A 57671-nucleotide genomic window follows, 5' to 3' on the forward strand; every position below is an offset into this window, starting at 1 on the left:
ACATTTATTCGCAAAGATAAAAAAAGAACTAAAGGAGATTCATAGAATTGTAGCTTGATATGCTCTATTTGTATATATTTTTATCCTGCTAACTATGATATCGTCACTAAAAAATGTCATTTTGCATTGCGGCTATCTTTGTGCTCCAGCACAATTTACACTCGAAGCAACCAAGCAAGACCATGTCGAACAGCTCGCTGACGAATCGATGATCGGGAGCCAGCAAATTGCAGCTTTTCTACTTCTGTTCCTTCAGCGGTTGCCACAGCAATAAACACAGTACCAACAGGATGTCCCTCTAGAGTATCTGGACCAGACACACCAGTAAAGGCAATGCCAAAATCTGCTTCAGACATAGAGCGCGCGGCCTCTGCCATCGCCTTTGCACACTCATTGCTCACTGTACCGTAAGCAGTAATCAACGATTCGGGAATGCCTAGGAGCTTCATTTTTAATGAAGGGTGATAACAAACGACACTGCCAAGCACTGCTTTAGACGCTCCAGGCACACTAATTAAAGCATCTGTAAAACGCCCACCGGTTAAGCTTTCAGCGGCAGCCACTGTGCGTTCTCGCGAAAGCAGCTTATCCATCACTGCTTCTTCTAACGTCGTTTCGCCATACCCATATAAATATTCTCCAACCCGATCAGTAATGCTTTTCTCACAAGCATCTAGCATTTCGGCTGCTCGCTGCGGGTCTTTTTCCTTCACCGTCAAGCGTAACGTCACTTCTCCAGGCTTAGCCAAAGGGGCAATTGTCGGATTCGTCTGCTGTGTCAGCAGGTCATCTAATTCATGCTCCAATTGGGATTCTCCAATACCTGTGAAACGAAGCACACGAGACTCGATTCGTTCTACATCTAAATAGTGCGTCGTTAAATATGGAATCGCACTATGGATAACCATTGGCTTGAGTTCATTTGGTGGTCCAGGGAACATCATGTAGACGCGATTATTTTTTTGCAAAGCCATTCCTGGTGCCATGCCAGTCCGGTTTTCTAACACGGTAGCTCCTTCTAGCACGAGGGCCTGCTTCCGATTATTTGGGGTCATCTCGCGCCCAATGGACGTGAAATAGTTCTCAATATAGCGCAGCGCCTTTTCATCATGAACGAGTGGACAGCCTAAATGACGACCAATGACTTCTTTCGTCAGGTCGTCCTTTGTTGGTCCGAGGCCACCGGTAAACAAGATCAAGTCAGCTCGTTTTTCTGCTTCCATTAAAACCGCTCGCAGTCGGTCTGGGTTATCCCCAACAACTGTATGGTAATAGACGTTCACACCAATTTCGGCAAGCTCTTTAGAAAGAAACTGAGCGTTTGTATTTGTAATTTGCCCTAGTAAAAGTTCAGAACCAACGGCAATGATTTCTGCATTCATAGCAGCATTCCTTTCTTATTTTGAAGATAAAATAACCTGCTTGTTTTTCACAAAATAATCCCAACCTGAAAGCACTGTGAAGAAAACCGCAGCCCACAGCGCAATATCAGCGAATGGAAATGACCAAAGGGAAAACGGAAGGTTGTATAATAATAATGTAATAATCGCGAGCATCTGTGTCCACGTTTTTAGCTTTCCTAGCTGACTCGCAGCCAATACCGTACCATCCCCAGCAGCAATTAAGCGTAAGCCCGTTACGGCAAACTCACGACTGATAATGACAACCGCCATCCATGAAGGGACTGCTCCGAATTCAACGAGCACGAGTAGTGCAGCGGACACGAGTAGTTTATCTGCTAGTGGATCCAAGAATTTTCCGAAATTCGTCACCAACTGATACTTTCTTGCTAAATGCCCGTCAATCCAATCTGTAAGAGCGGCAATAATAAAAATAAAAGCACCGATCATATGACTCACCGGAAAAATCGTGCCACCGATATTGACTGCTCCAAACGAGAAGGGAACGAGCATAAAAATCAAAAATAAAGGGATGAGTAATACACGTGCCACTGTAATTCGGTTTGGTAAATTCATCGCATTCGTTCACTCCATATATCATCATTTCAAAATTAATCTCAGTCGTTCCAGATGTATTCAATGTCACAAGGGAAATAGCCTGACGAACGCTGTCAGGCTATACCTATAATCTTCGTTTTTTTTACGATTCACCTGCATCAGGCATAGATGTTTTCTTGATCAAAAGCGTCTGATCCTTTTGTTGATTAGCATCTACATCATAAGACAACGCAACGCCGTTCACGGTAATTTTTGTATCATACGCACGCGGGAGACGGAGGTTAATCGTTTCATAAGATGAGACATCAACCTCCCATGCCCCTTCCTCAGGCGCTAATGTCTTTTGTGCAATGATTTGGGAGCCTCCAGGTGCGCGAACGCCTATATAAGCGCGACCTGACACTTCAAAAGTTAACACAAATTGTTCAGCATTATCCTGCAGCGTATACACTGTATCGATGCCACCCTCTCCTGCCTCTGCTGTGAGGGTTGGTTCATTTGCTTGTTCCTCTTGATCTTCTGAAGGATCTGGAGATGCGTCTTCGGTTGAATCTGTACCATTTCCTTGTGTTACATCCTCTTCTGTCGCTTGATCCGGCTGTTCTTCCGGAGCCATGTTTTCCGTTTGTACTGATGGCGAAGCGTCATCTGAGCGTTCTCCATCATCTGAAGGGAGGAAACGGATCACAAGCATATAAAGCGCAATTAAGGCAGCTACAATAACGACAGCCGTCAGTACTTTCGGCAGAGCACGTGCCCAAGTCGACTTTTGTGTGGAGACGTGTTTAGAACGAGCCATCCGGCTCGGAATCTCGTCAGGCACTGTCGGCTGAGGAATCTCCTTTTCATAAGCCTGAAACACTTCTTCGGCTGATAAACCGAGTGCCTCTGCATACTGCCGCACAAATGCGCGCGCATAAAATTGACCAGGCAATGCGTCGTAATGCCCTTCTTCAATTGCTTCTAAATACCGTGCTTGGATTTTTGTTGTCCGTTGCAGCTCCTCTAACGAAATACCTTGTGCCTGCCGTTGTTCCCGCAAATATTGCCCTAATTCCGTCATTACAAAACACCTGCCACAAATATACTAAAAATCAAACTGATTCGGGCTTTCGAGGCCGGGAGAAGAGTGCCAGTCTACATGATCATATGTAATCTCCTCGGCAGGATCGGAGCGAAGTTCAATAATATAATCAAAGTCGTCCATATCATATTCGGTCGCTTGTACGAAAATATCAGGGTGTTCAACAACCTTAATAACCGGCATTCGCATAATCTCTCGAACGAGCTGCCAATGATTTTCAGAATGACGGCGTGCCGATACAATGCCGTCAACAATATAAATTTGATCATCGCCATATTCTCCATCGAGCAGTCGATCGCGAACCGTCTGTCTTAATAGCGTTGACGAGATAAATAGCCATTTTTTGTTTGCACATACGCTGGCCGCAACGACCGATTCTGTTTTTCCTACCCGAGGCATGCCTCGTACCCCGATAAGGCGCTTTCCCTCCTGCTTAAACAGTTCAGCCATAAAATCGACAAGCAGACCTAGTTCATCACGTTCAAAACGAAATGTTTTTTTATCGTCTGCATCACGCTGAATATAGCGACCATGTCTCACAGCGAGCCGATCCCTCAGCTTAGGGGTTCGGAGCTTTGTAATCGTAATATTCTCCATGTTGGACAGGATCGCTTCTAAGTCTTCAATTTTTTGGCTAGCATCACATTTCAAAAGCATGCCTCGTCGCAAATTATCTACGCCATTAATGGTAATAATGTTAATGGACAACATGCCTAAAAGGGATGAAACGTCTCCTAATAGTCCAGGTCGGTCTTGTTGAATTTCGTATTCAAGATACCATTCCTTCTCTTCCATGGTAGACTCTCCCCCCGCGTAAAACCGAAATCCTTTTTTTATTTTAACATAAAAGCTGTTAAACCGGTTATGAAATAGGTCAAAAGTTCGAAATGTATTGATCCGTCTGATGATAAACACAAGGGCTCAAAAACAAGAAAAATACAAATTGAGAACAAAGCTTTTTTACATTTTCTCTACATCTTTTTAGCATCTGCTTTAGCAACTCTGTCAATATTTTGCAACTTAGCTTAAAAACGCTTCTCATCCAGTGTGCACTAGGAAACGAAGACGCGAATAGAGTTTCAATTTATGAGAGGGCGAGCAGATGAATTCGTTACTTTTAGAGGGGGAAATTTTCACTCTTTACACTGATGTACATACGTTTTCTTACTGTTTCGTTGGTTGATCGAGACGCATGCCCTTACATTGAACATCCCAGCTGACTCGTTGAATTTCTGCTACATAGAAAAAAAGGGCCTTGCAATAGGCCCTTTTACTGGCGTTGCTGCCCGCTTTGCTGAACAAGTTTGATCATCATATTGGCAATGGCATGCTGCTCTTTCTCATCCGCAACCTTCCAAAGCTCGGCCAATACTTTCTCTTCATCATTTTTTGCATCGACTTCGTTCGCTAGATAGCCACCAATTTGGTAAGCCAGCTCTGAAATGGCTTTTTGATCGTACCCAGCATGTTCTGCATGCTGAAGACGGTCACCAAGAAAGCTTTTCCACTGCTCAAAGTTGTTTAACACTGACATGGTGTCATCCTCCTTTATTTACGTTCATGGTTTAGGATGCACACACATGCTTTATAATATGCACACTTTATGTATACCAAGCACCATTGATTGAAAGCACATGACCGTTAATGTAACTGGATGTCGGGTTGAGCAGAAAAAGAATCGCGCGCGCGACCTCTTCAGGCTTACCGAGCCGACCAGAAGGAATATCTTCGATAAGCGCAGCAGCATCTTCCGGTGAAAAATGCGAAGTCATCGGGGTCTCTATCGCTCCAGGTGCGACGGCGTTCACCGTTAAATAAGAACGTGCCGTTTCTTTAGCAAGGGCTTTGACAAAAGCAATCTGCGCCCCCTTAGCAGCTGAATATACACTTTCCATCGCGCCACCCGTCTCTCCCCAGATGGACGAAATAAAAAGTATACGGGCGTACGAGCATGCTCCTCCTGCCATATATCCAACAAAATGACGCGTCAGTGCTATCGGGGAAATGACATGAACTTGCATTAAAGTCGATATTTCACGTTCTTCAGTATCTTGCAGCAATGCTTCATAATTGTAGCCGGCACAGTGAACGATGACATCGAGACGATCTGGTAAGGCTTCAATGCATTGAGCAGGCCCATTGACGTCTGCCAAATTTGCCTGTATGGATTGAAAATAAACGCCTGTCTCTTTCGCACGCTGCTCAAGCTTTTTCATTTGCGCTTTGTTTTTGTAGTATTGGCCAAACAATTGAAAGGGCTTGTGAAAATACGGCGTCGTGAATAGTTGTTCACACAACGCCGCACCGATGGCCCCGCTCGCACCTGTGACGAGAATACGAACCGGCTCCATCTGATTTACTCCTTTGGTAGCACTTGACACACAGCCATTCCTTCCTTCGTAATCACTTTACGCATCGCTTCTTGAATATCAGAGACAGTGAGCTTTTCAAGAGCAGGAACAATATCAAACAAGTTCATCTTGTTAAACTGGTAGCGGGTAAATTGGTTGGCAATATATTCAGGAGAATTTAACGACCTTAAAAAGCTGCCAATTTTCTTCTTAATAATGAATGATACGCGCCCCTCATCCCATGCTTCTTGCTCAAATGAGATGAGCAGCGTTTCGAGTGCTTCGGCAAGACGATCGGGATGCTTCGTATCACCACCAGCAGAAAGAAAGCCGAAGCCGTCCTCTTGCGTGTAATCAAAGGAAAAGCTTTCATCAATGATTTCTTCCTCTAACATGCGCTCATAAGCTGAAGAGCTTTTGCCAAGCAAGTAATCAAGGCCGACATTGACAGCAATTTCATGCTTTAACATCTCTTCTCCTTGACGAGATGGAGCTGGGTCTTTAAAACCGACTAAGCATTTTGGCGTTTGTACAGCCATATGAATCACCTTGTTTTGCTCGGCGGCTGTCTGAGGCTCTTCCTCGAAGAAACGTTGAACCGGCGGCTGCTCGGTAAACGGCTTCTGCGCTTGATTTGTACGGACTTGGTTAAAAATATCTTCAGGTATGACATTTCCTGTCACGAATAGCACCATGTTGCTTGGGTGGTAAAACGTTTTATAGCACGTATAGAGCAAGTCAGCTGTAATCTTGTCAATCGAGGCAACAGTACCAGCGATATCGACTTGAACTGGATGATGATGATGTAATGCATCAATGAGGCCAAAAAAGAGACGCCAGTCTGCATTATCATTGTACATATTGATTTCTTGGCCGATAATCCCTTTTTCTTTTTCAACCGTTTCTTCCGTAAAGTAAGGGTCTTGCACGAAATCGATTAATGTCTCGAGATTTTCACTGACATTTGATGTCGTAGAAAACAAATACGCTGTTCGTGTAAAGGAAGTAAAAGCGTTCGCACTAGCCCCTTGTTTTGAGAACTGCTGAAAGACATCACCGTCTTCTTTTTCAAACAATTTATGCTCAAGAAAATGGGCAATGCCATCCGGTACGTGTAATGATTCCGTTTGACCGAGCGGAACAAATTTAGAATCAATTGAACCGTATTTAGTAGTAAATGTGGCAAAGGTTTTGTTGAATCCTTTTTAGGCAGGACATACACTTCCAGCCCATTGTCCATCGTCTCATAATAAAGGGTCTCGTCCAGCTGTTGAAAGGTTTTTTCTTGCATCAATTACGCCTCCAGACCTTTTAGAAAATACACCGTATCTAGCGTAGCTTTATTAGCTACAGCGATAATATCATCGTTTTTCACACGCTGAATACCTTCCAGCCAGTTTTCTACAGTACGGTTCGTCCCTGCGACCCGGTTGTTGTAGAGCATTTCAACGATTCCTCGTGGCGTATCCAGCATTTCAAGCAGCTGATTACGGATCATCGCCTTCGTTTGAGCGACCTCAGTTTCTGAAAAACGCCCTTTCTGCATATCTTCCATTTGCTGAATAATGATGTCTCTCGTCTTCGTAAACTGTTCAAACTCGATACCGCTCATCACAAGCAAAAGTCCTTTATGGCTTTCTAACCGGGATGCAGCATAGTACGCGAGACTTTCTTTTTCACGAACATTAATAAATAATTTGGAGTGCGAAAAGCCGCCAAAAATGCCATTCATCACTTGTAAAGCAAAATAGTCGTCTGATGCGTAATCAATTGCTACACGGTAACCTATATTGAGCTTTCCTTGCATGATATCCTGAGCTTCTTGAACGTCTTTCACTTTCGTTGGAGTCACCGGAGCATCAGTAGACTTTAGGGATTGTACCGATCGTTCGTTCGGAAACTGAAAGTGGCGAGAGACAAGCGCTATGACGTCATCTTCCTCGACATCCCCGACGACGTATAAATCCATCTGGTCATTCATGAGCACAGCTTGATACATACGTACCAGTTCAGCCATTTCAAGCTCGCGTATCGCTTGACGTTCTCCATACGGATGAAGGCGAAACACTTCATTGGCGCACATTTCTTCAATAAGACGCACACCCGCATAGCGCATTTTATCATCAAGAATCGCATCGAGACGCTGTATGAGCGCACGTTTTTCCCGCTCGACGATATCTGCCTTAAACTGACCATTGTCCATCGCTGGTCGCAGAAGTACGTCAGAAAGCATTTGGATAGCCGTCTCTAACAATGATGAATCCTCTTTTAAAAACTTCTCATTCACCATGTCGACTCGGAAGGTGATTAAGTGATCATTACCTTTTTTCGATACATCGACATCCAGACGTGCTCCGTACAAACGCTCCAGTTCAGAGCGAAGCGATTTTGTTGTCGGAAACTTTTCGGTCGCACTTTCGAGCACCTGTGCAAGCAATGCCCTTCCGGCGACCGTTTTTTCGTCCAATGGCGCCCTTAGCTTTAAGATCAGCGTATTTGTTTTAAACGAGTCATTTTTTAGTAGGTGGACATGAAAGCCATTCACTTCATGCGCTTTTTCGTTGTATACCTCTAAAGTCATGACATCTCCTCCTCGTCTGTTATTTCATTTCATGAATTGGAAGCTTCGTCCACTGAAGGCTTAGAGACGAGCACTTCCCTTGGTTTACTTCCCTCATAAGGCCCGACGATGTTCCGCTCCTCCATCGCATCGATCAGTCTTGCAGCTCGTGTATAACCAATGCGGAAGCGACGCTGTAGCATCGACACTGATGCCGTTTGCATTTCGGCGATTAAAGACACTGCGTCATCATAAAGCTCATCCTCAACTTCAGACGTGACTTGCTCGGTCTCGTCGGGAATCATTTCTTCCTGATACTGCGCTTTTTGCTGTGTAATGACGTGATTCACGACACGTTCTACTTCATCGTCAGATAAAAATGCCCCTTGCACTCTTGTTGGTCTGGAAGCACCGACCGGTAAAAAGAGCATGTCGCCTCGTCCTAAGAGCTTTTCAGCCCCACCTGAATCTAAAATCGTTCGCGAATCGGTTTGCGAAGAGACGCTAAACGCGATCCGGGACGGGATATTTGCTTTAATGACTCCAGTAATAACGTCTACAGATGGGCGCTGTGTTGCGATAATTAAATGAATGCCTGCTGCCCGTGCCATTTGTGCCAAGCGTGTGATGGCATCCTCTACATCGCTTGAGGCGACCATCATTAAATCAGCTAATTCATCAACAATGACGACGATAAACGGCAAGCTCGGCTGTTGCTCTTCTCTTCCTTCATTTTCACGGCGGATATACTCATTGTACCCTTCTATATTTCGTGTACCCGAATGAGAAAACAAATCGTAGCGCCGCTCCATCTCAGCAACAACCTTTTTAAGCGCTTGTGACGCTTTTTTCGGATCGGTTACGACTGGGGCGAGTAAGTGGGGAATGCCGTTATACACATTAAGCTCTACCATTTTCGGATCAATCATCATCATTTTAACTTCATGAGGTTTTGCTCTCATCAATATGCTCACAATGATGCCGTTAACACAGACACTTTTCCCACTCCCTGTCGCACCTGCTACAAGCAAGTGCGGCATTTTGTTTAGTTCGGCCATAATGGCCTCACCAGAGATGTCACGTCCTAACGCCATCATTAAGTGACTGCTTGATTCATGAGCCGCTTTTGTATCCAAAACCTCACGTAAATTGACCATTGCAACTTCTTGATTAGGAACTTCGATACCCACAGCGGATTTTCCTGGGATCGGTGCTTCAATACGAATATCTTTGGCAGCGAGCGCGAGTGCTAAATCGTCATTTAAGTTGACAATCTTACTCACCTTGACCCCTACTTCAGGATAGACTTCATATTTTGTCACAGCCGGGCCTAAATGAACTTTCGTCACCCTAGCGTTTACACCGAAGCTTTGAAAGGTTTTTTCAAGCTTTTTCGCATTGGCAGTCAGTTGCTTTTTTTCTCTTGATTGATTGCTATTTTTAGGCGGCGAAAGTAACGTCATATCAGGTAGCTCATATTGCTTGTTTTCCATTTCTGTTGTTACGAGCTCTGGTGCCGTTCCTTCTGTGTCATGACTTGTAGACACTGCTTCGTCTGACTCTTCCACATCATACGGCGCTAAAACGTCGTGATTACCATGATCTTGCTCTTGGGGCGCGGTTGCGTAGGCGGTTTCTGTGAAATCTTGGATGATTGGAGACTGGTCATTGTCTGATTCAATGGATGCAACATGTTCATTGTCTGATGACTCGACTTGTTCTTCTTTACGCTCAGGCTGTTTCTCCTTTTGCTCCTGTTTCGTCTTTTTCCACTCACGCAAGCTTTCCCTAAAGTTTTCGCGTAAATGTAGAGCGCCTTTCTTCGTCCAACCGGCCAGCTTCCCAAATAAATCGTGGAGCGATTTACCAGATAATAACAGGGCTCCAATTGCAGCTAAGAAGATGGCAAAAATACGTGTCCCGGTAGCCGCAAATAAAAAGTGAAACATCGCATATGCTACAGCGCCGATCATCCCTCCACCAAGCTCAACGGTCGTTTCCTGTGAGGCGATTTCTTGCATGAACAATTCGTATGTATTTCGGATCACTGACGGATCGTTAAATACACCTTCTCTTGAAAGAGCTACGAATAAGCTCACATGACTAAATAAAAGCAAAGACAGCACGATGAGGTACACACCTGATAAACGCTGGGTAAAAAACGCTGGCCACTTGCGTTTGATCATAAAATACAGCGACAAGACAATTCCGCCGATCAGCGGTATGACATACCAGCTTCCTACAAAAAAGCGTAGCAAATCATAGAGTGCTCGGCCTACCGCTCCGAGCTGCGCTGCACTGATGAGGGTCAGTGCCAACAAAAGTAAACCGGCAATCTCAAAATAAAATTGGGAGAGCCAGGCCCGTTTTCGTTTCGTCAGTTTTTTTTTCTTGTTTTTGCCATTAGGTCCCCACCTCTTTATCTCACAAATCCGATAACACGTTTGTGAGTCGTTCATATGTGAAAAGAAAGCAGCCTCCCCTGGCTGCTTTATAAGCATCGTCTTCTTGTGAGTATATCACACAATGGTTAAGGGACTCTATGATTTTGGCAGGAAAGGGAGAATTTGTCCTGGGGCTATTTGCTGATCTATATAATGCTTAGGGTCAGAACTTAGCACTTGGACAACGCGATAGTTTTGCTCCTCAGTCTCTTCGACAAGCAAGGAACAATTTTCCCATTGCACCGTTTTTCGCTTTTGAAATTCTTGAGCGTCTGATTGAAAAATCATCTCTGGAGGGGTAGCGGTGTATAAAATCATTGAATCACCTTCTCTTGCTCAGGCTTTCTTTCATCTATTAAAGACTGAAGCTTCATCAGCGCTGTTCCAACACCACCGACTTCATCAATCAGCCCATAATCAACTGCGTCTGCACCGACGACGTTTGTCCCAATATCTCTCGTCAAGTTTCCTTTTGATAGCATTAGCTCTTTAAACTTCTCTTCTTCAACATTGGAATGGGACGTAACAAAATTAATCACACGTTCTTGCATTTTGTCCAAATATTCAAAGGTTTGTGGTACACCGATGACGAGGCCGGTTAAACGAATGGGGTGAATCGTCATCGTTGCTGTCTCTGCAATCATTGAATAATCGGTGCTGACAGCAATAGGGACCCCTATACTATGCCCGCCACCAAGGACAATTGAGACACTCGGCTTATTCATCGAAGCGATCATTTCCGCAATCGCTAACCCTGCTTCAACATCTCCACCGACCGTATTTAGTAAAACGAGCAGTCCTTCAATTTTTGGGTTTTGTTCAATCGCTACAATTTGCGGAATGAGGTGCTCATATTTCGTCGTTTTATTTTGTGGAGGGAGCTGAAGATGCCCTTCAATTTGCCCAATAATATTCAAACAGTGAATGTTGGAATCGGGTGCGTTCGGCACATTGGTTTGACCAAGCTGCTGAATTTTAGACATAATGCTGTCAGATGGAGTCCCTTCCTTTGATTCATCTTCATTGGGCTGCTGTTCTTCATTAGATGTTGCTTTCGTGACCATGGAATCACCCTTTTCCTATTTTGCCTGTAGTATGAACGTTTGTCAGGAAAACATACGAAACCTTTTTAAGACTGAACATAAAAAGAGTGCAGACAACAATTTGCATCACATTGTCTACACTCTCATATGAGCTATATTGATTAAAATGACTTCGGTTATTGCGTCATTTTTTCCCTAAAATGGTTTGCAAGAGCTCACGCTCGTCGTTTGTTAAGGGCGTGAGTGGCAAGCGTACGCTACCTACATCGAGGCCACACAACTGTAATGCCGTTTTTACTGGAACCGGATTTGGTGCAATAAACAGTGCTTTCATGAGCGGGGATAGCATGCGATGAATTCGCGCCGCTTCGACGGTGTTGCCACGCTGAAACGCAGTAAGCATATGGTCTAACTCTTCTCCAACGATGTGAGAAGCAACGGAAACAACACCTTTAGCACCGACAGCGGCCATTGGCAAGGCTAAATCGTCGTCTCCACTGTAAACATTCACACCAGGCACTCGAGAAATCAGCTCCGAGACTTGTGCCAAGTCCCCACTCGACTCTTTTACAGCAAAGACATTGGGCAAAGAGCAAATGGCCGCGAGACCATCGACGGAGAGCTTAACGCCAGTGCGCCCGGGAATGTGGTAAAGCATCATTGGCAGTTGTACAGCGTTCGTCACCGCAGATATGTGCTGTAATACACCTTCTTCATTTGGCTTATTATAATAGGGAACGACGCACATGAGACCATCGACGCCCGATTGCTCCGCTTTCTTAGCCATTTCAATCGTTTCACGAGTGTTGTTCGTTCCAACACCAGCAATAACAGGAATTCTTCCACCGGTCTCTTTTACAACATGCGTCCAGAGTGCTACTTTTTCTTCTTTTGTCAAAGTTGGCGATTCGCCCGTCGTTCCTGTCACGACGAGCGCCGACGTTTTTTTTCTAATCAACCAATCAATCAGTTGACTAATTTTTTGGAAGTCTACGTTCCCCTTGCCATCAAAAGGGGTCGCCATTGCCGTAAGCAAGTGACCGACATCCATGAATAACACCCCTTTCTCTTTCATCTTAAACCCCTCTATACGCTACCCAAATGCTAGACACGTAACGTTTCATCTTCATCATCTGCGATTCGCTTATCTCGAAAAGAAGACAAAAAGGTTTTGTGTAAGGCATTGACGGCTTTCTCTAGGTGAACACCGTCTACGAGCACCCAAATGGTCGTATGAGAGTCAGCGGATTGTAAAATCTCAATCCCTTCACCGCTTAACGATTGAACGATCGTCGAAATAACGCCAGGCACCCCTGTCATCCCTGCACCGACTGCCGATACTTTAGCGCAATTTTTTCTAATACGTGGTGATAACCCAAGGGACTTTAGCAGCGTCTCTGTTCGTAATGTTGCTTCTTTTTGAACGGTATAGGTAACAGTCCGAGGCGTAATGGAAATAAAATCAACGGAAATCCCTTGATCAGCCATTGCCTTGAAGATGTCCGCCTGCGGTAACCTTTGTTCCTCTTCAGCAACGACCGTGATTTGTGATACATCAGCTACATGAGTGATGCCTGTTACTACGTTGTCATGCACATCAGTTACACGATCGGTCGGCTTGACAAGTGCCGTTACGAGCGTTCCTGGCGCTTCTGAGTGAGTCGACCGAACACGAATCGGAATTTTTGCCTGCATCGCAATTTCTACCGCTCTTGGATGAATCACCTTTGCTCCCTGGTAGGCCATATTACAAATTTCTGTATACGTGACCATCGGTAAAGGTCTGGCATCTTTAACGATGCGTGGATCTGCTGTCATGACTCCTTCGACATCCGTGAATATGTCAATCCAATCCGCGCCTAGCGCCGCACCGAGGGCGGACGCAGACGTATCACTGCCACCACGTCCTAATGTCGTTACGTTTCCTTCCTCATCCATACCTTGAAAACCAGCGACAACAACACAGTCATACGTTTCAAATGCAGATGTCACCTGGTCACAGCACATTTCTGTAATTTTCGCATCACCAAAATCGCTCGTCGTTTTAAATCCTGCTTGCGCACCCGTCATCGCCACTGCAGAAATGCCGCGCGCTTTTAACAAGTCTTGGAAAACGACAGACGAAATAATTTCTCCACATGATGCCATTAAATCCATCGCTCTGGCGTCGGTTTCAGAGGACAATAGGCTAAGCAGTGTATCGGTAGCATACGGCGCTCCCTTGCGCCCAATGGCTGAAACGACGACCACGACCTTATACCCTTCTGCTAACGCTCTTTTCACATGAGCCACAGCTTTTTGCCGTGACGTTTCGTCTTTGACGGACGTGCCACCAAATTTTTGCACAATTACCTTAGCCATTCACTACACACCTTCACTTTGACTTCATGAGACCGAGCTCGATCATTTTTTCAGCAATTTGCACAGAGTTTAACGCTGCACCTTTTAAGAGATTGTCTGCTACGACCCACATGTGAATGCCATTGTCTACATTTAAATCTTTACGGATACGCCCGACAAACACGTCATTTTTTCCAGCAGCCATCGCAGGCATCGGATATTCTTGTGACGCTGGGTCATCCTGCAAAGTGACTCCGTCCGCATCGCGTAATAGGTTTTGCACTTCAGATGCGCCAACACGGTCTGCTTCAGTTTCAAAATAAACAGATTCAGCATGCCCGGATTCAATCGGCAAACGGACGCATGTCGCTGCAACTGATAAACTTTCGTCTTGGAGAATTTTTTTCGTTTCATTGATCATTTTCATTTCTTCAAATGTATAACCATTATCTTGAAAGAGATCGATTTGCGGAATGGCGTTAAATGCAATTGGAAAATGGCGCTTATCTCCGCCAGCTGGAAGTACGCTAGCTGACGGCGTTTTTCCTTCTAAGACAGCTGCTGATTGTTCCTTCATCTCTTCAATGGCTTCGGTTCCTGCTCCTGAAACTGCTTGGTATGTCGACACGATCACGCGCTTCAGACCAAACTTCTCCTGAATCGGCTTTAACGCCGCGACCATTTGGATCGTTGAACAGTTTGGATTGGCGATAATTCCTTGATGATCCTTCAACGCGTCTGGGTTTACCTCAGGCACTACGAGGGGTACATCTTGATCCATTCTGAAAGCACTCGTATTATCGATCACAACAGCACCGCGTTTGACGGCTTCTTTCGCCAGCTTTTTGGAAACAGATCCTCCTGCGCTGAACAAAGCAATATCTACGCCTTCAAAAGCTTCAGGCGTAGCCACTTGTACTTCATACGTTTCGTTATTATATATTCGTTTTTTTCCAGCAGAACGCTCGGAAGATAGCAATGTCAGCTTCCCGACAGGAAATTGTCTTTTTTCTAATGTTTCAAGCATTGTTTGGCCAACGGCGCCAGTCGCACCCACGACAGCCACATGGTAAGTTTGTTGTTCGTTCATGGAATTCTCCTCTCAAGTATGAAAAACGTAGTTTTCGCTATTGTTCTACACGTATTTTATCATAGCTTGATAGACAAGCAAACGCCCCAAACGAAGGGGCTTTGCTACAACCTGCCGACAAACGCTTTCATCCGTCACTACTTGGCTGACCTTCCTCTCATCAACCGATGCCCTTTTCGAGCCTTTGACGCGTCAGCGCTCCTTGGCTGACAAGCGTTTTTAAGCTAGGCTGAAAATGAATAGAGAGTTATGCAACAGACGCTACAAAGTACGGAAGATATCGATAATAAACTTTATCTGCATTCTGGAGCAAACGTGCTAAGCGATAAGGGCTTTTCTGTCACCTTCATACCAAATTGTCAACTGGCAGCTTCGGCTTTTATTTATTTTCTACAAGCACAGGCTGGTGTTGTCTGCCTTCAAGCGCCGCTTCCACAGCAGGAAGTAACTCTGACATTCGAGCGACAAGTGAAGTCGGTTTTTTCAGCGGATCATCCTGCCCAAAAGGGATAAAATAAATATGCTTGGCAGTCATTAATTTCATCAAATTCGTCCCATTGAGTCCAAGCGCATCATTGGTAGAAATACCGAGCACGACAGGCTTACGATTACGGAGCGTCGCTTTAGCAGCCATGAGTACTGGAGAATCCGTCATCGCGTTTGCAAACTTACTTAACGAATTCCCGGTTAATGGGGCGACGACCATACAGTCTAGCGGATGCTTTGGACCTAAAGGCTCCGCACCGACAATCGAATCAATCACTTTTTGCCCTGTCGCTTCTTCAATTTTTTCAACCCATTCTCCAGCCTTGCCAAAGCGTGTGCTCGTCATGACAAGGGTTGGCGTAACAACTGGTACGACGGTCGCCCCTTCATCCATTAAAGATTGTAATTGCGGCAGCACTTCTTCATACGTACAATGCGAGCCGGTCATTCCAAATCCGATTCGCTTTCCTTTTAACCTCACAAACGTTCCTCTCCTTTCACTGGTGGTTTCGGCTCAAGCAGCTGAGAGAGTACTTTTGCAAGAATTTGACCGGCTGTTTTTGGTGCGACAATTCCGGGCAGTCCCGGTGCCAGCAATGCTTTAATGCCTTTTTCCTCGGCGTATTTAAAATCAGTTCCTCCTGGCTTAGAGGCAAGGTCAACAATGAGAACATTCTCAGGCATGGAATCTAAGACGTCCTTACTTAGAATGAGAGAGGGAATGGTATTAATACAAACGTCAACATCTTGTAAATAAGCGGCACGGTCATCGATGTGAAATGGCTTGTGTCCACTCTCTTCAATTCGAGCTAAATGCGCCGAACTTCGCGCTGCACAACGGACATCTGCTCCGAGGGAACGAAATGTTCTAGCGACAGTAATTCCAGTTCTTCCCCAGCCTAATACGGCGACCTTTGCCGAATGAATGGTTTGATCGGTATGTTGAATGACCATCATCACCGTTCCTTCAGCCGTCGGTATAGAATTATAAATTGCCACATCATCGCGATCAAAAAGTGGCACGAGCTGGCGACCTGCCTCTTTACAGAGTGTTTTTAATTTCTCACTAGCAATGCCGGTAAACACTTGACAATGGTTCGGCGTTTGTTCGATATGTTCTTTCGTTAATGTTAGAGGACCGTCGGAAAAAATCGTTTCAACTGTTCCATCTTTTTGCAATCCTGAAACAGGGAGGATAATGGCGTCAACATCAGAGAGGGAAAATTCTTTGATGTCTCGTTTTGTTGCTCCCGCAAGCGTGACATCAAGCTGATCATAGCCAAATAGACTCATGCGACAGCCATTTTCATGCAAGCGGCGTACGACTTCAAGTTGGCGAGCATCTCCGCCGTACAGCGCAATATGCTTTCCTGCACTCATCACATCACCTTCTTTTTTACTTTCCCATTCACTTTCAGCAGGGTTACGTTCACCCATAGTGTATGGATAAAAGCCTTAGAAGGTGATTCGTCCTAGCCGGATTTATGCTCGATTTCGATGATAATCATATCTTTACCAATCCGTTGAATCTGGTCCCATCGCAATGTGTGTATCGATTCTGATTTTTTCAATCCCCACATTCGGTATTGCGGCAAATACACGTTCACAATTTCTCCTGTTTGCTCGTCCAGCTCAATATCTGCATCGCCGATCATACCGAGGCGTTGTCCGTTCGTCACATCAATCATTTCTTTACGTCCCAATTCACTAAACCGCATGCGTGTCCCCTCTTTTCCTATGTTCTTCTTATATAAACGTATGTGATGCGCCGACAATTCATTCTTTTCAAAGATGCACAAAAAAGCGTTCCTCCCTAAAGAAAGAACGCCAAAAGTGTTTATTAGGATTTTCCTGCTTTCCTCGCCAAGCTTAAAACATACTAGATGAACATGAACGATAAGAAGGCAGAGATGAATGACATCTTTTTAAGGGGACACAATCGCAATCGCTGGTTCTTTTGTTAAACATTGCTCAACAAACCTATGCAGTTCATCAAAGGTGACTGCTTCTAGTCGTGAAATAAACGACTCCACCGTCTGTGGCTGGCCTAATAACAGTTCGTTCTTACCATTTTGCTCCATCCGGCTGTCTGTACCTTCAGACGATAATAAAATATGTCCTTTTAACTGCTCTTTTTGTGCTGCTAATTCGTCAAGCGTTATTCCATGTAAGACGAGCTGACGTACATTGTATTCGATCGCTTCTTTCAGTTCGTCAAGCTGATCGTTGGCGACCCCCGCATAAATTGTAAATAATCCTTGATCTTCGTAGGTAGAGAAATAGGAGTAAACGGAATAAGCGAGTCCCCTGTCTTCACGGATATGTTGAAAAAGACGACTGCTCATACTTCCACCAAGGAGATTATTGACAATGGCCAGCGGATAAATCGCTTCACTTTGACTAGAAACAGCTTCAAACCCGAAACAAACGTGCGTTTGCTCGGTTTCTTTTTGCCGATTGATTTGTTTTGGTGTAAAAATGGCTTCTTCATGTAAACAAATGTCGCTTTCCATACTTGGAAATGAAGAAAATGATTCGCCGATTTCCGTAATGAACTCAGGAGAGTAATGTCCCGCGACAGAAATAACGACGCGCTGTGGCTGATACGTATTTCGTTGAAATTCACTGACGGTTTTTGCTGTGAATGTGCTGACTGTTTGCTCGCTTCCAAGAATGGAACGGCCGAATGCTTGTTCTGGATATGCCGCTTCCATCAACAGGTCGTGTACGAGCTCATCCGGCGTGTCTTCATACATTTTAATTTCTTCATAAATAATTTGTTTTTCCTTTTCAATATCTGCCGTGAGAAACTGAGAATGAAAGAACATATCCGCTAAAATCTCTAATGCCTGATTAGCATGTGTGTCAATCACTTTCGCGTGAAGGCACGTATATTCCTTTGTCGTAAAAGCATTGATTTGACCACCAATCCGGTCAAATTGTTCAGCAATGTCGCGAGCCGAGCGAGATGCTGTACCTTTAAAAAGCATATGTTCAACAAAATGCGCCATCCCACTTAGGTGAGAAGGCTCATGGCGCGAACCGACATGAATCCAAATACCAATGGATACTGAACGAGTGAACGGCATTGGATCAGAAACGATGCGAACGCCATTCGACAGCGTGTGTGTTTTAACCAAGAAAAATCCCCCTATTGCATGTAAAAGCGCCGCAAAAACGCGGCGCGTAATTTTTCATAAAAGACAACGTTTATTCTACCAGCGTTTGATTTAAAAGTCATCTAGCAAGAGCGAAACGACTTCTTGGCTTTTTCTTTGCTCAGAAAGGACATCTGAAATATTAGAAATCCGTAAGTCCTTCGCCTGTATTTGCTTAATCATCGGGCGTAATCCTTTTGTGACTGCTTCTGTCGGATGCATGAGAACAATGGCACCTGGATGGATTTGCTCACTCACTCGTGCAGCCATTTCGTCTGGATTAGGATTTTTCCAATCGATCGTGTCGACGCTCCATAGAACCGTTCTCATGTTTTCTTCTGCAGCAGCTTGTATCGTTAGATCATTATAACCTCCGCTTGGCGGACCAAACCATTGCGGTTTATTTCCTAAAACCGCTTCAATCACTTCATTCGTTTTTGATATCTCCTGACGAGCCGCCTCCAAGCTAAGTCGTTCCATCTGCGGATGACTGTACGAATGGTTGCCAATAGAATGACCGTCTTGAGCGATCATGCGGGCGAGCTCCATGTTTTCCTTCGTCCAACGTCCTTCTAAAAAGAAGCTCACGCGAAGACCTTCTTCGCGAAGGATTTGGAGAATATCTGGAATATACTCATTTCCCCACGCGACGTTTACGATAAAAGCAACCATCGGCTTATCAGGATGCCCTTTATACACAGGTGCTGGCGGTAGATCACTTAGCGTCACTTGAGGTGGGACCTCTTTAAAAACGACGAGGTTTTCTTGAAAGCGTTGTTTTTTCTTCATTCGTTCTAACGATGCATCTACGTCTACTTCTAAGCCGTTCAACCCTGGTATCGCTTTCCATACACGATCGACAACCGCATTCTTTGGCGGAATGTTCACTTTATCTGCGTGTGCTTCAATTTGCTCTCTTAAACGACTCTCACTGTCAGTCGCTGTAACGAGCACGGTCTCCCCATTTTTTAATGTCTGTATATAATAATCGACAGGTGATGAAAAGAGGACGGCCAGCATCCCTACACATAGCACTGTAAAAACCAACCATGACATTAAATTTCGTTTCATGTCCATGCCTCCTGATGTACTTTATGCATCAAGGGGACAAGGTAGACCAAAAAAGCATTTAAAAAGAAGCTAGTGCTCTAGCTTCTGTCTCATTACGCATTATTGTTGTCGGCTTCTTTTTTCTTCTGTTCCTTTAAAACCACTTTGCGGGACAAATTCACACGGCCTTGACGGTCAATCTCGGTCACCTTAACGAGAATTTCATCTCCAATGGAGACAACGTCCTCCACTTTGCCAATCCGTTCTTCAGCAAGCTCAGAAATATGGACGAGCCCATCCTTACCATTAAACAGTTCTACGAAAGCACCGAACTTTTCAATTCGCTTTACTTTTCCTAGATACATTTGACCGACTTCGACTTCGCGGACGAGATCTTCGATGATTTGCTTCGCTTTCTCGTTTTGCGCTTGGTCAAGTGATGAAATATAAATTGTTCCATCCTGTTCAATGTCGATTTTAACGTCCGTTTCCTCAATGATTTTATTGATTTGCTTACCATTGGCCCAATAACGTCACGAATTTTATCTTTATTGATTTGGGTGATCAAAATTTTAGGAGCGTATGCAGAAAGTTGTTCGCGTGGACTGCTCATGACAGACGTCATATGGTTCAAAATTTGCATTCGACCTTTTTTCGCCTGTTGCAACGCTTCTTCTAAAATCTCTCTCGATAAGCCTTCAATTTTAATGTCCATTTGAAGTGCCGTCACACCGTTACTCGTTCCAGCAACTTTAAAGTCCATGTCGCCAAGGGCGTCTTCCATCCCTTGAATATCGGTTAAGATCGTGTAATGGTCCCCTTGCTTTACGAGTCCCATCGCAATACCTGCCACAGGCGCTTTGATTGGAACACCTGCATCCATCATTGCCAATGTGCTTGCGCAAATGCTTGCTTGAGATGTTGAACCGTTAGATTCTAGCACTTCAGAAACGAGACGAATTGTGTACGGGAACTCTTCTTTCGTCGGAATTACCTGCTCTAGCGCACGTTCGCCAAGCGCTCCGTGACCAATTTCCCGACGCCCTGGTGCACGAATTGGTCCAGTTTCCCCAACACTGTATTGTGGGAAGTTATAATGGTGCATAAACCGCTTGGACTCTTCAATGCCAAGTCCGTCAATAATTTGCACATCTCCGAGCGGACCAAGGGTACACACGCTTAATGCCTGGGTTTGTCCACGTGTAAACAGTCCAGATCCGTGTGTTCTAGGCAATTTAGAAACTTCAGAGGAAAGCGGACGGATTTCATCAATCTGACGGCCATCCGGACGGATTTTTTCGACCGTGATTAAGCGCCGAACTTCTTCTTTCACCATTGTGTCCATATACGTTTTCGCTTGCTTAACAAACGCTTCGTCTTGTTCTTCGGCTTCAAGCTCATCAATGACAGCGCTTTTGACGTCGTCAATCGCTTGCTCGCGTTCTTTCTTTTCATGAACTTGAACAGCTTTCACGAGATTCTCTTTTGCCATTTCGATCACGCGTGCCTGTACAGCTTCATCGATCGTGAACAGCTCAACGTCACGTTTCTCTTTGCCACACGCTTTTTGAACTTCTTCTTGGAAATGAGTGAGCTTTTTAATTTCTTCATGACCAAAAAGGATCGCTTCTAGCATAATGTCTTCAGGGACTTCATTCGCTCCAGCCTCGACCATGTTTACAGCATCTTTCGTACCAGCCACGGTAAGGTCAATGTCGCTCATTTCCAATTGCTCTTGAGTCGGATTTATGACAAACTGACCGTCGATACGACCGACGCTCACTCCGGCAATGGGCCCTTGGAAAGGAATGTCTGACAAAGTTAGCGCTAACGAAGAGCCAAACATTGCAGCCATTTCAGAAGAGCAGTCTTGATCGACACTCATGACCGTACTAATGACTTGCACTTCATAGCGAAAACCATCAGGGAATAAGGGACGAATAGGGCGATCGATGAGGCGACTTGCTAAAACAGCTCTTTCACTTGGACGACCTTCACGTTTGATAAACCCACCAGGTATTTTACCTACTGCATATAAACGTTCTTCATAATTCACGGTCAACGGAAAAAAAGGCAAATCTTTCGGCTCGTTTGAAGCTGTGACAGCCGACAAGACGACCGTGTCTCCATAACGCACGAGTACGGAACCATTGGCCTGATTGGCAAGCTCACCTACTTCAACCTGTAAGGTTCGCCCTGCCCATTCCGTAGAATATACTTGTTTCTCGTATTTCATTCGATTTTCTAACTCCTCTCGATCCATATTTCATCAGATCCGTATCCGGGATTGTTATTAGTGTTACCAATTGAGGCTGATCTAACAAAATGAGGATATGTATGATCCACTTTAGCACTGTGCGCTTTTTTGAAAATAGCGAAAAAGCGGGTGTAACCACCCGCTTTTCTGTCTTATCGGCGCAAGCCTAGTTTTTGGATCAGTTCACGGTAGCGAGTCACGTCTTTCTTACGAAGGTAGTTTAACAAGTTACGGCGTTTACCTACCATTTTCAAAAGTCCGCGGCGTGAGTGATGGTCTTTCTTATGTTCACGCAAATGCTCATTTAATGAATTGATCTGTTCAGTCAGGACAGCGATTTGCACTTCTGGAGATCCTGTGTCTTGCTCATGCGTTTTATATTGTGCAATGATCTCGTTTTTGCGCTCTTGTGTTAATGCCATCCGTTCCACCTCCTTTTATTTCAAATCCCCATTCCCCTAGCATTCGTCGGTGACTCAAAATGCCAAGCAAAGGTTCAGGGTTAAGGATACCGATTTTTCAAGAAAAATGCAAGTAAAATAAGACATGTTCAGTCATTCGTAACATCTCTGCTCTTTAATACTTCGCAACAATCTCTTGTGCAGTTAAACGATCATGATGAAGTTGCTGAATTAATGCATCGACAGAAGGGAATTTTCGTTCTGGACGCAAAAACGTGAGCCACTCTATCGAAACGTGCTCTCCGTAAATATCCTGTTCAAAATCGAACAGATGAACTTCTACTGTCGGTACACCTTCCTCCTCATTATGAAAGGTCGGCTTATAGCCTACGTTACACATGCCACCACGTACGCCGTTAAATGCTGCTGAGTGAACTTTAACAGCATAAACACCTTTCCCGGGAACAAAGCTTTCGGGCATTGGCTCGATATTCGCTGTCGGAACCCCGATCGTCTTTCCTCGCCCTTCTCCACGCGCAACTGTTCCAGAGAGGGTATAAGGCCTACCAAGTAATCGCTTCGCTTCTTCAACATTTCCCGATTGAATGAGACCGCGGATGCGCGTTGAACTGATTTTCTCTTTAGTATCTAATTGCTCTTGAACAACCTCTACGTCAAAATTATTGCCAGCATAGCTTTTAAGCGTGTCCACTGTGCCTAATCCTTTATGGCCAAAAGTAAAATCAAACCCCGCCGTGACAAATACAGCCTGTAGGTCGATGAGATAATGCTGAATAAATGCTTCTGGACGCAACTGTGCTAACGATTGATCAAATGTAACAATAAATAATTCATCCACACCGCATGCTTCAATTAAGGCTGCTTTTTCAGAGGGGGAAGTCAAGTATTGCACATGTCGATTTCCTTGCAAAACAACAGAAGGATGTGGATCAAACGTGAGCACTGCACTGCGTATGTTTCTTCGTTTTGCTTCTGCTACCGCCGTTTCAATGACTTTTTGATGCCCTATATGTACACCATCAAAAAACCAAGTGCCATCGCTTTTGGCTGCATCATTTCTGTCGTCCATTCTGATGGGAAGGTTGTATAATACGTATTCATCGGTCGGTCCACCTTTTTATTAGCTTGGCTTAAAGCACAATGATTTTTTCTGGTTTGACCATCCCCTCTTTTTCTGAATGGTGCCGGTAGATGGCAATCCATTCCTGCGACTCTGCCTCAACGATGAGTCGCTCTTGAAATGAAGGGAGAAGATCCTTTGAAAGAACGGCGCCATTGCGAATTTTTTCAGCGAGATTGGCCGAAGGAACAAAAACTGGCCATGCCTCTAGCGCTTTCGTTAACGGTGTTAATTCATAATCACCTTTCTCTATGGTGGCAAACGTCACGCAATCTTGCAATAAAAAAGGACCGGATCGCGTCCTGATGAGTGAATGCATGTGTGCAGGAACCCCGAGAGCTCGACCGATATCAGTCGCCAATGTTCTAATATACGTTCCTTTAGAGCAAGTCACATCAATTGTAAACATCCACTGCCCGTCTTTATCATAAAGCGGTTCAACTAGTTCGATGTCTTTAATGACGATGTTACGTTTTGGTCGCTCTACTTCAATCCCTTGCCGCGCATATTCATATAATCGTTTTCCCTTTACTTTTACGGCAGAATACAGGGGCGGGATTTGTGTCATCGAACCTTTAAATCGTTCTAAGGTTGACATAATATTCATTTCGTTAACTTGTGATTTCGTGAGCTCTACCTTCTCAACGATTTCTCCTTCTGCATCCTCGGTTGTCGTTGAGGTGCCAAGCGCAATAACTGCTTGGTACGCTTTATCTGACTCTGTTAAGTATTCGACAACTTTTGTCGCCTTACCAAGACAGATGGTGAGTACACCAGTCACCCCTGGATCAAGTGTTCCAGTATGTCCAGCCTTCTTCGTCTGTAAAAGGCGTTGAACCTTTGAGACACATTGTCTAGACGTTATACCGGCTGGCTTATGTAAGAGGAGAATTCCATCCATCTATTGTGTCGTCCTTTCTTTATCTTACTAAAGAGAGCATTGTCTTAGATCAAGCTGTGTCAGTCCACTGACAAACGCTCGCATCCGATCACTCACTCGGTTCACTTAACTTGAAACGTAAAATGACAGCGTTCTAGACTGAACAGAACTTTGTGCTTAAAAAAATGTAGACAAAGTCTAGCTGACTTTGTCTACACTCTTAAAACAGGATAAAAACCACTTGACTACTGATTTTTATCATTTAAATCGGCAAGCAAATGCTCAATTCGGTTGCCGTATTCGATGGATTCATCAAATTCAAATGTCAGTTCTGGCGTTTTTCTGAGACGAATGCGCTGGCCTATTTCAGAGCGAATAAATCCTTTCGCTTTCAAGAGGCCTTGTAGTGTATCTTGCTTTTTTTCATCGTCTCCAAGCACAGAAATGTAAACAGTCGAGAGTTGGAGATCACCGGAGACCTCAACATCAGTTACGGTCACAAAACCAACCCGCGGGTCTTTAATTTTCCGGCTTAAAATATCGCCTAACTCTTTTTTCATTTGCTCAGCTACACGATTTGCGCGAAGATTTCCCATCGTAGTCCACCTCTCTTTTCAATCCGAACCCCGATACATCATTGAAAACCTCGGAGAACAATGCGGGCATCCAGCGTTGCTTGATCATCTAACCAAGACAGCGCTGTATCAAGGTCCCTTTCGAGGGGCCGCCTTTCATGACCAACTGCTACAATCGTCAGCTCAGCTCGTTGCCAAAGGTCATGATGCCCTGTCTCCGTAGCCGCCATGTGTACCACTTGCCCTAAACGAGACAGAATGGGTCGAATCACCGCACGTTTTTGTTTAAGCGAATGACAATCGTATAAATGACAATCTAAAACGAGGACCGCAATCATGCGCGCTTAACTTCTTGCATCGTATACACTTCAAAAATGTCGCCCTCTTTAATGTCATTAAATTTCTGTACGGTAATACCACATTCATATCCTTGGCTGACTTCTTTTGCGTCATCTTTAAATCGCTTCAACGTATCGATATGACCTTCGAAGATAACGACGCCATCCCGGATCACACGAATACCAGCGTTTCTAGATATCTTTCCTTCAAGGACATAACACCCGGCAATGGTACCGACCTTCGATACTTTAAAGGTTTCCCGGACTTCCGCCTGACCAATCACGATTTCTTCATATTCAGGATCTAAGAGACCTTTCATTGCTGCTTCAATCTCTTCAATCGCCCGATAAATCACGTTATGCTGTCGGATGTCGACATTTTCAAGCTTAGCCGTTTGTCTTGCATTTGTATCTGGTCTTACGTTAAAGCCAATCACAATCGCATTGGAGGCAGATGCCAAAATAATATCTGATTCAGTGATTGCACCAGCACCGGTATGAATAATATTGATTTTAACACCTTCAACGTTGATCTTTTGTAGTGATGCAGCCAAAGCTTCGACCGAGCCTTGTACGTCCGCTTTTACGATCAAGTTGAGCTCTTTCATTTCACCTTGTTTAATCTGTTCAAACAGGTCATCAAGGCTAATACGTGATTTCTCGCCACGATCTTTGTCAAGCTGCTTCTGCGCTCTTGCCTCACCTACTTGACGCGCTGTTTTTTCGTCGTTAAAGACGATAAATGGATCACCCGCAAGAGGCACTTCGTTAAGCCCAGTAATTTCAACAGGTGTTGAAGGTCCAGCTTCTTTAATTCGTCGCCCTAGATCGTTTACCATTGCGCGCACACGACCGGACGTATTTCCAACGACGAGCGCATCTCCAATACGAAGTGTTCCTTTTTGGACAAGCAATGTTGCGACCGGACCGCGTCCTTTATCAAGCTCTGCTTCAATGACGGAACCTGCTGCTCTTCGATTTGGATTTGCTTTATATTCTTCAACTTCAGCCATTAAGAGAATCATTTCGAGAAGATCATCAATCCCCTCACGATTGACGGCCGACAGTGGCACGAAAATCGTCTCGCCGCCCCATGCTTCTGGAACGAGTTCATGCTCTGTTAATTCCTGCATAACGCGATCAGGATTGGCCGCTGGTTTATCCATTTTGTTAACAGCAACAATGATAGGTACTTCCGCTGCCTTCGCATGGTTGATCGCTTCAACGGTTTGTGGCATGACGCCGTCGTCTGCCGCAACGACGAGCACTGTAATATCGGTGACTTCTGCACCACGTGCACGCATCGTCGTAAACGCGGCATGTCCAGGCGTATCAAGGAAGGTAATTTTTTTATTGTTTTCCTCAATTTGATATGCGCCAATATGCTGTGTGATCCCGCCAGCTTCAGAGTCTGTAACTTTTGATTTTCGAATAGCATCTAATAGCGTCGTTTTTCCATGGTCGACGTGTCCCATGATCGTAACGACGGCTGGACGGATCTCTAACTGCTCTTCGCGATCCTCTTGATCATGTGTCGCTAAATCTGTTGTGTCGATAACCTCTTTCACTTCAACCTCAAAGCCATTTTCTTCGGCGATTAACGTAATTGTATCCGTATCGACATCTTGATTGATCGTTGCCATAATGCCGAGCTGCATTAACTGTTTAATTAATTCAGCTGGTTCTTTTTTCATTTTTTCTGCCAATTGCCCTACCGTCATATTGCCACTGACAGATATTTTTTTCTCAACTGGCGCTTTTGCTTTTGCCTTACTTTTTCCTTTATTTCCATCTGAATGGTTTGGTCGTTGCGCCTGCCCACGATGTTTACCTTGCTGTTTTACGTTTCCACGCTTCTTCCCATTGTTACCGCCCTGTCCTGCGTTAGACGGACGATTTTTTTGCTGAGGCGCCTTCCCCTGGCTCTCTGCTTTTGCTCCTTGCTTATTCGTTGCTGGAGCTGTTGATTTTTGAGGCTTCTTCGTTTTTTCGTCTAGTTTTTTTACAACTGTTTCATCGATTGTGGACATGTGATTGGCCACCTCCACATTTAATGACTTTAATGTCTCAATAACTTGTTTACTCGATAGATTATTTTTTTTGGCGTATTCATATACACGTAATTTACTCATCGATTCACCTCCGGTTGTTTTCATCGAACAACGACAACATTTTTTCTGCAAATCCCGGTTCGATGATTGCGGCAACGACGCGCTCGTGTTTTCCAAAAGCATGCCCAAGCTCATACCGAGTCTCGACGTAACGAATGGGCACACTATAGTAATTACACTTATCTTGAATTCGCTTGAGCGTCGTTTCTGACGTATCCTTTGAAAGAACGACGAGGCGAGCACGTTTTTGCTTAATTTCAGAAAGCACTTGCTCTTCACCGGTGACACAACGGTTTGCTCTAAAAGCTAACCCTAATAAATCGCCGATTCGCTTATTCATACGCGAGCCCGCTCTAACAACTGCTCATAGATAGCATCAGGTACGTCAGCTTTTAAATGATTAGCAAGTAAGTTCTTTTTACGAGCCTTTTCGATCGCTTCTTGATCCAAAGTTAAATATGCACCACGGCCCGATTTCTTACCAGTTTCATCGATGACGATGTCACCTTCCGGCGTACGGACAATGCGCACTAGCTCTTTTTTTGGTACAAGCATTTGAGTCGCAATACATTTTCTCATAGGTACTTTTTTTTGTTTCATCAAACCATCCCCCTCCCGATATGCCTCACTAAAGGCTTTAATCGATTGGTTCTCCTCCAAAGCTTGATGACTGCTGCTCGTCACTAAGGGTTTCTGTCAGCAAAGGCTCATCATCTGTAAGCAGACCTGCATCCCTTGCATCGGTTTCGCTTTTAATATCAATCTTCCAACCCGTTAATTTTGCAGCTAGACGGGCATTTTGTCCTCGTTTACCGATCGCAAGTGAAAGTTGATAATCCGGCACAATGACCGTTGTCGCTCGTTCTTCTTCATTTACGATGACCTTTAACACGCTTGAAGGACTTAAAGAATTGGCGACATAGACCACTGGATCTTCAGACCAACGAACAATATCAATTTTTTCGCCTTTTAGCTCATCGACGATTGCTTGCACGCGCTGCCCTCTTTGACCAACACAGGAGCCAACCGGATCAATATCTGCCTCTTCTGCATGAACAGCAATTTTAGACCGCTCGCCAGCCTCTCTTGAAACCGATTTGATTTCAACAATGCCTTCATATATTTCTGGAACTTCTAATTCAAATAAGCGCTTTAATAGACCTGGATGAGTTCTGGAAACATAAATTTGCGGACCTTTAGTCGTTTTTTCAACTTTTGTCAAAAACACTTTAAGCCGTTCATGCGTGGGATACGCTTCATTCGGCATTTGCTCACTCGGAGCAAGCATCGCTTCCACTTTTCCAAGATTCACGTAGACGAAACGTGGATCTTTTCGTTGTACAATCCCAGTCATAATATCTTCTTCACGGTCAATAAACTCGTTGAAAATAACGCCACGTTCAGCTTCTCTAACCCGCTGAGTGACCACTTGTTTTGCGGTTTGTGCAGCAATCCGACCAAAATCCTTTGGCGTGACTTCAAGCTCAATGACGTCCTCTACCTCATAATGAGGCGAGATGCGTCTCGCTTCATCCAAAGAAACTTCCAGACGCGGATCTTCAACATTTTCGACAATCTCTTTTCGGGCAAATACTTTCATTGCTCCTGTTTGCTCATTTAAATCTACCCGAACATTTTGAGCCTGATTAAAATTGCGTTTATACGCCGAAATCAGTGCTGCTTCTATGGCTTCCAGCAGAATATCCTTGCTGATCCCTTTTTCTTTTTCAAGCACTGTTAAAGCATCAAGCAATTCGCTCGACATATTTTTGCCCCTCCCCTTTAAAATGTCACAGCCAACCTAGCTTTGGCAACTTTATTGGTTGGTATCTCAACAGACTTCTCTCTCGTCTTATCTTTTTGAATAAGAGTTAAGCTGTTTGAATCATAGTGTTCCAGGCGGCCTTCAAACGTTTTCTGACCGTCAATTGGTTCATACGTTTTCACGTGAATGTTTTTCCAACCGCCTCTGCAAAATCTTCCGGCTTTTTTAGCGGCCGTTCTGCCCCAGGAGAAGAGACATCTAAAAAGTACGGGTTCGTAACGGGATCATGTGCATCTAGTTGTTCGCTGAGGCGCTCATTGACCATCCCACACTCTTCAATGTCAACACCGCCCTCTTTGTCAATAAATACTCTAAGGTACCAGTTTTTACCTTCTTTCACATATTCAATATCGACAAGCTCCAAGTCCATATCCTTTAATATTGGCAGGACTAGCTCTTCAGCTGTTTCAATCACATTGTTTTTGCTCATTCGCGTTCCTCCTTTATTCATGGACGCTTTACGAACACCTGGCTCATTTCACACTTTTCTTAGTCGGAAAAAGCGATAGCACCATGAAAATCCCCTGCTTTGCACAAGCAGGGAACTAGGGCAGCAACGATAAAAGTCTAAAGGCATAAGTAAAACGAAAGAGTGGGGAGCACCCACTCTTTTAAGCTTCCACTTATTCATAGTATTACCAAGAAAACTATATCATAACCCTCTATAGCTTGCAAGAGAGGCACTCAGAACAAGGAAAGCTGATTTTGATCAGGTAGCCCAGCAAGACATCCCTGCTGATCTAAATATTCGATCACAGTTTTGGAGATTTTACTTCGCTGCTGCAGATCTTCTTTCGATAGAAATTCACCTTGTTGACGCGAGGCGACGATATTTAATGCCGCATTTGTCCCTAGACCCGGTAGCGCATTAAATGGTGGCAACAGCCGATCTCCTTTAACAATAAACTCGGTCGCACTCGATTCATATAAATCGACCTGCATAAATTGAAATCCGCGCTCGCACATTTCAAGTGCAATTTCTAATACAGTAAAAAGCGATTTTTCTTTCGGTGAGGCTTCTAAACCTTTTGCGGAAATTTCTTCAAGTCGTTTTCGAATCGCATTAGACCCGTTTTTCATTGTGTCAAGCTCAAAATCATCCGCACGAACCGAAAAATACGCAGCATAAAATAAAATCGGGTGGTGCACTTTAAAATAGGCAATTCGCACTGCCATTAGAACATACGCTGCCGCATGCGCTTTTGGAAACATATATTTAATCTTTAAACACGAATCAATATACCAATCTGGTACATTGTGTGCCTTCATTTCCTCAATCCATTCATCCTTAAGCCCGCGCCCCTTCCGAACAAATTCCATGATTTGAAAAGCGAGAGAGGGCTCAAGTCCTTTGTGCATTAAGTACACCATAATGTCATCACGACAGCCGATCACGTCAGCGAGCTCACACGTCCCATTGTAAATAAGTTCATTTGCATTATTCAACCAAACATCCGTTCCGTGAGATAGACCAGAAATTTGGACGAGCTCCGAGAACGTCGTTGGCTTCGTTTCTTCAAGCATTTGCCGAACGAAACGTGTGCCAAACTCAGGAATGCCAAGCGTTCCCGTTTTACACTGAATTTGCTCGGGAGTTACTCCTAATGACTCTGTCCCTGCAAACAACTTCATCACTTCAGCGTCATCGGTTGGAATGGTTTTTGGATCAATCCCGCTTAAATCTTGTAACATACGAATGACTGTCGGATCATCGTGACCAAGAATGTCTAGCTTTAACAAGTTATCGTGGATGGAATGAAAATCAAAATGTGTCGTTTTCCAAGCCGATTCTCGATCATCTGCCGGATATTGGACTGGAGAGAAATCAAAAATGTCCATGTAATCCGGCACAACAATAATTCCACCAGGGTGTTGTCCCGTCGTCCGCTTTACGCCTGTGCTTCCTTGCACGAGTCGATCAATCTCTGCACCCCGCAGATGCAGATCAAAATCTTGGGCAAAGCCTTTGACATAACCATACGCTGTCTTTTCCGCCACTGTACCGATCGTTCCTGCTCGATACACTTTTTCCTCACCAAACAATTCCTTCGTGTAATTGTGCGCGCGAGGCTGATAGTCACCGGAGAAGTTCAAGTCAATATCAGGAACTTTGTCACCTTTAAACCCTAAAAACGTTTCAAACGGAATATCATGTCCATCCTTCGTTAAAGGCACTTGACATGACTCGCACTCTTTATCAGGCAAGTCAAAACCTGAGCCGACCGAACCATCAGCAAAAAATTGTGACGTATGGCACTGAGGGCAGACATAATGTGGCGGCAAAGGGTTCACTTCCGTAATGTCCATCATGGTCGCAACAAAGGAAGAGCCTACAGAGCCCCGCGACCCAACAAGATAGCCATCATCAAGCGATTTTTTAACGAGCTTATGAGAGATTAAATAAATGACTGAAAAGCCGTGGCCAATAATACTTTTTAGCTCTTTCTCAAGACGTTTTTCGACAATGTCCGGAAGGGACTCACCATAAATTGATTTTGCCCGAGAGTAGCTCATGTTACGCACTTCTTCATCAGCGCCATCGATTCTAGGCGTGTACAGATCGTCTTTAACTGGCTTGATCGTTTCAATCGAATCTGCAATCTCCCTAGGCGTATCGACGACAATTTTCTCACGTTGTGCCTCGGGTAGAAATGAAAAAGCATCAACCATTTCATCCGTACTCCGCAAATGGACGTCCGGCAAGGTTTGCTTGTTCAGTGGATTCGCGCCGCCTTGAGAATGAATGAGGATTTGCCGATATTGCTTGTCTTGTGGATCTAAGTAATGGACATTGCCTGTAGCAACAACTGGCAGCGACATCTGTTCGCCTAGCTGAATAATATTTTGAATAATTTCCCGTAAAGCAAATTCATCTTGGACAAGTTCTTTTTCAAGAAGGTGATGATAATTAGCCGGCGGCTGGACTTCTAAATAATCATAGAAGCTCGCAATTTGCTCGACTTCATCAGGCGATTTTTGCATCATTCCTTCAAATACTTCTCCTCGATCACACGCTGAGCCGATGAGGAGCCCTTCACGTAAACTCTCCAGTTTTGATCGAGGAATCCGAGGTACGCGATAATAATAATCAAGGTGCGATAATGATACGAGCTTAAAGATATTCTTCAAGCCGACTTCGTTTTTCGCTAAAATGGTCACATGGAATGGTCTTGACCGCTGATACGCATTTCCTTCACCCATATATTTGTTCATTTCATCGTGCCATTCGATTCCTCGTTCTGTCGCTTCTTTAAGCAGTTTCCAAAACAAGTAGCCTGTCGCTTCAGCATCGTAAATCGCCCGATGGTGCTGCGTAAGCTCGATATCAAACTTTTTACATAACGTATTTAATCGATGATTTTTTAATTCTGGATGCAAGAACCGCGCCAGCTCTAACGTATCAATGACCGGATTCATCGCTTTCTCATAGCCTGCTTTTTTCAATGCCGCATTTAAAAACCCCATATCAAAGCTAGCATTATGAGCAACGAGGATATCTTCGCCAATCCATTCCTGAAACTGGCGAATGACTGTGTTAACTTCAGGGGCATCTTGGACCATCTGATCGGTAATCCCTGTCAATTCAATCGTTGTCGCTGATAGTGAGTGATGTGGATTTGCGAATGATTCATACCGGTCAATGATTTCCCCATCGTGTATTTTTACACCTGCAAGCTCGATAATCGTGTCGTAATTTGCTGATAACCCGGTCGTTTCAACGTCAAATACGACAAACGTGTCGTCTAAAAGGCGCCGTTTCGCCGCGTTATACGCAATGGGAACACCGTCATCGACAACATTCGCCTCAAGCCCATAAATCATTTTTATGCCGTGCTTTTCAGCGGCTGCGTAAGCATCAGGATAAGATTGGACAACGCCATGATCCGTGAGCGCAATCGCAGGATGCCCCCACTCAGATGCACGTTTGGCTAGTGCATCAATAGAACTAACTGCATCCATTTGACTCATAGGTGTGTGAAGATGAAGCTCGACCCGTGTACGATCCGGACTGCGTTTGTCCTCACGCTTCAATAATGGTTGAATTTCATTCACGTCATTGGCAATCATCACTAAATCCCGAATAAAGGTGTCGTCTTGTACATTACCTCGTACTTTTACCCACAACCCTTTTTTGACACTTTGCAACAACGATACATCCTCTTTATCGCGAGAAAACATTTTTACGAGAATCGAATCACTATAATCTGTCAACTTAAACGTTAACAAGGTTCGACCGCTGCGAAGCTCTTTAATCTCCGCGTCAAAAATATAGCCTTGCGCAACAATCCGTCTTTCCTCTTCCTGAATATCTCGCAACATGACCGGTTCATCTTTTATAGGATACCCAATGACAAGCGGGCCTTTAGGCACGTCTGCAGGCGGCGTTTGCTGTTTTTTATCTTTCTCCTCGATCGCTTTTCGTGCTTTTGTCTCGTCTTCTTCTTTCCTTGCATTGACGAAGTTTTCATAGTCATCTTGTTGAGCAGATATTTTGAAGGCCACCTTGTAGCCTCGAAGGCCGACACAGTTACAGTATGTTTCGATTAGCGGCTTCAGCTTTCTTTCCATGACATCTTTTTCTGCCTCGTTTGCCGCTTCAACCCATACAGTCGTACTGTCAACTGTTGGTAACGTCGACAAGCGTGAAGAAAGTGCCGGCGCATCTGTGATAAACCACGTTTGAAAAATTGGCCAATAGGATAAAAAACGTTCCGCAGAAACCGGCTCTTCTTGCTCAATCTCCAGAGTGACGTCGACCGAGGCAATGGCGGAAAATGCTTGATTTAACTTTGCACGAAAAAGCTCATATGTAGATGCTGGCATGCATTGGTGAAGTCGAATAAAAAAGTGCCATTTCTGCTCTTCTTTATACACAGAAAGCTTTTGAATTGCACCGCCTTTTAGTTGTTCGACTTCTTCTGGAGGCATCCCTATTTGCTCTAGCAACAGTGAGAATCGTTCTTTCCGTACATGCTCGTCGTGCATACGCCTCCCCCTCCTTCACAAATCTCAAAAATCTCTTCGCTGTAAAAAGCACAAAGACTGCCTATAAGAGCTTTAAGGCTATCCACTTCAGCCGCCTGCTCTAGGCAGTCCTTGTTACGTTCTATGAGCGAACGGCTGCCAAAGCCTCTTCCACAGTTAAGACTTCTTTCGGTTCGCGTCCTTTGCTGAATTCAATTTTCCCTTCAGCAGCTTGCTTACCTACAATGATGCGTGTTGGAATCCCAATTAAATCGGCATCGGCAAACTTAACGCCCGCCCGTTCTTTTCGATCATCATATAACACGCTTGTACCAGTTTCTTTCATTTCTTGATAAAGCTTTTCTGCTAAGCTGTGCTGCTCTTCGTCTTTTGGATTCATAACGAGCAGGTGGACATCATATGGTGCGATCGTTTCAGGCCACAAAAGACCTTTTTCGTCGGCCTGCTGCTCAGCAACAGCGGCTAAGAGTCGCGAAACACCGATACCGTAAGAACCCATAATGATGTGTTGTGATTTTCCATTTTGGTCGAGGATCGTTGCGTCCATCGCTTCACTGTATTTTTTCCCCAATTTAAAGACGTGCCCTACCTCAATGCCACGGGCAAACACAATTTTTCCTCGGCCATCCGGTGAAGGGTCGCCTTCTTGAATATTACGAATGTCAGCATAATGCTCTTCGCTAAATGGCGCGATATCACGTATAGCATGAACGCCGGTATAGTGATAACCTGCCTCATTGGCACCACAAACGGCATCATCTAGCTCAGCGACTGCTTGATCAGCAATGATGCGAAGCGAAGATACGCCGACCGGGCCGATAAACCCATGTCCTGTGCCAAGTGCTTCGCGCGCCTCGTCATCTGTCGCCAACGTGATGTCCTCGACTTGCAACACGTTTTTCAGCTTCGTCTCATTCAACTCATGATCTCCTCTTAATACGACGAGCACTAATTCATCGTCCGCTTTAACGAGAAGAGACTTCATACATTGAGCAGCTGTGACATTAAGAAAAGAAGCCACGTCTGCAATTGTTTTTTGTACCGGCGTTTCTACTTTTGCAAGCTCTTTAGGCTCACCAATCTCAGGCTTTTCAAGCTTTGGAAGAGCGGCCATTTCTATATTTGCTGCATAGTTGGATTCATCGGAATAAGCAATGGTATCTTCCCCAATTTCAGACAGTGCCATAAATTCATGGTTGTCTGTGCCGCCCATGGCACCAGAGTCTGCTAACACAGCCCGAAAATTCATTCCGCAGCGTGTAAACACATTTTCATAGGCCGTAAATATCCGCTGATAAAACTCATCTAGCGACTCATTCGTTAAATGAAAAGTATAAGCGTCCTTCATTAAAAACTCTCGTCCGCGTAGCAGTCCAAAACGCGGTCGCTTTTCATCACGAAACTTCGTTTGAATTTGGAACAAACCGAGGGGCAACTGCTTGTAAGAGTTCACCTCGTCACGCAATAATGACGTAATCATTTCTTCATGAGTTGCTCCTAAAGCAAATTCGCGCTGATGCCTGTCCTCTAAGCGCATCAGTTCAGGACCATACACACTCCAGCGTCCAGACTCCTTCCATAAATCAGAGAGCTGTAATGCTGGCATTAAAATTTCTGACAAACCGGCTGCTTCCATTTCTTCACGTACAATCTCTTTCACACGCGAAAGAACGCGCAGTCCAAGGGGCAAAAATGAATAGATGCCCGCGGCACTTTGTCGAATATAACCTGCTCGTACTAATAGCTGATGGCTGCGCACTTCTGCATCTGCCGGTACATCGCGCAACGTCGGAATATGTGTATTGGATTGTCTCAAGCGTCTACACCTCTTATCATACATACAGTTTTAGGATAAAAACAGTCGTTGAATATCGTTCCATGTCACGACAATCATTAATAAAAACAGCAATGCAAAACCGACAAAGTGAACAAGTCCTTCTTTTCCCGGATCAATCGGCTTCCCGCGAACACCTTCAAGTAAAATAAAGACAAGCCGTCCACCATCTAGCGCCGGAAGAGGTAACAAATTAATGATCCCTAGATTAATGGAAAGTAAGGCTGCCCAACGAACTAACGTCACGATGCCTGATTGAACAAATTGATCCGTTTGATCATAAATGCCGACAGGACCACTTAACGCTTCAATTGTAAATTGACCTGTGACGAGTTTACCAACTGCAATTAAAATTTGCTTGGCAAACAAATACGTATCCTGCGCCCCGCCAATAATCGCTCCCGTAAACGAGCGCTCAAGGTTACCTGTTACTCCGATCAAGCCAATGGTCTGTTCACCTTGTTCGACCGCTTTTGGTGTAAGCGGGACTGTCGCTTGCTCTCCATCCCGTTCAATCACAAAGGAAAGCTCCTGACCAGGACGTTCTAAAACATATTGCTGAATTTCACGCCACGAATCGATCGGTTCACCATCGATTGACACAACCTCGTCCCCGGCCATTAACCCTGCTGCCTTCGCAGCGCCATCGTCAGTCACGCCTCCAAATACCGGCTCATTTGAAGGTGTTCCAGCAACCCATCCTAAGACGATGAGCAAGACTAATGCGAAAATAAAGTTCATCAGTGGACCAGCGAAAACTTGCATAAAACGTTGACCAATCGTTTTTGAAGCAAATTGCCGATGGTACGGTGCAATTTGTGTTGCCGTATCATCAACAACAAACATGGCCTTTTCATCAACCTCATACGTTTTCGTTTCCTCACTGTCATCACCGTAAATTTGCCCACGAATGATCAAGTCATGGTTTAAATCAACGGCCTCGACTTCAATGACTCGAGCGTTTGGGTACTTCGATTTATTGTTTACAATAATTTTTGTAATGACACCAGCATCATTTTGTTCAATAGCAATGTGGTGACCTGGTTTAATTTCAACAATTTCCGGATCTTCTCCTGCAACTCGAACAAAGCCACCGACCGGCAACATCCGTATCGTATAAAGCGTTTCATTTCGGAAAAAAGAAAATAACTTAGGTCCCATCCCAATGGCAAACTCTCGCGCTAGCATGCCCGATCGTTTCGCGAAAATTAAGTGACCTAGTTCATGGAAAAAAACAAGCGCACCAAAAATAATGATAAATGCAATGACCGTATCCAATTAAATTCCACCTTTAACTGTAAAGTGAACCGATATATCCTATCTGAAGATTTTACACGCCAAACATCTTCTGTTTAGTTTACCCTTTTCAATCCACTTGTTCAAGTCCGGTAGATTGAAAACCCATCCCCTTTACAGAACTACGGTACAACAAGAAAGAGACATGCTCGGCTTCCTATATGTATGCAGCTTGCTGCTTCTCTATGTCTGCCATTAGAACACTTGCAAAATGTACAATAACGGTAAAACAAATAATAGACTGTCGATGCGGTCAAGCACCCCACCGTGACCAGGCAGAATTTTCCCGGAATCTTTCACCCCAAAATGTCTCTTAAATGCAGACTCGGCAAGATCCCCCATCTGTCCAGAAACGGATAGTAGAGCCGTTAACAATAAACCGATCCAATGAGATTGGAATAAATCGTGTCCTTGAAAAAGGAAAAATGATGCTACAAGTGCACAGGCAATTCCACCTAAAAAACCTTCAGTCGTTTTGTTCGGCGATATATCAGGCCATAATTTATGGCGCCCGAACGTTTTTCCGATAAAATACGCACCTGTGTCTGTCGCCCAAATGACAATGAGCGCATACAAAATGTAAGTCAAGTCTAGCTCACGCAGTTCAATCAAAAAATAACAGCCGATCCCTACATATAACGTTCCAAAAAGAACGAAAGACATATCCTCAATGCTAAGCTTGTTTTTCGTCATCACAGTTAACGACAGCAAAAATAGAATTGCTAAAGAGAGCAGCTCCAGCTTTGTAATGCTTGTCTCTGTAAAAAGTGTGACACTCTCTTTTCCTGGGAGCAGAATAAACCATAGAACCACTGTCGACACAATGCCATAAAAGGAAAAGAAGTTCAAATTTTTCATCATGAAAAATTCATACAAACATATTGTAGCAATGATATAGACAAGTGTCGTAAATGGCCATCCGCCGATGACTAGCAAAGGGACAAACAAGAGGAGTAAACCTACCGCTGTCCATATCCGTGTTTTCATGCACGCATCATCCTTTACACCCCTCCGAACCTACGCCCTCTCCCTTGAAACTGAATAATGGCTTCAAGCAAATGTTCCTCTTGAAAATCAGGCCATAACACGTCTGTAAACCATAATTCAGTATAGGCAAGTTGCCAAAGCATAAAGTTACTTAGCCTTTGTTCACCACTTGTCCGAATCAATAAATCCGGATCATCTAAGTAACATGTTGCCATATATGAAGAAAGCAGTTCTTCTGTAATGTCCTTTTTGTCGATCGTTTCATTTTCAATGTCTTCAGCAAGACTTTTGCAAGCTTCGATAATTTCCTGGCGACTTCCATAGTTTAAAGCAAAGTTAAGGATTAAACCTGTATTGCTTTCGGTATCCTTCATCGCTCGCCGAACTGTGTTTACAGTGGATGCAGGTAATTTATTTTGTTCACCCATCACTTCCACCCGAACATTTTCTTCAATCAGTTCTGGTAAAAATGTGCCAAGGAATTCTTCTGGAAGTCCAAGAATGTATTCGACTTCCGCTTTCGGTCTCTTCCAATTTTCTGTAGAAAAAGCATATAAGGTTAATGCTTCAACATTGAGCTGACTGCATAGTCGTACGATTCGACGAACAGCCTTCATTCCTTCATGATGGCCAGCGATCCTCGGCAGCCCTCTTTTTTTTGCCCACCGACCGTTCCCGTCCATAATGATAGCTACATGCTTGGGGACTTTTTGAAGATCCACATCTTCTACCGTCCAACTTTCTTTTGGCTTTCGACGTCTTTTACTGGGTCTCCAAAAGGAGCCTCGTTCGAACATATGGATCCCCCACTTTGAATGATTTCGAATCACCTGAAGTATTCTTTACAGGTACTCTTTGTCGAAATCCCTTTCCACGTGCTTTCAAGTTTTTGCGGTCCCTCTCCCTTTAGACCGCTATGTCTTATTCTACACACATAAAAAGGAGGAGTGCAACCTGGCCGTGTGACTGGTTTTGCAGACCCTCCTAGCAGTCCCATATGTGCCTTACGCTATTAGACTTCAAGAATTCCTTTTTCTTTCTCATCAATTGCTTTGTCAATGTTCTTCGTTGCCGCATCAGTCAATTCTTGAATGTCATCGTTGTAACCGCGCAAGTCGTCTTCAGAAATGTCTCCATTTTTCTCAAGCTTCTTCAACGCATCGTTCGCATCGCGGCGAATGTTGCGAATAGATACCTTTGCATCTTCACCGTATTTTTTTACAACCTTGACTAAATCTTTACGGCGCTCCTCAGTTAATGCAGGAATATTAATTCGAATGACTTGTCCGTCATTGGCAGGTGTTAAACCAAGATCAGCTTTTTGAATCGCCTTTTCCATATCAGAAATACTTGATTTGTCAAACGGCTGTATAACGAGAAGGCGTGCTTCTGGTGCGGAAATCGTCGCTAATTGGTTTAACGGCGTTATTGCACCGTAATAATCAACTGTGACCTTATCTAACAAACTTGGTGTTGCACGCCCAGCACGGACTGTCGCTAGTTCTTTACGAAGGGACTCCTCGGTTTTTTCCATTCGGTTTTTAGCATCAGCAATAATTGATTGTGGCAACTTTATTTCCCCCTTACTTCGGTTCCAATATTTTCACCCATAACGGCGCGTTTAATATTTCCTTCTTCCGTAATTGAAAAGACGAGTAACGGAATATCATTATCCATACATAATGAGGAAGCTGTAGAATCCATCACAGCTAATCCTTCCTTTAACACATCCAAATAAGACAACTTTTGATACTTTGTTGCTGTTTCATCAATTGAGGGGTCAGCGGAATAGACACCATCAACATTGTTTTTCGCCATTAAAATGACATCTGCTTCAATTTCAGCTGCACGAAGAGCTGCAGTCGTATCGGTTGTAAAATATGGATTTCCTGTGCCTGCGGAAAAAATAACAACACGCTTTTTCTCAAGATGACGGATCGCCTTTCTTCGTATGTACGGTTCGGCGACTTGACGCATTTCTATGGACGTCTGCACCCTCGTTTGAATCCCCATCGTTTCTAAGCTGTCTTGTAGGGCAAGTGAATTCATAACGGTTGCGAGCATACCCATATAATCTGCCGTTGCGCGGTCCATTCCCATTTCGCCGCCAATCTTTCCGCGCCAAATGTTTCCAGCACCTACGACAACAGCAACTTCAACACCTAATTCAACGACTTCTTTAATTTGTGAACTGATGGATTGCACAACTTTCGGATCAATCCCAAACCCTTGATCCCCGGCAAGTGCTTCTCCACTAAGCTTTAATACAATCCGCTCGTATCTTGCGTTGTTCATAAGTACCTCCATCAGATCTTTTTCGCTCAAGCCTATAGATTAATAAGCCACCGAAAGACTTTTTAAAAAAGGGAACACTTCGTGTCCCCCATAACTACTACGCGCACCCCTTTACAGTTCATCCTGTAATCAGAGGGACAGTAGCTTATTTTTTCACCTGACTCATTACTTCTTCAGCAAAATTGTCTTCGCGTTTTTCCATTCCTTCACCGACTTCATAGCGCACAAACGTCCCCATTTCTGCACCTTTAGAAGCAATGTATTTACCAACCTTTTGATCAGGATCTTTAACAAAGCCTTGATCAACGAGGCAAATTTCTTCAAAGAACTTACCTAAGCGCCCTTGAACCATTTTTTCGACGATGTTTTCCGGCTTGCCTTCATTCAACGCCTGTTGCTTTAATACTTCCTCTTCACGAGCCACTTCATCTTGAGGAACTTCATCCCGTGTGACATAGCGAGGGTTAACAGCAGCAACGTGCATCGCAACGTCTTTAGCGAGTCCTTCATCAGAAGATTGCTTTACAACCGTCAAAACGCCAATACGTCCACCCATGTGTAAATAGCCGCCAAATACGTCGTTATCTTCTTTTTCAACAATTGAGAAACGGCGTAATGATAGGTTTTCACCAATTTTAGCAATGTTACTGTTAATAAATTCTTTAACAGTTACATTATCAGACGACATTGTCGATTCCAGAGCAGCCTCTACGCTTTCAGGCTGTGCTTCCAGCAAATGGCTAGCAACGACTTGAATCATTTGTTTAAAGCCGTCATTCTTTGCCACGAAGTCTGTTTCAGAGTTCACCTCAACGATGACCGCAAGGTTTCCTTTCGTCTCGATATAGGTGAGACCTTCTGCAGCGACGCGATCTGCTTTTTTCGCAGCTTTCGCAATCCCTTTTTCACGGAGAAAATCGATTGCTTTCTCCATATCACCATCTGTTTCAGTGAGGGCTTTTTTGCAGTCCATCATTCCAGCGCCAGTTTTTTCGCGAAGTTCTTTTACCATTTGTGCTGTTACAGCCATTGTCATTCTCCTTTGGCAATCGTTTTTCCGTCTTGATTGACGGTGGTTAAAAAAGGGCGATAAAAGGCTTTTCCCCTCTTACCACCCTTACCTTTTCTAGAATCTATTATGCAGATGTTTCTTCGCCTTGCTTAGCTTCTAACACTGCATCTGCCATTTTAGAGGTAAGCAGACGCACTGCGCGAATCGCATCATCATTCCCTGGGATAATGACGTCGATTTCGTCAGGATCACAGTTCGTGTCTACGATCGCTACGATCGGAATATTTAATTTGCGTGCTTCAGCAACAGCAATCCGCTCTTTACGAGGGTCAATAATGAATAAAGCATCTGGCAAAGTATTCATATCTTGAATACCGCCAAGGAATTTCTCAAGGCGCTCTAGCTCTTTACGGAGCTGAACAACCTCTTTCTTAGGAAGTACGTCAAATGTACCGTCCTCTTCCATTTTGCGGATGTTTTTCAAACGGGAAATACGCTTTTGAATCGTTTCGAAGTTGGTTAGTGTTCCGCCCAACCAGCGTTGGTTGACGAAGTGCATTCCTGCACGTGTTGCTTCTTCACGAACAGAATCTTGTGCTTGTTTTTTTGTACCAACAAACAATACCGTTCCACCATCTGCAGCAATGTCACGCACGAAACGGAAGGCCTCTTCTACCTTTTTCACCGTTTTTTGTAAATCAATAATGTAAATACCATTACGCTGTGTAAAAATATAGCGTTTCATTTTTGGATTCCAACGGCGCGTTTGGTGGCCGAAATGAACCCCTGCTTCTAAAAGCTGTTTCATTGAAATAACTGACATAATCGATGTCCTCCTTTTTGTTTTACCACCGCTAGCGTCATTTGAACTCGAAGACCCAAACTGGGCACACCTTCTTGCTCATCTGCAAGCGTGTGTACTTAACACCGTGAGCTAATATACCATAATTCACCTAGACAATCAAGCAAATTCCTTCACGTTTCGCTATTTTTCAAAGAAGAAAACATGTAACAATTGATTATAAAACGATTTTTGCTAACGATGAACAATCGACTTACAGCAAATAAACTGCATCTTCGCCTATTTTTGAAGATGCAGTTTTGGTAAAGGCCGCTTCATTTTTAAAATAAGCTGTACCTCTGTTTTTCCTTTATTGACATGACGAGCAATCTCATCGGACGACATGCCTTCGTTGTGTAATTGCCAGATTTTTGCTTCTGGAGAGGTTGTATATGAGGGCGATTCATCCTCAACCATTGGAGGTACATAGGTTGATGATGACTCCTCCGCTTCTAAGGTGACCTCTTCATTCCGCGCTACCGCCGTTTCAGCAGGCTTCTCTCGCAAAGGATAAAGGTCCAACTGAGCTCGTTCTTCAGAAGAGGGCTTTTTCGTTTCTTGATCGAGGCCAGGAGCTGAGCTTCTTACCGGCATACGCTTAATGGCTCGCAGAAGCTCTTCGTTTTCAGCTTGAATGTTGTCCATTAATTCCAACAGCTCATTCATCTCATGTTGTGAGACCGACGTCGTACTTTTTCCTCGAGCAAATAGAATAATGATCAAAAATAAACTGAGTAAATGAAGAAGGAAGCTTATTGTCAGCCAAACTCCCATTTTATGACACCCCGTTTTTTACGCTTTGCTCTTTACCGGACAATAAGTGTTTTAATTTAAACAAAGCTTTTGAATGAATCTGTGATACGCGTGACGTTGATAGGGACAAAATATGACCAATTTCTGTCAAAGTAAGCTCTTCTTTGTAAAATAAGCTGATCACGGTCTGCTCTTTTTCGTTAAGCTCATTTAATAACGAGACCATTTCACTAAGGGTTTCATCATAGATAATTTCTTCTTCAGGCGTACGAATTTGTTCGTCACGTATATTTACTGTCGGTTTTTCCTCATAATCTGACCGATCTGAAAACCCTTCATCCATTGAAAGTACGTTAGCCGCGAAGCCTTCAGCAAGTGCCTCATACACTTCCTCTTCCTTAAAACCGGTATACTCAGCAATTTCTGCAGCAGTCGGATTTCTCATTAATGACTGTTCCAGAGACTCGATTGCAGCATCCATCTTCTTACATTTTTCACGCAGGCTTCGCGGCATCCAATCTTCTTTACGCAAACCATCTAAAATCGCCCCTCGAATACGAAAGCTGGCATACGTATCAAATTTCAGATCTCGGTTAGTGTCAAATTTTTCAAGCGCGTCATAAAGACCTAGCAATCCATAACTGCTTAATTCATCCCGCTGAATGTTTTTTGGAAGTCCAGAGGCTATGCGCTGTACATGATAAGTCACTAAGGGATAATAATATGCGATGAGCGTGTTGGCGGCGCTTGCATCTCGAGTAGTCACCCATTTATGCCAGGCAGCCTCTGAGTCAGTGGCTCTTGCCGATGTCATATGATCCCTCCTTATCGCAAGTGTGCTCATATGTCAAACGTCCCCTTTTGAAATAATTTGACCTTCAAAACACCCGTTCTGGGGGAAAAGGTTACCGTCCTCCCTTGATGACCACCTACATGCTCGCCAAGAAGTGCAATCCGATGTCTTGCGAGCTCATGCTTTGTCGCATCCACGTTCCGCGGACCAATGTTCATCTGGCCTTTTTGGCTAAGTTTAAACATTTGTGAGCCTCCAGCTATCTTTGCACGAATGTGAACCGCTCCACGTTCTTTTACAAGTTGATATAAATGAGGCACTGCCGTGTCTGCATATTTTCCAGGCATTGTTATCGTGCTTCCACGATCAATGGATGAGTTTGGAAGCATAATATGTGCCATCGCTGCCACCCGCTTGTCAAGACAATACAGGACAACAGCGACACATGAGCCTAATCCTGCAGCAGTTAACAATTGATCATCTTTGGCAAACACTGCATCAGCGATTCCTACCCTGCTTACGTCCGAAGTCACCATCATACTTTCCCCATTCCAAGTGCAGTCAATAGACGGCTGTAGCTTTCCAAATCAGGCATAAAGAGAAATTGTGATGTCGCATGATCTGCCTCGACAAACGTCGTATCAATGAGCAAAACTTCATTTCCGTATGGTGACGCTTCAGCCAATCCTTGAGAAAGAACAGCACCGACCATATCGAAGACGACGTTTGGGATCGAGGGCGCCATACGGAGACCTGTTAACTGATTAAGTGCTGTTAAATAAGCGCCGAGAACAATATTCCCAATCTCTCCGATCGCCGACACCGCTAAGTCCTCTTCCCAGTTGCTTACATTTGTTTCTCCTAAGAGCTCAGCAAGCAAATAACGTGCGGCTTCATGTTCAAAGAGTACAAACATCCACCCCTTCACATCATCCTCCACCCGAAATACGGATGCTAGAATCGGGTGATCTGCCCCACCTAAATGATCTAGCAAATGATCAAACGTAAATACACCAACGGAAGGGACATTCAGCTGAACTGGACGATTCACTAATTCTGATAAGGCTTTAGCAGCATGTCCAGCTCCAATACTACCAATTTCCTTAAATACATCCAGCTGAATGTCATTCAGCTTTGTTAATTCGCTCATTGCTACTGTTCCATTTGCATGAGCGTTGTCTTTTCGGTCTCATTCAAGACCTTGTCAAGATTAAGCAAAATCAACAAACGGTCTTCAAGCTTCGCAACGCCATGAAGATATTCAGCTTCAACCGCACCAACAACGGATGGGGCTGGCTCAATTGACTGCTGTTGGATATCAATGACATCGTTGGCTGCATCTACAATTAAACCAACTTCCATTTGCTCTACAGTGACAATGATCATTCTCGTTTTATCTGTATAGTCGACTTCATCTAAGCCAAATCGCTTTCTTAATGAAAGGATGGGCGTAATGACACCACGCATATTGAGAACGCCTTTTACAAAAGAAGGAGCATTAGGTACTCTCGTAATTGACTCCATACGCTCGATCGATTTAACCTGTTCGACTGGGACTCCGTAAGATTCTTCGCCTAGTTGAAAAACGATGACCTTCATTTCCTGGTTTTGCGCTTGTTCTGTCATAAGTGAGCCCTCCAATTTCATGATTTTATGAGTGAATTGCAATCAACAATTAACGAAACCTTACCATCACCTAAAATTGTGGCACCTGAAATGGCAAATATATTTTGTAAGTAGTCTCCTAACGATTTCAAAACCACTTCCTGCTGACCAATGAGCTCATCAACGACAAGCCCAGCCATCTTTTCTCCTTTTCTAACGACTAAGACAGACAAATGTTGGTCATTGATAGCCTCACTCTTCTCAACGTCAAATACTTTATCTAAATAGACAAGCGGGACAATTTTCCCACGAAAGTCAATGACCGATTGTTGGTGAGCTTGCATGATTTCCTCTTTTTTAATAATTGCTGTTTCTATAATAGAAGAAAGAGGGATCGCATACGTTTCCTCTTCAATTTTCGTTAACATGACCGAAATAATCGATAAAGTCAGCGGCAGCTGAATTGAGAACGTCGTTCCTTCGCCTAGTGACGATTGAATCGAAATCTGTCCTCCTAGAGACTCGATCGTATTTTTGACAACGTCGAGACCAACCCCGCGTCCAGAAACGTCTGATATTTCATCGGCTGTTGAAAAGCCCGGTGCCATCATTAACTCGTATACTTGCTGATTAGTTAGCTGCTCAGCTTGATCTTGAGTCACAATATTTCGCTCGACCGCGGTGTTACGTATTTTTTCCGCGTGTATTCCTCCACCATCATCAGAAATATCGATAAATACGTGGTTACCACTGTGATAAGCGAACAAACGGAGGTGGCCGGTCGCCTCTTTACCTGCTTGTTTGCGAACTTCCGGGGCCTCTATACCATGATCAAGTGCATTTCGGATTAAATGAACGAGCGGATCGCCAATCTCATCGATCACCGTACGGTCAAGCTCTGTATCAGCGCCGTGAATCTCAAGGCTGACTTCCTTTTGCAAATCTCGAGCTAACTGGCGCACCATGCGCGGAAATCGATTAAACACTTGATCAACCGGAACCATACGCATTGTTAAAATCATACTTTGTAGGTCTTGAGACGTTCGAATCATCCGTTCTACCGTTTCATTCAAATCCAAGTGACCTAACTCTTTTGCAATTTGTTCAAGTCGTCCTCGGTCGATGACTAACTCTTCAAATAAGTTCATTAGGTGATCTAATTTGTCAATGTTCACTCGGATTGTCTTCGACGAAGCTTGAGACTTTTTAGGTGGCTCACTCGAAGCTGATGACTTAGAATTCTGCACAGCTGGCGTAGACTCGGGTTTTGTTTGTGTTGGTACTTCTGCATTTTGCGCTTCAAGCTCTTGAGATTGAGCAGTTGACTTTTTCTCACCTTGCTTTTCTAATGGTGCGATGTCGACTCCCTCTATCTCAGATACTTTCATGACAGCCGCTTGTAGATCTTCAACCTGCTCTTTTGTAATTAAGACGAGTTGGAAGTGATCTTCAAAATCTTCTTTTTCTAAGTCTTCCACTGATGGCTTCGCAAAGACGATATCTCCTTTTTTTCCATTAATTCAAAGACCATAAAGGCTCTAGCAGCTTTCAGCAAGCAGTCCTGAGATATGTAAACTGTCATATGAACGACTTCGTAGCCTTGGTCAAGAGACTGATCAATGACAGTTTGCGTAAACGAATCTAGAGCGAGCTCATAAATCTCTCCATCTGCTGTGACAGCCTCTTGCGCTTCTAGCGTGCCCTCCTCCTCGCCTTGCTCTATGCGTGATAATCTCTCCACGATGTCAGTAACATCATGTTTCCCATCACCTCCGCTAGCGACATCATCAACCATGGCTTCCATACCGTCCACAGCTGAAAATACGGTATCGATCACTTGTTGAGTGACAGAAAGCTCGTGGTTTCTAATTAAATCTAAGACATTTTCCATATGATGGGTCAGCTTCGCCAAATCGTCAAAGCCCATCGTTGCTGACATGCCTTTAATTGTATGTGCTGCGCGAAAAATGATCTCAATTTGGCCGATATCATCTGGATGGTCTTCTAACTCAAGGAGGCTCGCATTGATCGCCTGAAGATGTTCCTTACTTTCATCGATAAACACATCAAGATATTGGTTCGTTTCCATTGGATCTCCCCCCAGCGGGTAAAAGTGTTTGGCAAAGTGTACGGGCGATATGTTCTAAATCTGTCTCGTCATCGTGTAATCCAGCTTGAATAATTGCTCCTGGCATTCCATGTATAACAGACGTTCGCTTAGACTGAGCAATGCAATAATGATCTCTTTGTTTCCTTAATGCTTTCACTCCATCTAAACCGTCCTTCCCCATCCCTGTGAGAATAACTGAAATGGTTTTAAGTCCAGGAATATTCGCCGCTGATTGATACAAAACATCAACAGATGGACAATGCTTGTGGACCGGTGTCTGGCTCAAGCTCAAGGCAAGAGCGTGGCCGACTTTTTCGATGAGAACGTGCTTCCCACCCGGAGCGATATAGACGGACCCCGCCTTCATCAATTCGCCGTGAGAAGCTTCCTTCACTTGAAGCTCAGATTGCATATTCAACCGTTTAGCTAATGAATCAGTAAAGCCAGGAGGCATATGCTGTACGATACAAATTGGGACAGGGAAATTTTTTGGCAGTTTAGGAATAATGGCGGATAGTGCTTTAGGACCGCCAGTCGATGTGCCAATTAAGACGACATCTGCTGTTTTCTTAAGTGCCGAATCTTTAGACGTACGCTTCTCATCCTGTACAGCGACGAAACGTTGTTCTCGTCGTGGACGAGGTAATGGATTTGCAAAGGGAGCGTTCAAAACTTTCTCAATGAGTTCATCCTTACAAAGTTCAAGGTCTAGCGAAATGGACCCAGATGGCTTTTGCACAACTTCCATCGCTCCACGCTGCATCGCATCAAGAGTTAATTCAGCACCCTTTTTCGTTACACTTGAAAGCATGATAATGGCACAAGGCGATTTTTCCATGACTTCACTGACGGCATCTAAGCCATTCTTCACTGGCATTTCAACGTCCATCGTAATGACATCAGGCTGAAGCTGCATCGCTTTTTCGACTGCTTCTTGCCCATTTCTCGCTGTGTCTATGACAGTGATTCGAGGGTGCTCATCCAAAAAGGAACGAATGAGCTTTCTCATAAACGCTGAATCATCGACGACCAATACGCGAATGATCTCCATCTCGGAACCCCCTCCATTTCCATGTCAACCTTTCTATAAATGACATGGATTTTACTGTTATGCTATCCTGTCCTGTCCAAAAGGCCGCTATCTCTTGAACTGCTAAACTTGCCTTGGATGATGGATAAGCGTCAATAAATGGTCTTTGTGCTTTAACTGCTTGACTCACAGCAGTATCTTCAGGAACAGCTCCTAAATAATGAATGTTTGTATGCAGGAAACGTTTTGCAACTTCTGAAATTCGTTTGGCTGCCTGTAGCCCTTCTTTTTTGTGGCAGCCTTATTCACTACCAATTTAAGAGGAATCAATGGATCTTGGTAGTGCACCCATTTTAGAGCGCCATATAAATCCGTTAATGCCGGCGGCTCAGGAATTGTAACGCCAATCAGTTCGTCTACCGAAGTGACGATCGGTACAAAGCGGTCTGAAACACCTGCCCCTAAATCGAACAGCACATAATGATAAGAAGAAAACAGCCGCTCCATTGCTTGTAATGCTTCATTCATTTGCTCTTTTTTCTGGTCGACGTTGAGAAGTGCATTTCCCCCGGCAATAAAGTCTACAGAGAATGGCGTCTGTTGCACGCAATAACGTGGGTCTTGACCATTTAATACATCCGCCATTGTTGCTTTTGCATATACGCCTATGACCGCCTCGACATTCCCCATGCCGATATCCATGTCTACGACGAGCACCCTCTGTCCACTTATCGCTAATGCGAGCGCTAAATTGACCGAGAGGCTTGTTTTTCCCACGCCACCTTTTCCGCTAATGACACAGACGCTTCGATAATGATTTTCAGCTGACACTTCTTCTCTGTCGTCAACAACAAGCTGCCTTAAACGATCAGCCTGATCCTTTACACTCATTCTCTTTTCACCGCTAGGAGTGAGGCTAACTGTTCCACATTCGCAGACAAGATGTCCTCGGGTACATCTTGACCATGGGTGACGTACGCGGCCCCTAGTTGGTGATCGATCATCATATTAAACATAGACCCATAGCACGATGTCTCATCTTTTTTTGTAAATATAAACTTATGAATTGGGATGTTGTGGAAATTACCATAAATCTTTTTCATATCTTCATATTTTGATGTTAGCGACAACACTAAATAGGTGACAGCATCTTCAGCATCGACGAGATACGACTGCAATTCATCTGCATGCACGCCATCGCGATAGTTTCGTCCCGCTGTATCGATAAAGATGACGTCCTTATCGTGAAATCGTTCAACTGCTTTAGATACGTCCTTCGCTTCATAAACGACTTCCACGGGAGCATTTAAAATGTCGGCATATGTTTTTAATTGATCAATGGCGGCAATTCTGTACGTATCGAAAGTAATAAATCCAACCGACTGTTTTTTTTGTAATACACAATGTGCCGCCAGCTTCGCCAATGTCGTCGTTTTCCCAACGCCTGTTGGCCCAATTAATTGAACAATGCGGTGGTGAACTTGTACAGGTCCATGTGAAAGAGTGGAGAGCTGTGCTCGTATCTGGTCATTGATCCACGTCTTTACGTGATCGGCTTGGGCATGTTCTTCTGTATACCAGCGTTTTAAACTAGCTTCAATGAGTGAAGCAACATGGGTTTCGCTAAAACCTGTATGTCGCAAAGCATGCTCAACGGAAGCGACCCATGCCGGAAAACGATGGTTCCAGTCTTGACTAGATTGCTGGCTCACGAATTCAGGTCTTTTTTGTACTTGTACTTGAGGCACACTCTTTTTTCTATCCAGCTGAGAGATGCTTTTTTTTACTGCATTGTTTTTCTTACTTGCTGCTGGATAGGGATCAACGGTTGCTACGACTTCAACCTTCGTTTTTTTAAACAAACCCATCCATCCACCTGCGCTGATTTTTTTTGAATGTAAAATCACCGCATCCTTTCCGAGCTCGTGACGCACTTTCATCATTGCTTCCGGCATGTTGTCAGCGACGATTTTTTTTGTTTTCACGATACACTCACCATCCCGATGCTTTGAATTTCAACGGTCGGCTCCATCTCGTTGTAAGAAAGGACATGAACCGTAGGCAAATACTTCTCAATCGCTTCTTTAACATACATGCGAACTGCAGGCGAACAAAGCAGGACGGGTGTCATATTTTGTTGTGCCATCCTTGATGCTTCTTTAGATACCGATTCAATGAGTGCTTGAGATTGTTCCGGATTTAAGTTTAAGTAACTTCCATGTTCTGTATGTTTTATCGCTTCAACGATCGTTTTCTCTGCCGCAGCAGAAAGTGTCATGACTGGCAGTTGATTCTGTTCTCCAGCATATTGCGTCGTAATTTGTTTAGATAAATGCTGGCGGCAGTACTCGGCAAGTAGCTCGGTATCTTTTGTATGAGCAGCATAATCCGCCAGTGCCTCAAAAATTGCCGGAAGGTTTTTAATGGAAATATGCTCTTTCAAAAGCTTCGCCAATACCTTTTGTACAGCCCCTGTAGACAATGGATCTGGTGTCACATCGTCGACAAGAATGGTGTGCGATTCCTTTAAATGGTCGATTAACTTTTGCGTCTCTTCGCGACCTAATAATTCATGGGCATGTCGTTTAATTTCTTCAGTGATATGTGTCGATACGACTGATGGTGGGTCGACAACAGTGTATCCCGCCATTTCAGCCACTTCTTTCATGCTGTCAGAAATCCATTTGGCCGGCATTTGAAACGCAGGCTCGACCGTATCAATGCCTTCCACTCGCTCGTCCTCATAGCCGGGGCTCATCGCCAAGTAATGGTCAAGCAAAAGCTCCCCTTTGGCGACCTCCGTCCCCTTGATCTTTAAACGATATTCGTTGGGCTGAAGCTGTATATTATCGCGAATTCGAACGACAGGGACGATCATACCGAGCTCTAAAGCAAGCTGACGGCGAATCATCACAACACGATCCAGCAAGTCCCCTCCCTGCTCTGTGTCTGCTAAAGGAATGAGCCCGTAACCAAATTCGAATTCAATTGGATCGATATGCAAAAGGCTCATGACACTTTCAGGGCTCGTTCGGTCTTCATCCTCCGGAACATCCTCTGCACCTGCACTTGCTTCTGTTTCGGCAAGGCGGTTCTTCTGACGACTAATGATCCAGCCACCGCCGATTAACAAACCAGCAATCGGAATCGTCACTTGAAAAGGAATTGGTGCCAAAATGCTTAATAAAAGAATGGTTCCTCCAGCGACATAGAGCATGGAAGGAAATCTAAGCAACTGGTTAGAAATGTCATAGCCCAGATTACCTTCTGACGCTGCACGTGTGACAACAATCCCTGTCGCTGTCGACACGAGTAAGGCAGGAATTTGACTGACTAAGCCATCCCCGACGGTCAATAGCGTAAACATTTGCGCCGATTCACCAAAAGAGAGTTTCATTTGCACCATACCGATGACCATACCCATAATTAAATTAATTAGGACGATGATGACCCCTGCGATCGCATCTCCTTTGACAAACTTACTTGCTCCGTCCATCGATCCATAAAAATCGGCTTCTTTTTCTATTTTTTCACGACGTTCTTTCGCCTGTGAGTCTGTGATCATCCCCGCATTTAAATCTGCATCAATGCTCATTTGTTTTCCTGGCATCGCATCTAATGTAAAGCGTGCACCTACTTCAGAAACACGTTCTGCACCTTTTGTAATGACTACAAACTGAATGATGACTAAGATGAGGAAAACAACAAGCCCGACTAGCGCATTACCACCAACAACAAAGTCACCGAATGTATCGATGACATTTCCAGCATTCGCGTCAGAAAGAATTGCCCGGGTCGTCGACACATTTAATCCGAGGCGAAAAAGTGTCAATAAAAGAAGAAGCGCCGGAAAAATAGAGAATTCCAAAGGCTCTTTCATATTCATCGAGACGAGAATGACGACAAGAGACAGTCCGATATTCGCAATAATGAGCAAGTCTAGTAAAACAGGAGGTAACGGGATGACGAGCATCAGGATGATTAAAATAACAAATGTAAGCACGGAAAAATCTCTTGCGATCATCTACGTCCCTCCTTCGACCGGGTTGACTTCATTTTTTCTTTCAACTGATATACGTATGCAAGAATTTCTGCAACTGCCTGAAACATGCTTGCAGGCACTTGATCTCGAATATCCAACTGTGCGTATAATGCACGCGCAACTGGTTTATTCTCAACAATGGCAACGTTATGTTTGCGAGCGCTGTCTTTGATCTTTTGTGCCATGTAATCCTGTCCCTTAGCGACAACGAACGGCGCTTCAGAAATTTCTTCGTCATACTTTAAGGCTACTGCATAATGCGTCGGGTTCGTGATGACGACGTCAGCATTCGGTACTTCCTGCATCATGCGCTGCATAGCCAATTGCTTTTGTTTCTCTTTTCGTTTGGAACGGATCAGTGGATCGCCTTCCATTTTTTTATATTCATCTTTTACGTCCTGCTTAGACATTTTAATGTTTTTTTCGTGATCGTAACGTTGATACATATAGTCAAGTGCAGCTAAAAAGATTAATAGAAGTGACGCAGCTAACCCCATGACGACTGTCGTCCAAGCGAAAAAATGCAAGGAAGCTTCGAGTGGCTTTAACGTTAGCCTTACCAGTTCTTCCATGTTGAGCCAAATGACTAAAAATGTACAAAAACCAACGAGGCTGATTTTAAGCATAGATTTTACAAATTCTACAAGTGCCCGCAATGAATAAATTCGCTTAAACCCTTGCAGTGGATTTAGACGATCGAGCTTCATTTTTACAACCTCGCCTGAAAACATAGGGCCCACTTGAATGATGTTTCCTAGAAAGGCACCTACCCCAGCAATGGCCATAATCGGAAGTAAAAGCCACGCAACTTCAGTCAGGACAACGATAAACATCTCCATTACGTTATGTATATTAAGCGTCAAGAAAATGTCTTCTGTAAAAGCGGTGATAAAAAACGCTAGCACTTTGTCTTTCATCGAGCCGCCAGCAATGGCAAAGAAAAGAAAAACAAAGAGAAGAATAATGGCCGTATTGACGTCAGCGCTTTTTGCGACTTGCCCTTTTTTTCTCGTATCTTGCCGCTTCTTCGGGGTCGCTTTTTCTGTTTTTTCTTGAGCAAAATATTGTAAGTCTAACACCATTGGGGACAAGCGCTTCATTCCATTCCCTCCAAAGCCTGCATTACATTGCGCATCGTCGTCAGGAGAAGATCGAACAGTTCATCTGCAAGCATAAAGAATGCCGGCATGACGATAAAAAGCATGATAAAGCTGACCAATATCTTTAATGGCAGACCGACAACAAATACGTTCATTTGCGGAACGGTTCGAGCCATAATGCCTAGAGCGACATCGACAAGAAATAAGCAGCCAACAACAGGAATGGCCATTTGCAAAGCAATCATAAACATCCGTGCAAATGCCAATACAATAAGATGAATCGCTTGACCATCGTCAATGGCAAGACCCTCAAGCCCAAGTGGTAACAATTGATAGCTATAATAGATTCCATCCAAAAGCATATGATGTGCATCCACACTTAACAGAAACAATAGTGAAAAAGTATACAAATATTGTCCGACAAGCGGGCTTTGCGCTCCTGTTTGCGGATCAATGACATTCGCTACAGCAAAGCCCATTTGAAAGTCAATAAAACCTCCGGCAATCTGAAAAGCGCTCAACAATATATACGCTATTAGCCCTAAAGCAAGGCCAATCATGATTTCCTGCAACAAAAACGTGATATAAGAAGCATCGACTTGAATGTTTGGCGAACCAGACGTATATACCATCATCCAGCTGATGATGAGCGACAACCCGACCCGATAAATGACAGGAACATTGCGATACGAAAATAACGGTAGGACGGTAAAAAAGGATGCTACTCTTGCTAAGATGAGTAGAAACGATGGCCATAGCAATAAAAATTCCGCCATGCGTTATCCTGTAAACCGATCTAGATTGTTAAATAGCTCATACGCGTAATCGACCATTTCCGTAAGCATCCAAGGACCGAACACGACGAGGCCGACAAGCACCGCAATAATCTTTGGAATAAAGGCCAACGTTTGTTCCTGTATTTGGGTCGTCGCCTGAAAGATACTAACGATTAACCCCGTGATTAATGCTATAAGCAAGAGCGGTCCTGCTACGAGTAAAGTGATGTAAACACCTTCCCTAGCAAAAGCGATGACAGTTTCCGCATTCATACATACGTTCCTTTCTTACAGTCTAGTAGCTGGTGAGCAACGATTTAACAATCAAATACCAGCCATCGACGAGTACGAACAAAAGAATTTTAAACGGTAAGGAAATCATAACTGGTGGCAGCATCATCATTCCCATCGACATCAATACAGAAGCGACCACCATATCAATCACTAAAAATGGGATAAAGATCATGAAGCCGATTTGAAATGCTGTCTTCAGCTCTGAAATCGCAAACGCCGGTACAAGAGACGTCAAAGGGATCGCTTCAATACTTTCTGGCCTTTCTGCTCCCGAATAGCCGAGAAATAAAGCTAAATCCTTTTGTCTTGTGTGCTCGGCCATAAATTCTTTAAGCGGTAAAGTCGCTTCATCAAACGCTTCCTCCGCCGTTAATTCACCAGCGAGCATCGGTTGCAAAGCTTGATCGTTAATTTCTGAAAACGTCGGTGCCATGACAAAAAAAGTTAGGAATAAAGCTAAACCAATTAATACTTGCGTAGGTGGCATTTGCTGCGTTGCCAGTGATGTTCTGACGAACCCAAGTACGATGACAATACGCGTAAAACATGTCATTAAAATAAGGATTGCAGGCAAAAAAGATAAAACAGTGAGTAATAACAACAACTGAAGTGACGTCGAGATTCCAGGTAACCCCTGCGCGGCTTCAACAATTTCATTCATGATGAATCCCCACTATTGTTCCGCCATCCTGCGGAAATGTTTTTTCTCTGTTGTTTAATTTCATCTAGCTTTGAGGCCAACGCTTTGGAAAAAGGAATTTCTTTCACATTCTGGTTAACATCATGCTGCTGTAATACCATTTCGATTTCCTCGGGATCGGTAATTTCTTTAATAAGCTCCACTTGTTGACCGACACCAAGAACAAACAAAGAATGACCAACTTGGACGAGCTGAATCGATCGCTGTTGCCCAAGCGGAAGCCCGGCAATGGAGGCCAGGGCTCCTTTAGACTGTCCATTTTGTTGTTTTCGTTTGATCAAACGGAGAATAATGTATAGTAACGCTAACACACCAGCTAATGAAAGCAGTGCTCTAATTGCATCCGAAGCAAGACTGCTACCATCTTCCTTATTTACCTCGTGCTCAGGAACCTCAGAAGCCGGTGTCTCTGTCATCGCACCTGCATCGTTTTCAACATCCTGTTTTGCTGGTGTTTCATTGACCCAATCTTTTACATTTCCTTGACTAGTGGCATTGATTACACCTGGCATTGAGCCGATGAGCAAAAGAGTGATTCCAAAACCAACCCAAAACGATTTTAATACGTGCACGTTCGTTCTATTCAAGTGTCTTTTTAATAGCCTCAATGACTCGCTCCGCCTGGAATGGTTTCACGATAAAATCTTTTGCTCCAGCCTGAATCGCTTCAATAACCATTGCCTGTTGCCCCATTGCTGAACACATAATCACTTTTGCATCGGAATCATAGCTGCGGATCTCTTTTAATGCTGTCACACCATCCTTTTCAGGCATCGTGATATCCATAGTGACTAAGTCTGGTTGTAGCTCTTTATACTTTTCAACAGCTTGATTACCGTCTACTGCTTCACCAACAACTTCAAAATCATTTTTTGTCAAAATATCTTTAATCATCATTCGCATAAATGCTGCATCATCAACAATTAGAATTTTATGAGCCAAATTGGAACACTCCTTTTATTACTGCAATTTTTGTAATCGGTCGTTTTGACTAATAATGTCGGTGACACGCACGCCAAAATTTTCATCAATGACGACTACTTCACCTTGCGCTACTTTTTTCTTATTGACCAAAATATCTACAGGCTCTCCTGCAAGCTTGTCTAATTCGATCACTGATCCCGCGGACAGATTAAGAATATCCTGTACCTTGCGTTTCGTGCGACCAAGCTCTACAGTGACTTGAAGTGGAATGTCAAGGAGCATATTTATATTCGTTTTATTCAGCTCACCTGCAAACGATTTTGATTCATCAAAACTAGAAAACACAGCAGGCTGAACTTCTCTTTCATTCGTTACTTGGCTTTTTTTAGATTGCGTCGCTTGCACATTTTGTGCTGTCGTGGATGTCATAGCTTCTCGGCCTTTTTCATGTTTTTCCGCTGCTTCGGTGTCTTCGCCTTGAACGTCTTGTTGTGTTGATTCCTCAACTTCTTTTTCTGAACTTGACAAAAGCTCATTGACTAATTCTTTACTAAATTCAATAGGCAAGAGCTGCATTAATTCAGAATCAATAAGCTGACCAACTTTTAAACGAAATGAGACTTGGGCAATGGCTGGCTCTTTAGGCAGTGAGCTCAAATCTTGATTTTTTGAATCCCACACGTCAACCGTTGGTGGAGATATATCGACACGCTTATTAAATACAGTAGACATTGATGTCGCTGCTGATCCCATCATCTGATTCATCGCTTCTTGAACGGCACTTTTCTCTAATTCGCCCAACTCCTCAGCCGGATCAGTGCCATCTCCGCCAAGCATTAAGTTGGCGATGATCATCGCGTCTCTCGTTTCCATGACAAATACGTTTGAACCGGCAAATCCCTCTGTGTAACTCACACTAATTGCAACATAAGGCCTTGGAAACGCATCTTGAAGCTTGTCCCTTTCGATTAAGCGTACATCCGGTGTCGTAATTTCCACTTTCTGTCGTAACAGCTCAGACAAAGCCGTTGCCGAGCTGCCAAATGAAATATTTGCGATTTCACCGAGCGCATCAGATTCCACTTCTGTAAGCATATCTTCAGGGGACATGTCTTCATCTTCAGATGCTGATCCTTTAAGTAATGCGTCAATCTCATCTTGTGAAAGCATGCTTTTTTCACTCATCTTCGTCATCTCCCCC

At 44.0% G+C, this 57671-nt stretch carries 53 protein-coding genes and 4 pseudogenes (1 of these 57 cut by a window edge); all 57 read right to left on the reverse strand.

Annotated features, from left to right (window positions below; all coding sequences use genetic code 11):
* Nucleotides 1–155 precede the first annotated feature (155 nt).
* On the reverse strand, nt 156–1382 hold the full coding sequence (locus G4V62_RS03525) for a competence/damage-inducible protein A (RefSeq protein ID WP_165199372.1): 1227 nt from the start codon (nt 1380–1382) through the stop codon (nt 156–158).
* 15 nt (nt 1383–1397) lie between these two features.
* Nucleotides 1398–1976 carry a CDP-diacylglycerol--glycerol-3-phosphate 3-phosphatidyltransferase gene (pgsA, locus tag G4V62_RS03530; protein WP_165199373.1) on the reverse strand — a complete coding sequence of 193 codons (579 nt, stop codon included), beginning with the start codon at nt 1974–1976 and terminating at the stop codon, nt 1398–1400.
* A 124-nt stretch (nt 1977–2100) separates the two neighbouring features.
* Nucleotides 2101–3021 carry a helix-turn-helix domain-containing protein gene (locus G4V62_RS03535; RefSeq protein ID WP_165199374.1) on the reverse strand — a complete coding sequence of 307 codons (921 nt, stop codon included), beginning with the start codon at nt 3019–3021 and terminating at the stop codon, nt 2101–2103.
* A gap of 24 nt (nt 3022–3045) precedes the next feature.
* Entirely contained in the window at nt 3046–3837 is a 792-nt protein-coding gene (locus G4V62_RS03540) for a YmfK family protein (RefSeq protein WP_165199375.1), read from the reverse strand.
* 475 nt (nt 3838–4312) lie between these two features.
* Complete coding sequence (locus G4V62_RS03545; protein ID WP_165199376.1) at nt 4313–4576, reverse strand: DUF3243 domain-containing protein; 264 nt, start codon at nt 4574–4576, stop codon at nt 4313–4315.
* A gap of 67 nt (nt 4577–4643) precedes the next feature.
* Nucleotides 4644–5393, reverse strand: a complete 750-nt coding sequence (gene ymfI / locus G4V62_RS03550; RefSeq protein ID WP_165199377.1) for an elongation factor P 5-aminopentanone reductase — start codon at nt 5391–5393, stop codon at nt 4644–4646.
* Between the two features lie 5 nt (nt 5394–5398).
* Nucleotides 5399–6684 (reverse strand): annotated as a pseudogene (yfmH, locus tag G4V62_RS03555) (EF-P 5-aminopentanol modification-associated protein YfmH).
* Nucleotides 6685–6687: 3 nt separating this feature from the next.
* Nucleotides 6688–7974, reverse strand: a complete 1287-nt coding sequence (gene yfmF, locus G4V62_RS03560; RefSeq protein WP_165199378.1) for an EF-P 5-aminopentanol modification-associated protein YfmF — start codon at nt 7972–7974, stop codon at nt 6688–6690.
* A gap of 29 nt (nt 7975–8003) precedes the next feature.
* Nucleotides 8004–10412 carry a DNA translocase FtsK gene (locus G4V62_RS03565; protein WP_165199453.1) on the reverse strand — a complete coding sequence of 803 codons (2409 nt, stop codon included), beginning with the start codon at nt 10410–10412 and terminating at the stop codon, nt 8004–8006.
* 81 nt (nt 10413–10493) lie between these two features.
* Entirely contained in the window at nt 10494–10715 is a 222-nt protein-coding gene (locus tag G4V62_RS03570) for a YlzJ-like family protein (RefSeq protein WP_165199379.1), read from the reverse strand.
* Nucleotides 10712–11380 carry a ClpP family protease gene (locus G4V62_RS03575; RefSeq protein ID WP_376768260.1) on the reverse strand — a complete coding sequence of 223 codons (669 nt, stop codon included), beginning with the start codon at nt 11378–11380 and terminating at the stop codon, nt 10712–10714. Before G4V62_RS03575 ends, G4V62_RS03570 begins: the two co-directional genes overlap by 4 nt.
* Before the next feature lie 244 nt (nt 11381–11624).
* Nucleotides 11625–12491 (reverse strand): 4-hydroxy-tetrahydrodipicolinate synthase, encoded by an 867-nt coding sequence (gene dapA / locus G4V62_RS03580; protein ID WP_165199454.1) that lies wholly within the window; start codon nt 12489–12491, stop codon nt 11625–11627.
* 53 nt (nt 12492–12544) lie between these two features.
* Nucleotides 12545–13801: an aspartate kinase gene (gene dapG, locus G4V62_RS03585; protein ID WP_165199381.1), complete on the reverse strand. Its 1257-nt coding sequence runs from the start codon at nt 13799–13801 to the stop codon at nt 12545–12547.
* A gap of 13 nt (nt 13802–13814) precedes the next feature.
* On the reverse strand, nt 13815–14870 hold the full coding sequence (locus tag G4V62_RS03590) for an aspartate-semialdehyde dehydrogenase (protein WP_165199382.1): 1056 nt from the start codon (nt 14868–14870) through the stop codon (nt 13815–13817).
* A 379-nt stretch (nt 14871–15249) separates the two neighbouring features.
* On the reverse strand, nt 15250–15837 hold the full coding sequence (locus G4V62_RS03595) for a dipicolinate synthase subunit B (RefSeq protein WP_165199383.1): 588 nt from the start codon (nt 15835–15837) through the stop codon (nt 15250–15252).
* Complete coding sequence (dpaA, locus tag G4V62_RS03600; RefSeq protein ID WP_165199384.1) at nt 15834–16736, reverse strand: dipicolinic acid synthetase subunit A; 903 nt, start codon at nt 16734–16736, stop codon at nt 15834–15836. Before dpaA ends, G4V62_RS03595 begins: the two co-directional genes overlap by 4 nt.
* Nucleotides 16737–16828: 92 nt before the next feature.
* Nucleotides 16829–17155, reverse strand: coding sequence for a YlmC/YmxH family sporulation protein (locus G4V62_RS03605; protein WP_246218230.1), 327 nt, complete (start codon nt 17153–17155; stop codon nt 16829–16831).
* 126 nt (nt 17156–17281) lie between these two features.
* Nucleotides 17282–18496, reverse strand: coding sequence for a M16 family metallopeptidase (locus tag G4V62_RS03610; RefSeq protein ID WP_165199385.1), 1215 nt, complete (start codon nt 18494–18496; stop codon nt 17282–17284).
* Nucleotides 18497–18586: 90 nt separating this feature from the next.
* Nucleotides 18587–19585, reverse strand: a complete 999-nt coding sequence (locus tag G4V62_RS03615) for a polysaccharide deacetylase family protein (RefSeq protein ID WP_246218231.1) — start codon at nt 19583–19585, stop codon at nt 18587–18589.
* Nucleotides 19586–19677: 92 nt separating this feature from the next.
* Nucleotides 19678–21800 (reverse strand): annotated as a pseudogene (gene pnp, locus G4V62_RS03620) (polyribonucleotide nucleotidyltransferase).
* A gap of 173 nt (nt 21801–21973) precedes the next feature.
* Nucleotides 21974–22243, reverse strand: coding sequence for a 30S ribosomal protein S15 (gene rpsO, locus G4V62_RS03625; protein ID WP_165199386.1), 270 nt, complete (start codon nt 22241–22243; stop codon nt 21974–21976).
* 154 nt (nt 22244–22397) lie between these two features.
* A complete protein-coding gene (gene ribF / locus G4V62_RS03630) occupies nt 22398–23252 on the reverse strand; it encodes a riboflavin biosynthesis protein RibF (protein WP_312855425.1) in 855 nt (284 codons plus the stop codon).
* 121 nt (nt 23253–23373) lie between these two features.
* Nucleotides 23374–24264, reverse strand: a complete 891-nt coding sequence (gene truB, locus G4V62_RS03635) for a tRNA pseudouridine(55) synthase TruB (RefSeq protein ID WP_165199388.1) — start codon at nt 24262–24264, stop codon at nt 23374–23376.
* A gap of 224 nt (nt 24265–24488) precedes the next feature.
* Nucleotides 24489–24839 carry a 30S ribosome-binding factor RbfA gene (gene rbfA, locus G4V62_RS03640; RefSeq protein WP_165199389.1) on the reverse strand — a complete coding sequence of 117 codons (351 nt, stop codon included), beginning with the start codon at nt 24837–24839 and terminating at the stop codon, nt 24489–24491.
* Nucleotides 24840–24877: 38 nt separating this feature from the next.
* Nucleotides 24878–25156 (reverse strand): DUF503 domain-containing protein, encoded by a 279-nt coding sequence (locus G4V62_RS03645; RefSeq protein ID WP_165199390.1) that lies wholly within the window; start codon nt 25154–25156, stop codon nt 24878–24880.
* Nucleotides 25153–27288: a translation initiation factor IF-2 gene (gene infB / locus G4V62_RS03650; RefSeq protein ID WP_165199391.1), complete on the reverse strand. Its 2136-nt coding sequence runs from the start codon at nt 27286–27288 to the stop codon at nt 25153–25155. Before infB ends, G4V62_RS03645 begins: the two co-directional genes overlap by 4 nt.
* 4 nt (nt 27289–27292) lie before the next feature.
* A complete protein-coding gene (locus G4V62_RS03655) occupies nt 27293–27607 on the reverse strand; it encodes a YlxQ family RNA-binding protein (protein ID WP_165199392.1) in 315 nt (104 codons plus the stop codon).
* A complete protein-coding gene (gene rnpM / locus G4V62_RS03660; protein ID WP_165199393.1) occupies nt 27604–27870 on the reverse strand; it encodes an RNase P modulator RnpM in 267 nt (88 codons plus the stop codon). The genes G4V62_RS03655 and rnpM overlap by 4 nt, the downstream gene beginning before the upstream one ends.
* A gap of 34 nt (nt 27871–27904) precedes the next feature.
* Entirely contained in the window at nt 27905–29032 is a 1128-nt protein-coding gene (gene nusA, locus G4V62_RS03665; protein WP_165199394.1) for a transcription termination factor NusA, read from the reverse strand.
* A 17-nt stretch (nt 29033–29049) separates the two neighbouring features.
* A pseudogene (gene rimP / locus G4V62_RS03670) lies at nt 29050–29522 on the reverse strand (ribosome maturation factor RimP).
* 254 nt (nt 29523–29776) lie between these two features.
* On the reverse strand, nt 29777–34078 hold the full coding sequence (locus G4V62_RS03675) for a PolC-type DNA polymerase III (RefSeq protein ID WP_165199395.1): 4302 nt from the start codon (nt 34076–34078) through the stop codon (nt 29777–29779).
* A 121-nt stretch (nt 34079–34199) separates the two neighbouring features.
* Entirely contained in the window at nt 34200–35894 is a 1695-nt protein-coding gene (locus tag G4V62_RS03680; protein ID WP_165199396.1) for a proline--tRNA ligase, read from the reverse strand.
* 30 nt (nt 35895–35924) lie between these two features.
* A complete protein-coding gene (gene rseP, locus G4V62_RS03685) occupies nt 35925–37190 on the reverse strand; it encodes an RIP metalloprotease RseP (protein WP_165199397.1) in 1266 nt (421 codons plus the stop codon).
* Between the two features lie 213 nt (nt 37191–37403).
* The gene (locus G4V62_RS03690; RefSeq protein ID WP_165199398.1) at nt 37404–38195 is read right to left on the reverse strand and encodes a phosphatidate cytidylyltransferase; all 792 of its coding nucleotides are present in this window, start codon (nt 38193–38195) and stop codon (nt 37404–37406) included.
* 14 nt (nt 38196–38209) lie between these two features.
* A complete protein-coding gene (gene uppS / locus G4V62_RS03695) occupies nt 38210–38992 on the reverse strand; it encodes an undecaprenyl pyrophosphate synthase (protein WP_165199399.1) in 783 nt (260 codons plus the stop codon).
* 215 nt (nt 38993–39207) lie between these two features.
* On the reverse strand, nt 39208–39765 hold the full coding sequence (frr, locus tag G4V62_RS03700; protein WP_165199400.1) for a ribosome recycling factor: 558 nt from the start codon (nt 39763–39765) through the stop codon (nt 39208–39210).
* Nucleotides 39766–39767: 2 nt separating this feature from the next.
* Nucleotides 39768–40490: a UMP kinase gene (gene pyrH, locus G4V62_RS03705; RefSeq protein WP_165199401.1), complete on the reverse strand. Its 723-nt coding sequence runs from the start codon at nt 40488–40490 to the stop codon at nt 39768–39770.
* A gap of 145 nt (nt 40491–40635) precedes the next feature.
* Nucleotides 40636–41520, reverse strand: coding sequence for a translation elongation factor Ts (gene tsf, locus G4V62_RS03710; protein ID WP_165199402.1), 885 nt, complete (start codon nt 41518–41520; stop codon nt 40636–40638).
* Between the two features lie 106 nt (nt 41521–41626).
* Entirely contained in the window at nt 41627–42325 is a 699-nt protein-coding gene (gene rpsB, locus G4V62_RS03715; protein ID WP_165199403.1) for a 30S ribosomal protein S2, read from the reverse strand.
* A 258-nt stretch (nt 42326–42583) separates the two neighbouring features.
* A complete protein-coding gene (locus G4V62_RS03720; RefSeq protein ID WP_165199404.1) occupies nt 42584–43117 on the reverse strand; it encodes a DUF6115 domain-containing protein in 534 nt (177 codons plus the stop codon).
* A gap of 1 nt (nt 43118) precedes the next feature.
* Entirely contained in the window at nt 43119–43910 is a 792-nt protein-coding gene (locus tag G4V62_RS03725; RefSeq protein WP_165199405.1) for a FliA/WhiG family RNA polymerase sigma factor, read from the reverse strand.
* Nucleotides 43911–43936: 26 nt separating this feature from the next.
* On the reverse strand, nt 43937–44425 hold the full coding sequence (locus G4V62_RS03730; protein ID WP_246218232.1) for a chemotaxis protein CheD: 489 nt from the start codon (nt 44423–44425) through the stop codon (nt 43937–43939).
* Nucleotides 44425–45039 carry a chemotaxis protein CheC gene (locus tag G4V62_RS03735; protein ID WP_165199407.1) on the reverse strand — a complete coding sequence of 205 codons (615 nt, stop codon included), beginning with the start codon at nt 45037–45039 and terminating at the stop codon, nt 44425–44427. The genes G4V62_RS03730 and G4V62_RS03735 overlap by 1 nt, the downstream gene beginning before the upstream one ends.
* 2 nt (nt 45040–45041) lie before the next feature.
* Complete coding sequence (locus G4V62_RS03740; RefSeq protein ID WP_165199408.1) at nt 45042–45515, reverse strand: chemotaxis protein CheW; 474 nt, start codon at nt 45513–45515, stop codon at nt 45042–45044.
* Nucleotides 45516–45532: 17 nt separating this feature from the next.
* Nucleotides 45533–47583 (reverse strand): annotated as a pseudogene (locus G4V62_RS03745) (chemotaxis protein CheA).
* Nucleotides 47561–48655 carry a protein-glutamate methylesterase/protein-glutamine glutaminase gene (locus G4V62_RS03750; protein WP_165199409.1) on the reverse strand — a complete coding sequence of 365 codons (1095 nt, stop codon included), beginning with the start codon at nt 48653–48655 and terminating at the stop codon, nt 47561–47563. The pseudogene G4V62_RS03745 and the gene G4V62_RS03750 overlap by 23 nt, the downstream one beginning before the upstream one ends.
* Nucleotides 48656–48847: 192 nt before the next feature.
* Nucleotides 48848–49525, reverse strand: a complete 678-nt coding sequence (locus G4V62_RS03755) for a P-loop NTPase (protein ID WP_165199410.1) — start codon at nt 49523–49525, stop codon at nt 48848–48850.
* Nucleotides 49522–50619: a flagellar biosynthesis protein FlhF gene (locus G4V62_RS03760; RefSeq protein WP_165199411.1), complete on the reverse strand. Its 1098-nt coding sequence runs from the start codon at nt 50617–50619 to the stop codon at nt 49522–49524. The genes G4V62_RS03755 and G4V62_RS03760 overlap by 4 nt, the downstream gene beginning before the upstream one ends.
* Nucleotides 50616–52658 (reverse strand): flagellar biosynthesis protein FlhA, encoded by a 2043-nt coding sequence (flhA, locus tag G4V62_RS03765; RefSeq protein ID WP_165199412.1) that lies wholly within the window; start codon nt 52656–52658, stop codon nt 50616–50618. Before flhA ends, G4V62_RS03760 begins: the two co-directional genes overlap by 4 nt.
* On the reverse strand, nt 52655–53776 hold the full coding sequence (flhB, locus tag G4V62_RS03770) for a flagellar biosynthesis protein FlhB (RefSeq protein ID WP_165199413.1): 1122 nt from the start codon (nt 53774–53776) through the stop codon (nt 52655–52657). Before flhB ends, flhA begins: the two co-directional genes overlap by 4 nt.
* The gene (fliR, locus tag G4V62_RS03775; RefSeq protein WP_165199414.1) at nt 53773–54552 is read right to left on the reverse strand and encodes a flagellar biosynthetic protein FliR; all 780 of its coding nucleotides are present in this window, start codon (nt 54550–54552) and stop codon (nt 53773–53775) included. Before fliR ends, flhB begins: the two co-directional genes overlap by 4 nt.
* A gap of 3 nt (nt 54553–54555) precedes the next feature.
* On the reverse strand, nt 54556–54825 hold the full coding sequence (fliQ, locus tag G4V62_RS03780; RefSeq protein ID WP_165199415.1) for a flagellar biosynthesis protein FliQ: 270 nt from the start codon (nt 54823–54825) through the stop codon (nt 54556–54558).
* Nucleotides 54826–54847: 22 nt separating this feature from the next.
* Entirely contained in the window at nt 54848–55507 is a 660-nt protein-coding gene (gene fliP, locus G4V62_RS03785; protein ID WP_165199416.1) for a flagellar type III secretion system pore protein FliP, read from the reverse strand.
* Entirely contained in the window at nt 55504–56154 is a 651-nt protein-coding gene (locus G4V62_RS03790) for a flagellar biosynthetic protein FliO (RefSeq protein WP_165199417.1), read from the reverse strand. Before G4V62_RS03790 ends, fliP begins: the two co-directional genes overlap by 4 nt.
* Complete coding sequence (locus tag G4V62_RS03795; protein ID WP_165199418.1) at nt 56126–56488, reverse strand: response regulator; 363 nt, start codon at nt 56486–56488, stop codon at nt 56126–56128. Before G4V62_RS03795 ends, G4V62_RS03790 begins: the two co-directional genes overlap by 29 nt.
* Nucleotides 56489–56506: 18 nt before the next feature.
* Complete coding sequence (gene fliY, locus G4V62_RS03800; protein WP_246218233.1) at nt 56507–57655, reverse strand: flagellar motor switch phosphatase FliY; 1149 nt, start codon at nt 57653–57655, stop codon at nt 56507–56509.
* Nucleotides 57648–57671: the end of a flagellar motor switch protein FliM gene (gene fliM / locus G4V62_RS03805; protein ID WP_165199419.1), read on the reverse strand. The gene runs 975 nt beyond the window's last position; the window shows 24 of its 999 coding nt (coding positions 976–999); the start codon falls outside the window, past its right edge; the stop codon is at nt 57648–57650. Before fliM ends, fliY begins: the two co-directional genes overlap by 8 nt.

This window comes from Litoribacterium kuwaitense (assembly GCF_011058155.1).
In the GTDB taxonomy this organism is placed as follows: Bacteria; Bacillota; Bacilli; order Bacillales; family DSM-28697; genus Litoribacterium; species Litoribacterium kuwaitense.

Excerpts from the sequence above, each read along its gene's own strand:
- G4V62_RS03525 (WP_165199372.1), bottom strand. The coding sequence starts at position 1,382 with ATGAATGCAGAAATCATTGCCGTTGGTTCTGAACTTTTACTAGGGCAA.
- pgsA (WP_165199373.1), bottom strand. The coding sequence starts at position 1,976 with ATGAATTTACCAAACCGAATTACAGTGGCACGTGTATTACTCATCCCT.
- G4V62_RS03535 (WP_165199374.1), bottom strand. The coding sequence starts at position 3,021 with ATGACGGAATTAGGGCAATATTTGCGGGAACAACGGCAGGCACAAGGT.
- G4V62_RS03540 (WP_165199375.1), bottom strand. The coding sequence starts at position 3,837 with ATGGAAGAGAAGGAATGGTATCTTGAATACGAAATTCAACAAGACCGA.
- G4V62_RS03545 (WP_165199376.1), bottom strand. The coding sequence starts at position 4,576 with ATGTCAGTGTTAAACAACTTTGAGCAGTGGAAAAGCTTTCTTGGTGAC.
- ymfI (WP_165199377.1), bottom strand. The coding sequence starts at position 5,393 with ATGGAGCCGGTTCGTATTCTCGTCACAGGTGCGAGCGGGGCCATCGGT.
- yfmF (WP_165199378.1), bottom strand. The coding sequence starts at position 7,974 with ATGACTTTAGAGGTATACAACGAAAAAGCGCATGAAGTGAATGGCTTT.
- G4V62_RS03565 (WP_165199453.1), bottom strand. The coding sequence starts at position 10,412 with ATGAACGACTCACAAACGTGTTATCGGATTTGTGAGATAAAGAGGTGG.
- G4V62_RS03570 (WP_165199379.1), bottom strand. The coding sequence starts at position 10,715 with ATGATTTTATACACCGCTACCCCTCCAGAGATGATTTTTCAATCAGAC.
- G4V62_RS03575 (WP_376768260.1), bottom strand. The coding sequence starts at position 11,380 with ATGTCTAAAATTCAGCAGCTTGGTCAAACCAATGTGCCGAACGCACCC.
- dapA (WP_165199454.1), bottom strand. The coding sequence starts at position 12,491 with ATGGATGTCGGTCACTTGCTTACGGCAATGGCGACCCCTTTTGATGGC.
- dapG (WP_165199381.1), bottom strand. The coding sequence starts at position 13,801 with ATGGCTAAGGTAATTGTGCAAAAATTTGGTGGCACGTCCGTCAAAGAC.
- G4V62_RS03590 (WP_165199382.1), bottom strand. The coding sequence starts at position 14,870 with ATGAACGAACAACAAACTTACCATGTGGCTGTCGTGGGTGCGACTGGC.
- dpaA (WP_165199384.1), bottom strand. The coding sequence starts at position 16,736 with ATGAGTGCAGGAAAGCATATTGCGCTGTACGGCGGAGATGCTCGCCAA.
- G4V62_RS03615 (WP_246218231.1), bottom strand. The coding sequence starts at position 19,585 with ATGAAACGAAATTTAATGTCATGGTTGGTTTTTACAGTGCTATGTGTA.
- rpsO (WP_165199386.1), bottom strand. The coding sequence starts at position 22,243 with ATGGCATTAACACAAGAGCGCAAAAACGAGATCATTGCACAATATAAA.
- truB (WP_165199388.1), bottom strand. The coding sequence starts at position 24,264 with ATGGATGGAATTCTCCTCTTACATAAGCCAGCCGGTATAACGTCTAGA.
- rbfA (WP_165199389.1), bottom strand. The coding sequence starts at position 24,839 with ATGGGAAATCTTCGCGCAAATCGTGTAGCTGAGCAAATGAAAAAAGAG.
- G4V62_RS03645 (WP_165199390.1), bottom strand. The coding sequence starts at position 25,156 with ATGATTGCGGTCCTCGTTTTAGATTGTCATTTATACGATTGTCATTCG.
- infB (WP_165199391.1), bottom strand. The coding sequence starts at position 27,288 with ATGAGTAAATTACGTGTATATGAATACGCCAAAAAAAATAATCTATCG.
- G4V62_RS03655 (WP_165199392.1), bottom strand. The coding sequence starts at position 27,607 with ATGAATAAGCGAATCGGCGATTTATTAGGGTTAGCTTTTAGAGCAAAC.
- nusA (WP_165199394.1), bottom strand. The coding sequence starts at position 29,032 with ATGTCGAGCGAATTGCTTGATGCTTTAACAGTGCTTGAAAAAGAAAAA.
- G4V62_RS03675 (WP_165199395.1), bottom strand. The coding sequence starts at position 34,078 with ATGCACGACGAGCATGTACGGAAAGAACGATTCTCACTGTTGCTAGAG.
- G4V62_RS03690 (WP_165199398.1), bottom strand. The coding sequence starts at position 38,195 with ATGAAAACACGGATATGGACAGCGGTAGGTTTACTCCTCTTGTTTGTC.
- uppS (WP_165199399.1), bottom strand. The coding sequence starts at position 38,992 with ATGTTCGAACGAGGCTCCTTTTGGAGACCCAGTAAAAGACGTCGAAAG.
- pyrH (WP_165199401.1), bottom strand. The coding sequence starts at position 40,490 with ATGAACAACGCAAGATACGAGCGGATTGTATTAAAGCTTAGTGGAGAA.
- tsf (WP_165199402.1), bottom strand. The coding sequence starts at position 41,520 with ATGGCTGTAACAGCACAAATGGTAAAAGAACTTCGCGAAAAAACTGGC.
- rpsB (WP_165199403.1), bottom strand. The coding sequence starts at position 42,325 with ATGTCAGTTATTTCAATGAAACAGCTTTTAGAAGCAGGGGTTCATTTC.
- G4V62_RS03720 (WP_165199404.1), bottom strand. The coding sequence starts at position 43,117 with ATGGGAGTTTGGCTGACAATAAGCTTCCTTCTTCATTTACTCAGTTTA.
- G4V62_RS03725 (WP_165199405.1), bottom strand. The coding sequence starts at position 43,910 with ATGACATCGGCAAGAGCCACTGACTCAGAGGCTGCCTGGCATAAATGG.
- G4V62_RS03730 (WP_246218232.1), bottom strand. The coding sequence starts at position 44,425 with ATGGTGACTTCGGACGTAAGCAGGGTAGGAATCGCTGATGCAGTGTTT.
- G4V62_RS03735 (WP_165199407.1), bottom strand. The coding sequence starts at position 45,039 with ATGAGCGAATTAACAAAGCTGAATGACATTCAGCTGGATGTATTTAAG.
- G4V62_RS03740 (WP_165199408.1), bottom strand. The coding sequence starts at position 45,515 with ATGACAGAACAAGCGCAAAACCAGGAAATGAAGGTCATCGTTTTTCAA.
- G4V62_RS03750 (WP_165199409.1), bottom strand. The coding sequence starts at position 48,655 with ATGGAGATCATTCGCGTATTGGTCGTCGATGATTCAGCGTTTATGAGA.
- G4V62_RS03755 (WP_165199410.1), bottom strand. The coding sequence starts at position 49,525 with ATGAGTGTAAAGGATCAGGCTGATCGTTTAAGGCAGCTTGTTGTTGAC.
- flhA (WP_165199412.1), bottom strand. The coding sequence starts at position 52,658 with ATGATCGCAAGAGATTTTTCCGTGCTTACATTTGTTATTTTAATCATC.
- flhB (WP_165199413.1), bottom strand. The coding sequence starts at position 53,776 with ATGAAGCGCTTGTCCCCAATGGTGTTAGACTTACAATATTTTGCTCAA.
- fliR (WP_165199414.1), bottom strand. The coding sequence starts at position 54,552 with ATGGCGGAATTTTTATTGCTATGGCCATCGTTTCTACTCATCTTAGCA.
- fliQ (WP_165199415.1), bottom strand. The coding sequence starts at position 54,825 with ATGAATGCGGAAACTGTCATCGCTTTTGCTAGGGAAGGTGTTTACATC.
- fliP (WP_165199416.1), bottom strand. The coding sequence starts at position 55,507 with ATGAATGAAATTGTTGAAGCCGCGCAGGGGTTACCTGGAATCTCGACG.
- fliY (WP_246218233.1), bottom strand. The coding sequence starts at position 57,655 with ATGAGTGAAAAAAGCATGCTTTCACAAGATGAGATTGACGCATTACTT.